Genomic DNA, 55,517 nt, shown 5'->3' with positions numbered 1-55,517 from the left:
AAGGCGACATTGTCGAGAGCGGTCAGCCACGGATAGAGCGCATCGTCCTGGAAAACCACGGCCCGATCTGCACCCGGACCCGCAACTGGTCGGCCATCGACGCAGACCTGACCGCTGCTTGCCGCCACGAAGCCAGCCGCCAGATTGAGAAGACTGGTCTTACCCGAGCCGGAGCGACCGATGACGACGATGAATTCGTCACGGGCGATCTTTAGATTGATAGAGGCGAGAACCGGTGTGGTCCTGTTGTTGGAAGCTGCGTAGCGCAGCGTGATATTTTCGAGCGAAAGAACGGACATCCTGCTGTTCCAGGCTGGGTGGCGCCTCAACATGCTCGCCCAGCCATCTGGAAGGGCGAGCTACCGAACGGGCGGTCTCAGAACGAGAGCTTCGCTGCCTCCTGCGCCCATCGAGCGGAGACGTAGGACGTGTAATCCGGAAGCACCGCGGGAATCTTGCCCTGCTCAAGCAGGAAGGCCGAGGTCTCGGCGATGGCCTTGGCGGTCGCTCCGCCCAAGAGATCGGCACCTGCCTGCTCTTCAAGCGAAGGGAAATAGTAGCCCCTGAGCAGGTTCGGCACCTCCTCAGGCTTTGCACCGGTGAGGCGGGCGATCTTTTCCACCTGCGGCGAACCGGCGTTCCAGCTTTCCGGCTTTGCGCGGTAATCCGCATAGGCGTCGCCGGTCACCTTGACGAAGCCGGTCACGACATCCGGATGCTCCTCGGCAAACTTCTTGCTGACGATCCAGGCATCAAAGGTAGGACCTCCCCATTTCGCCACATCGCTCGAGGTCGCAAGCACGGTTGCGGTCTTCTTTATCTCGGAAAGCACCGGATCCCAGACATAGGCCCCGTCGATATCGCCGCGCTGCCAGGCAGCCGCGATTTCCGGGGGGCGAAGGTTGAGGATTTCGACCGATTTCGGATCGATGTTCCAGTGTTTCAGGGCCGTGAGCAGGCTGTAATGCGCCGTCGAAACGAAGGGGGTCGCGATCTTCTTGCCGGCAAGCTGCTCCGGCTTGTCGATGCCCTTGACGGCGAGGGCCTCGGCTTCGCTGATCAGTCCGACGACGAAGATGGTTTCGAGGGGGAGCTGCCGGCTGGCGGCCGCGGCGAGCGGCGACGAGCCGACATAGCCGATGTCGATCGACCCGGAGGCGAGCGCGGCGATCACGTCGGCGCCGCCATCAAACTTTTGCCAGGTGATCTTGGCTCCGGTGACGTTTTCGTAGGTGCCATCCGCTTGCGGCACCCGAGACGGCTCGACGATCGGTTGGTAACCGATCGTCAGCGTCGTTTCATCGGCGAGAGCGGGGAAGGTGGCCTGGCTGGCCAGAAGCAGGGCCGCGCTTGCGGCAAGAAGGGTGCGTCTGCGGATCGTCATTGTGTGTTCCTCAACGGTTGGGTCCTGGCCCCGCTCCGGAGCCTCATCACAATGCTGATTAAAAAGGTGGATTTTATATAGATAATTCTTTCCGTATTTCTCTGAACCGCACTGCTCCCATTCCAAAATTGAGCGTTTCGGCGCAGCTTCGTGCGCCTGCCGGGGTCCCGCGGCGAAGCTAGAGATCAAGGCCGCCGTAGCGGCCGTTGTGGTAGACGATCGGCTCGCCGGAGCCCGCGCTGATCGCCACGACCCGGCCGAGGATGATGGCGTGGCTGTGGCGCTCGATGATTTCCTCGACCTCGCAGTCGATCGCGGCCAACGCGCCGCTCAATGCCGACGCGCCGCTTGCCAGCCGAACCCAGTCGGCTCCCTCATAGCGGGCAGGGCCCTTGGCTCCGTCAAGGCCGGAGAAGCGCTCCGCCACCCTCTGGTGCTCTCGCGAGAGGACGTTGACGCAGAAATGCCGGTAGCGCTGGATGATCGGCCAGGTCGAAGACATCCGGTTGATATTGACGATCATGGTCGGCGGGTCCACCGACAGCGCCGTCGCCGAGGTGACGGTGGCACCCGTCCGGTCGTCCCCGATGCCGGCAGTGATCACGGAGACGCCCCCTGAGAAATTGCGCATCGCCGCCTTGAGGGCGGGCGCCGTGATCGGTTCGTAGCCGTTGCTGGTTGGAATACTTGCGTCGAATGCTGGAGATGCGGCGAGCGCGATCGTCATGGCCAGTCCCTCGAAAATTTCGCCTAATTCCCGATCGCAAACCGGCGATACGAGAAAAATTTTTCCTCGCGACAAAAATGATAGCCTGATTTTTGATTGTCAATAAATTTTATAGAGTTTATGTTTTTTATAATCGGCAAGGCGATCATGGCTGCCGAAAACGAGCTTGCGAGGAGGCATTTGCCGATGAACACTGCGCCCGTAAAAATCCCCGAAAAGATCAATGTTCTCTGGTTTCTGCCGACCCACGGCGACAGCCGCTATCTCGGCACCACACGTGGCGGCCGCAATATCGATATCAACTATCTGAAGCAGGTGGCACAGGCGGCCGACTCGCTCGGCTATTACGGCGTTCTCATTCCGACGGGCCGCAGCTGCGAAGACAGCTGGGTCGTTGCCTCGGCGCTGGCGCCGCTCACGGAAAAACTGCGGTTTCTGATTGCGGTGCGGCCAGGGCTTCTATCACCGACGCTGGCGGCGCGCATGACGGCGACGCTCGACCGGCTCTCGAATGGGCGGCTTCTGATCAACGTAGTCACCGGCGGCGACCCGATCGAAAACAAGGGCGACGGTATCCACCTCTCGCACACGGAGCGCTACGAGGTGACTGAGGAATTCCTCAACATTTACAAAGCCGTGCTTTGCGGCGAAGAAGTCGATTTCAAGGGAAACCACTTCGATATCGAGGGCGGGAAGCTCCTGTTCCAGCCGGTGCAGAAGCCGCATCCGCCGCTCTATTTCGGCGGCTCCTCAGGCAAGGGCCAGGAAGTGGCGGCGCGCACGATCGACAAGTACCTGACCTGGGGAGAGCCTGTCGAAGACGTTGCCAGGAAGATTGCCGAAGTTCGTGCGCTCGCCGACGCCGAGGGCAGGGACGTGACCTTCGGCATCCGCCTTCATGTGATCGTGCGCGAAACCGCCAAGGAGGCATGGCAGGCGGCCGACGAACTGATACAATATGTCGATGACGACACGATCGCCGCCGCACAGAAGGTGTTCGAGCGTATGGATTCGGTTGGTCAGAGCCGCATGAGCCGCCTGCATGGCGGCCGACGGGACAAACTTGAAGTCGCTCCGAACCTCTGGGCCGGGGTCGGATTGGTGCGCGGCGGCGCGGGCACGGCCCTTGTCGGCGACCCCGACCAGGTGAAGGCTCGCATGGAGGAATACCGCCAGGCGGGTATCGATAGTTTCATCCTGTCCGGCTATCCGCATCTGGAGGAGGCCTATCGTTTCGGTGAACTGGTGCTGCCGAACCTGCCGCTTGCCCATGCGGTTCCGGCCCGCGAAGCGTCGATCAACACCGGGCCGTTTGGCGAGACGATTGCCGGCGATCATCGTCCGAAACTGAAGGTTTCCCAATCGTGACAGGACCGGCGCGCCGAACCGTGATCGCAATCGTCGGCGGCGGCTTCACCGGGGCGGCGGTTGCTGCAAATCTCGCGCGGAACGTAGCAAGCGACGGCGCGACCATCATCGTCTTCGAGCCGCGGGCGCGCCTCGGCGCGGGCCTCGCCTATGACACGGACAATCCTGCGCACCGTATCAATGTGCCGGCCGCGCGCATGAGTCTGATCCCCGATGATCCCGACGATTTCCTCAACTGGATGGCGGCAAAAGGTGAACCGCGCGGCGATCCCGAGGCTCTGGCGGTCGATGGCAATCTCTATCCGCGCCGAGCGGTCTTTGGTCGCTACGTCTGCGAGTTCGTCGCGCCGTTCCTGAAAAGTGGAAAGGTCGAGCATCGGCGCGAACGTGTCGCGCATATCGATCGTCACGGGGATCGTTGGCGGCTGAGCAGTTCAGCCGGCACCGAACTGCTGGCCGATATCGTCGTTATCGCCACCACCCATCCGGCGCCCTGTGCCCCGCGGCGCCTGGATCAGGCGCTTGACGGCCACCCGCGCTATGTGGCGGATTCCACGGTCGCAGGTGCCCTGGCCTGCATCCGCGCCGATGATCACGTCCTTGTCGTCGGAAACGGGCTGACGGCAGCCGACGTGATTGCCTCGCTGGGGCTCGCAGATCATCGCGGGCCGGTCGTCGCCCTTTCACGCCGGGGCTTGCGGTCACGCGGCCATGCCGGAGTGCCCCAAGAGCCGTTCGGCGATTTCACCAGCGACCCGGTGCGAACCGCGCTCGAATTACTGAAGCGCGTCCGACGTGCCGTGCAGGACGCGGCCGATATCGGCACGAGCTGGCATGGGGTTTTCGACGCGCTTCGCAGCCAGGGTGGCCAGATCTGGCGGGCGCTGCCGGTGGCGGAGCGCCGCCGCCTCGTGCGCCATCTGCGTCCCTTCTGGGACGTTCACCGTTTTCGCGTGGCGCCGCAGATCGATGGAACGATCCTGCATGGGCTGGAGCAAGGGCGGCTCCGAATCCTCGGCGCTTCGATCGAGGAGGTGGAGAGACGCGGTCATGTCATCGCCGTCGATATCCGTCACCGACACACCGGTCACCGGGAGCGCCTGCTGTTCGATGCCTGTGTGGTGACGACCGGCCCGGCTCATACCGGCATTCTCTCGAGTCAGGCCTGGCTTGCAGACCTTGCTTCACAGGGATGGCTACGTCTGGATGACGTGGGCTTGGGGCTCGCCTGCGACGAGGCAAGCCGCGCGATCGGGGTGAACGGCACGGCTGAGCCATCGCTCATCGTTGCCGGACCGCTGGCGCGCGGTACCTTCGGGGAGCTCATGGGCCTGCCACAGGTCAACGATCAAGCGATTTTCGTCGCCGAAGAGATTGCAGGCATGCTGCTGAAGCCTGAGCGAAGCGGCCGACGTGTCGCTTCCGTGGCAAAAATCCAGCGAAGGCCGGTAACGACCGTTCGCGGCGCCGCTAGCCGTTGACCGGCGTGGTTTCACCATCGAGGCGCAGCGACCAGTCCTCGACCGTGCGCGTCTGCAGGCGCTTGGTCGCATAGTCCCGCCAGCTGGATGGAAGAATGGCAAGATTGGCGATCTCTTCAAGCGCATGGCGATTGAGCGTATCGACGTAGAGAAAGTGCCAGAGCCGGGCGATCGTCCACTCGGGATGACGGCGCTCGACGAGGTGCATTCGGTCGCCGGCCGAAACCAGTCCGGCTTCGATGACGCGATAGTACCAGCCGGTGCGGCCGGATTGCTGAAGGCGCCGCGCCATGTCGGGCAAGTCGAAGCGGCTGTTCAATTTCCAGCAGGGCTGCCGGCCCTGGCTCACTTCCAGAAGGGCGCCGCCGAGGCGAAACCGATCTCCGACCGCGACATCGCCCTCCGTCAGCCCCAGGGTCGAGAGATTTTCGCCGAAGGCGCCCGGCTGTTTTAACAGCGGTATGGAGCCGATCTCGTCCGTCCAGGCCCGATAATGATCCCGCGGGTAGTGATGCACCGCCTTGTCGACACCGCCGTGCCTTTTGAGATCGCCCTGATGATCGCCGGAAAAGCCGGTGACACAGAGCTCAACGGCGCCGTCGAGCGGATGTTTGTCGATGCCGCTCAGCGTCCCCCGATCGTCGATCGGCGCGAGGCTGCCGACGAGCAAGGCGTCGAGGGAGATCGGCTGCCGATCAATCATCGATCTGCTCCAGCCAATCGCCAATCATCGCTGCGGCGGCGCGCTCCAGACTGGGGCCGAAGCGCTGGGCATCGGCACGAAGATCCGGCACGCTCAATCCTGCCGCCGCAAGTTCGCAGGCATGGCCGACCAGCCAGCGTTCGAAGGCAGCCCCCGTCTCAGCCTCAGGATGAAACTGCAGGCCGAGGATCTTGCGCCCGCGCATGAAGGCCTGCTGTGCGATCTGCGGCGTCGACGCCAGCAAGTCAGCGCCGGGCGGCAGGTCATAGGTATCGCCATGCCAGTGCAACACGGAAACGTCGGCGAGATGACGGAGAGGTGAGGCGAGGCCTGAAGCAGAGAGGCTCAGCGGTGAGAAACCGATCTCCTTGATACCGGACGAATAGACGCTAGCGCCGAGCGCCCGAGCGATCAGTTGCGCACCCAGGCAAATGCCAAGCGTTGGCCGATCTGCGGAAAGACGCGCTTGCAGCATCGCGATCTCTTTTGCGACGAAGGGGTAGGCCGCCTCCTCATAGACGCCGATCGGGCCGCCGAGCACGACGAGAAGATCCGGCTCGATCGGATCGAACGAAAGATAGTCTGCATCGCCGACATCTCGATACTCGATGGCAAACCCCGCCGCATGCAGCGGATCCGCAAAGGTGCCAAGGTCTTCGAAATGCACATGCCGCACGGCGACGGCCTTCCTTGCAGTCATCATCCGTCTCCTCTAGCGGCGTCCATCATGCGTGTTGGGGACCGTGCAGCCGTCGCTCGTGCACCCGAGCGCTTCCGGACCAGCGGCAGAGAAGTCCGGGATCGGGGTAGCGAGCAGCGTGGCGAGGCGCGCGCCGATGACCATGTCGTCTTCGATCCCGAAGTGATGGTGTTCAACGTGACCGTCACGGCCGATGATGATCGCAGTTGGCGTGCCGCGCATACCGTAGCGCTCCATCGTCTTCGGGATCGGCCCGTCATCCGATGGCTGATCGACGGCGATCGGGAAGGTCAGCCGGTATTCGTGAATGAAGGCCTTGAGCGCGTCCGGCGTCATGACCGCGTGATGCTCGAATACCGAATGCAGGCCGATGACCTGCAGGTCGGTCTCGCGAAAGATGGTCTGGACCCGCTGCGTCTGCGGCAGCCCGTGCGAAACACAGGCGGGGCAGAGCATCTGAAAGGCATGGAGGAAAACGACCCGTCCGCGCAGCCCTTCGAGGCTGAAAGGCGCAGGCGTATTGAACCAGGTCGAAACGGCGAGTTCCGGGGCGGCGATCCGATAGTTGCTGTTCATTGTCATCTCCGGAGATGGCCGGACGGGCGCTGCCGTCCGGCCGCCTTGTCAGGCCGCTTCGCGAACGAGCTTCACACCGGGGAAATCGACCGGTACGGCAAGCGCGACGTTGATGTAGTTCGTGAAGAGATTGAGCGCGACATGGGCGATGATCTCGACGACATCCTGATCGTCGTAACCGGCATCACGCATCGCCCGCACGTCGGCATCAGTGATCTGGCCGCGTGCTTCGACGAGTTTTTGGGCGAAGGTCAACGCCGCCGCCGTCTTCGGGTCGGACGACTTGCCCCGTTGCGCACTCGCCATTTCTTCCGCGGTCGCCCCGGCCTTTCGGCCAAGCGTGGTATGGGCGGCCAGGCAATAGTGGCAATCGTTGCGATCGGCGACGGCAACGGCGATCTGCTCGCCGAGCTTGGCGCCGAGACGGCCGTTTCCGAGCGCGCCGAAAGAACCCCACATGCTGGCAAGGGCAGGCGGCGAGTTGGCGACCGCCCGGAACATGTTGGGGGCGATGCCGAAGGCGGAGCGGATCTCGCCAAGCAACTCGCCACTGGCGCCGGTTGCCGAATTGGGGTCAACTAGATTAATTCTGCTCATGGTTTTCTCTTTCTATTTGCGTGGAGGGAGAAAATTGCCGGTCCGCCGATGGCAGTCGTCGGACCGGCGCCGACATCATCGGCACCCGCTCGCGGTACTGAGAACGGTGCTCGCGGGCTCCGATGTTGAAGCTGGTGGCGAGAGCATGGCCGCTCGCTCGGTCTTGCGCCGGGCTCGGCTGCCGGCGCGTGTGTTTCCTTTCATTCTCATTTCAGGCCGCGCCGCGGTTGAAAACCCGCCAGGCAGCGTCCCGGTCCGCATCGTCGGCGCTTTCAAATTCACCGCAGTCAACGCGTAACTCCGCCGGCCCGAATGCGGCATCGACGAAGGCGCAATGGTGCGGTGCCTTCGGATCGTCGTAGACATGGGGGCGGAAGTAGCGGCAGTTGACGCACATGCGCTGTTCCGGAATGGCGCCAGCCGACTGCAGGCGGCGGATGATCCTGACGAGGTGCATCAGCAGGTCCTGCTGCTCAAGCTTGGAGAGGCTCGCGATGGCGTCTTCCGTGGCCGATGCCAGTTGACCGGCCTGGCGAACCGCGGCCTCGCCCTGCAGCGTCGCCGCGACTGAAAGGGCCCGCGCGTCGTTGGGGTCGGCCCGTTTCTCGACGAGCCCCTTGCGCAGGAGCGCGTTGACCGAATCCGTCGTGGTCGGCTGGCTGACGCCGAGATAGGCGGCGATCTGCTTGACGCGCATACCGCTTCGGTCGCGGGCGACGAGAAAGGTGAGTATTTGCAATTGCGTCGGATTGAGGCCGATCGCCTCGGCGGTCGTCCAAGCCTCGCTGCGCATGGCCGTTGCCACGCGCGATAGCCCGTCACCAATCCGGTCGACCAAGGTGGGTGTATTACCAGGTTCGTTGCTCATGCCGTCATTTGTATAGGAATCCTATTTATTGTCAATGAGCGCTGGAAAAGCGCCGCGAATTTGACGCGCATCAAAGTAGAGGGGGGATCGCGGGCCTATTTCTCTGTTCGAACAACCCGAGCACGGGCTGGTCGCTCAAATGGAGAAGACGATGTTGAATGCAATCAAGAGCGGATTGGGTATCGCCATCGCGGCAATGCTTGTCGCAGCACCTGCAGCCGCTGCAGACTTCGAAGTGCACATGCTGAACAAGGGCAAGGACGGTGCGATGGTGTTCGAGCCGGCATCGCTGAAAGTTGCGCCCGGTGACACGGTCACCTTCATCCCGACCGACAAGGGGCACAATGTCGAATCCATCAAGGGCATGATCCCGGATGGCGCCGAGGTTTTCAAAAGCAAGATCAATGAAAACTACAAGGTGACTTTCACCGCTCCCGGGGTCTACGCCGTCAAATGCACCCCGCACTACGGCATGGGCATGGTCGGCGTTGTCCAGGTCGGCGACGCTCCTGCCAACCTTGACGCCGTGAAGGCTGCCAAGAACCCGAAGAAGGCGCAGGAGCGCCTGGATGCCGCCCTGGCGGCGCTCGGAAACTAAAATCCGGCTACGCTTCGGAGCGGGGTGGGGACAGGCCGCTCCTGGCGACCGCGCACTGGGTGAGGCGCGACGCCATCATGCGGAACCAATGCGAAGGCTTCGCGTTGGTTCCGCATGGATCAGATCACCGCCGAATTGTTCCCGCCTTCACAGATTCCCTATCCCGTCATATTTGCGCGCATCCTCGGTGCGCTGTTTTTAGGTGCCGTCATCGGCTTCGAGCGCGAGGCAAAGGCGCGGCCGGCGGGGCTCAAGACCCATATGCTCGTCTGCCTTGCCGCCTGCACCTTCGGCATCATCTCGCTCGAAAGCGTCCGTCTCGGAGGTTTCTTCGACGATCGCGTCCGCCTCGATCCGTTGCGGGTTGTGGAAGCGGTGACGGCGGGCGTCGCCTTTCTCGCCGCCGGCACCATCGTGCTTTCCAGGGGTGAAGTTCAGGGGATAACGACCGGCGCCAGCCTCTGGCTCGCGGGGGCCATCGGTCTTGCGGTGGGCTTCGGTCAATGGGTCGTCGGTGGCCTTGCGGTTGCCTCCGCTTTCTCTGTCCTCTTCGTCATCGGCTCCATCGAGGCGCGGGCCATGCCCCACCAAAAGCCGGACGTCGAACCACAGGACGAGGCAAGCAATACCCACGCCAGGCGTTAGGGTTGACCCTCACGTGATATGATCGAGCGCCCGGCCATCTAAAAAGTTATCAATTTGCATGAGTTAACGACGCTACTATTTTGATTTTTATATTTATTATTGCTTGCTATACGGGATCTCTTTCCCAGCTCAATCTCGTGAAATCTCAGACCGGCAGAGCGTTGTGCAGGGAAAGATTCTGGCGGGCTGGAAGCGTACTGCTTCTCGTCCGCATGGCAGCGATCGGTCTCTCCGCTAAATAGAATATACCTATGAAAACAAGATATTGCGCGATTTATCTCATCTAATTGGTGGGACGATAGCCGAACAAACAGCGCCGCTCGTCGACGGTTTGAGCACACCGCGCTCCTGGTCGATGGCGGATCGCACCAAATCTGTTCGGCAATTCCTGTCGGAACCGCTAAAGTCGACAGACGCTGCAACTAGGAAGGTTCGATGGACTCTACCGGTTCCTTTGCTGCTAAATTGCTATCGGCGACGCTGTTGTTCGACCAGACGTCTTTGTCCGCTTTGGAGGCTCTGGCCGCCAACTCCGATCGCAGAATCTTGCGCCGCGGCGAAGTTCTCGTTCGTGAGGGAGACCGCTCGGACCGCTTCTTCGTCGTTCTGTCGGGCCGCTTCACGGTGCACCGCGAGGGAGCTGCCCAGCCCGTCGCCGAGATCGGCCAGGGCGAGCTTGTCGGTGAGGTCGGCTTCTTTGCCGCGCTGCCCCGCATTGCCACCGTGATTGCAGCGCGTGATTCCATAGTACTCGAGATTCGCGACGACCAGTTCGAGAGGGCTGCCAAGACGTTGCCCAGCCTGCGCCAGTCGGTGACGACGTTTCTCGCGCGCCGGTTCGCCATGCAGTCTCCAGCGGCGGCGCAGACCAAGCAGCCCTGCAGGCTCCGGACGCTGGCGATCGTTCCTGCGGGCCGCAGTCGTATTTCCCCTGATTTCATCGCACAGCTCCGCACCGCATTTGCTGCGGACAAGCGGGCCGTGTTCCTGACCCGAAGAGTTCTCGAAGACCGCTTCGCCAAGCTTCCGATCGACGATCAGCCGGTGCTCGACTGGCTGAACCATCTCGAGATCAAGGCGGATATCATCGTTTATGTCGCCGATGACGAGCCAAGCGAGTGGACGCGTGTGTGCATCCGCCAGGCCGACAACGTCCTGCTGTTTGCCGATGCATCAGACCCGCCGGGCCTCAGCCCCTGCGAGGCGTTGGCGCTCTCGGTCCATACGCCGTCCAACCTTCGGCTCGTGCTCGTTCACCGGACGCGCGCGGCAACGGTTTCCGGAACCGCCGCCTGGCTCGACGCACGGCCCGGCGTTCGCCAGCATCACCACGTTTCGCTGGAAGATCGGTTGGATGTCGAACGTCTGGCCCGTTTCCTCTCAGGTGAGGCCAGGGGCTTTGTCGCCGCCGGCGGGGGCTCGCTTGGCTGCGCGCATATCGGTGTCTACAAGGCATTCGTCGAGGCGGGTGCGTCCTTCGACTATCTTGGCGGCACCAGTTCCGGAGCCGCTATCATGGCTGGCTTCGCCAGTGGATTGCACGCCGACGCCATCGATCGGGGAACACACCTCATCTTCGTCAAGAGCCGCGCGTTTCGTCGCCTCACCTTGCCGCAATATGCGCTGCTCGATCATAAGGTGCTCGACCGCACGCTGCACGCGGAATATGGCGACGTTCTGATCGAGGACCTCTGGCTTCCGTTCTTCGCTCTATCGACCAATCTCAGCAGCCGGCAGGCGCATGTCCATCGCCGGGGAAAACTTTGGCAGGCTGTCAGGGCGTCAGGCTCGATCCCCGGCGTCCTGCCGCCGTTCTTTACGGCCGAAGGCGATATGCTTGTCGATGGCGCCATCATGAACAATCTGCCGCTGGAGCAGATGAAAGAACTCAAAACCGGCCCCAATGTGGTCGCGAGCCTGGGGTCCGACGGACCACGGAAACATCATATCGACTATGACAGCATCCCGGGAGCGTCCGAACTGGCGGTGCGGATGCTCACACCCTTCGGTCGTGCCAATCTGCCGAAGGTCCCGAGCGTGATTCAGGTGATTACGGCGAGCGTGCTGGCACACAGGCCGGAAGAAGTCATGCTCGGTGAACGCGACCTGCTCGTCTCCCCGCCAATTTCGAGCGCAATCGGGTTCATGGACTGGAGCCGGCATTCCGAGCTCTACGTCGAAGCTTACGACTGGACGAAACGATGGATCGAGGACCGCCTCAGCGAGAGCGACCCGAAGCTCCTACAGATACTTGGCATTCCGTCTGGGCACGAGCTGTCGCAGACAATTGGTAGCAGGGGCGTATTTGGTGGTTGAAAATGCGGCGGTGAAACGTGATTGTCCCCGGAGTTCCGGGTGAATATCATCGCTCATTCCGAATTGTCACCGTCCTCTTGCGGTTGTAGTATTTTAGGATAGCCTTGTGGGGGATTAGCCCGCATCTGCTATTCCGTTTGGTGGTGAGAAAGATCAATAAATAGAGAGCCCTCGTACAGGCAGCGGCTCGAATTCGAAAATGCTTCGTCCCCGGATTGGTATGCCGATCGGGTTCCCTTGGATGTACCTGCGGGACGTCTTTGGCATACGGCGCACGGCAAGCGTGTGCCCCGCCACAGTGTTCCCATTTGCTTGAAGTGGATCGACACGATGCCTGAGAAAAAAGATCTAGACCCGACCGCAAAACCCTTAAGCGCCCAGGATCTGAGAAAGCAGATGCTCCAGCGCGAAATGGAGGAGATGGACAAGGAGCGGCGGCTGAAAGCCCTCGAAGAACAGAAGCATGCCGACTTTGCCGCTGATTTTCTCAAAGAACATGTGACGGAAGAGGAAATTGGTATAGTCCGCCGCCTTGTCACAAACGCCGTCAAGGCCGGTAAATTCGAGGCGTTGGTCTATAGCTTCCCCTCCGAGCTTTGCACGGATAGCGGACGCGCCATCAACAGCGCTGACCGTGACTGGCCGCAGACCCTGCAGGGCAAGGCGAAGGAATTTTTCGATCGCTATCAGACATACGGCAAGCCGCAGGGCTATAAGCTGAAGGCGATGATCATCAACTTTCCGGGCGGTGTGCCCGGCGATGTCGGGTTCTTCCTGAACTGGGCTCCGGACAAGGCCTAGGCGCGACCTTACCCGGTGTCGAATGACGCGCCGGCATCGGTGGTTCCGCATTCCTACTATCAGGGAACGCTCAACCGTTTCTGTAAGCCCGCGCCAGAAGGCGCGGGCTTATCAGCCTTAGAGGACGTCAGGTACGGTTCTGCGAACGTGATCGTCGTCTGCGAAGCCGGCCGGTCGCTTCTGGCGCTTGCCGAGGTCCGGTTCGGAAAACTTCACGCGCTCATAGGGGATCGAGGCGAGAATATGCGAGATGCAATTGATCCGCGCCCGCTTCTTGTCGTCTGACGGTACGATCCACCAAGGCGCATACTCCGTGTCCGTCATGCGGATCATCTCGTTATAGGCCCGGGTGTAGTCCCACCAGCGCTGATAGGATTCGACATCCATGGGGCTGAGCTTCCACTGGCGCAGCGGGTCGGCGATGCGCTGGCGGAACCGGCGCTCCTGTTCCTTTTCGCTGACATCGAGGAAGTATTTCAGCAGGACGATGCCGCTTTCGACCATTGCCGCTTCGAAGCGCGGTGCGAGTTCGAGGAAACGCCGCGCGCTGTCATCCGAGCAGAAGCCCATGACGCGTTCCACGCCCGGGCGGTTGTACCAGGACCGGTCGAAAATCACGACTTCGCCGGCCGCCGGCAGGTGTTGAATGTAGCGTTGCATGTAGATCTGGGATTTTTCCCGCTCCGTGGGGGCGGGCAGGGCCGTGACCCGGAAGACACGGGGGCTGACGCGCTCGGTAAGCCGCTTGATCACGCCGCCCTTGCCAGCGGCATCGCGTCCTTCGAAGACGATGACGATCCGGGCGCCGGTCTTTTTCACCCAGGCCTGCAGGTGTGCGATCTCCTCCTGCAGTCGGGCGATCTCCTTGGCGTAGCCGCCGGATGGTCGCTCCTCTGATACCGCAGCTACGGCAGCCTTGTCAGGGCCGTTCTTGTCCTTATTCTTTTTCTTGCCTTCGTGCTTTCCCATCGTTCCCTCCCGTTTCGATACTGTGCGCTGGTTTCACGGCGTTGGGGTTCACAGCGATTTCTCCGTCCGCGGCCGCGCCTTCTCCGTACCGCGCCCCGTAAGCGTCGAGCGCGTCCTCCATGCCCTCGAAGATCATGCTCGGCCCAATTCTTTCGATGATGCCGGCCCGGTCGAGGAGGGCGCGGGCATCCGTGTGCAATTCCGCCAGGCCGAGCCCAATGTCGCGCGCCTTCAGTTCGTCGGCCAGTTCTCCAAGCATCTCGGCGGCGGTGCTGTCGATCTGGGGAATCGCACTGGCATCGATGACCAGCCAATGGGCCGGCGGCGGCAATTCGTCGGCAATGGCCGTCAGGCGCTCCCGCACATAGTCCGCATTGTAGAAAAGCAGGCTGTCCTGGATCATGCAGGCGCCGAAGCCCGGCACAGGACGTGCGTCCGGTGCGCGATGCAGCTTATAGAAGCCGTCCCGACCAGGAATCCTGCCGAGCAGGGCGTCGTGCGGATACATGGCCTGCAGCAGCAGATAGATCAGCGTTGCGGCAATGGCGATGACCACGCCGTTCAAGACGCCGAGGCCGATCGGTCCCCACAAGGCGATCAGGGCGAAAACGAACTCGATCCGGTTGACGCGCCATATGCGCCTGAGGCCTTCGAGGTCGATCAAACTGAGTGCGGTTGCCGCGAGAATCGCACCCAACGCCGCGATCGGCAGGATGCGCAGAACGCTGCCCAGAAACACGAGCACCGCCATGAGGGTCGCGGCCGCGACCAGGCTTGCGATTTGTGAACGACCGCCGACGGCAAAGTTGACGGCGGTGCGGGAATCCGAAGCCGTGACCGGAAACGTGCCGAACAGCCCGGCGGCGAAGTTTGCCGCACCGAAGCCCGTAAGTTCACGGTTCGGATCGACGCGGTAGCCGCCGAGCGTTGCGAAACTACGCGCGGCAATGACACCGGAGCCGAAGCTGACGAGGAAGATGGCGGCTCCGCCGGTCAGCAAAGCATCAATCGGCAGGTTCCCGATGCGCGGCAGGATGAGCGACGGCAGCCCTTGCGGTATGTCGCCGACGACCGCCATTCCGCGTCCCTCGAAGTCAAAGAGAAAGGAAAGCAGCACAGCCAAAAAAACGACTATTACCGGTCCAGGTATGGGCGAGCGATAGATGCGGGCCACTTGCAAGAGTGCAAAACAGGCCAAGGCGAACGCCAGCGTGGGCAAATGGATTGAACCGGCTTGCCGCAGGAGTTCGAGCACAGGTGATACCAAGCCATCGGACTCGATGTTGACGCCGGTAAAGCGCTTGATCTGCCCAACCAGGATCGACAGCGAGATGCCGGCGAAGAAGCCGGTCAGGATCGGGCGTGACAGAAAGGTCGCCAGCACCCCGAGCCGTACAAGGCGCGCAATCAGGCATAGGATGCCGACGATCAGCGCCAGCAGCGCGGCTGCTGTCACGCGGTCGACCGTCGCGCCGGATGTAGCGAATACCGTTGTCAGAACCGCTGCCAACACGGTCATCGTGGCAGCGTCCGGACCAACGATGAGTTGGCGCGACGGGCCGAAGAGCGCATAGGCGATGAGCGGCGTGATGCTGGCATAGAGGCCGGTTTCGGCGGGCAGTCCGGCTATGGCCGGGTAGGCGATGGCGCTGGGAAGGCCAACGGCGGCAATTGCAAGTCCGGCGGAGATGTCATTGCGTAGCCATCCGACGCGGTAACCTTCCAGGTTCGCGAGCAAAGGCAGGCGAGGCAGAGTAAATGCCATGCTCGGGCCCCCGGACTATGCCTCCTCCAGCCGGCAACGGTTCCGCGCCGAACAAGAGGGCCAAACGAATGGACCATAGCATTGCGAATATTAGAGATGCAAAACTTTTCGTTTTGCCTGGCCACGCACGATGCGCAAAAGTTGCAGCGTCCGCTCAGTGAAAGCCTCCACAACGTGTGCCTGATCCTGATCTCACCGCGGAGCGGCTTGAGACCGCACGTCCGCAGATGCGCCTACGCCGGACACCCGAAGCCCAGGTCGCCTTAATTGGACGCGCGCGCCCGCGCCGCAGGACTCCTGAAGGGCGGTGAGGGCGGGCTCTATCCCTTCACGTATCCCGTCCTTCCATCCCGAATGCTCATGTTAACTCCGCGAACCCGGTCCGTCTCGTTTTCGCTTCAACGCAGCTGCCGACGGATGATCCCGCGGTCGTTGCAGGCCTGCTCGAAGTCGCATATCTGGACGATCCGACGCGAATTCCTGCCTTGGTCGAAGCGCTGGAAAGGCTGCTCGTCCGGCGCAAAACTCAACATAGCGCTTGAGCGTGCCGGCGAGATTTCCTGCCAGCGAAGGGCGTTCCGCAACGCGGGTGTCGCCGGATTGCAAGGCTTCCGTGACAGAGCGCTGCGCGCAACTGAGGCGCAAGATGGCGCACCGCACCGAACGGCGCAGTCCATGGAAATGCCGTCCGGGCGTCGCTGTTAAACCTTGGGCATGACGCCTTTGTTGACCAGCCATGTCTCGAAGGTGCCCGGGCATCCTTCGTTGAGCCATCTTCCCCGGTAGGAGAAACCGGGGGTGGCGCGTCCGCCGCTGACGAAGCCTTCGTCGTAACGACCGATCGCACCAACTGTTTTGTGCATCTTTCCGGGATGTTTCTTCTTGGCCTTTGAGAATTTCACTGGATACCCCCTACGCATTACAACCGTGAAGTCATAGCGTCTCACAGTGCACGCAGCCGTCAAGGATTAGACAAATGCGTAAATGGGGTTAGGGAACTGGCCAAGTTACGCTCCGCGGATAGCCACATGTGGAAGTCTGCCACGCCGACAGCATTCACATCGTTCTCGGCTCCGAAGAGTTCGGGCCACCTTGACGACGCCTGCGTGGTGCACGCCCTTGCCGCTGGGCAGGTCAGAAGGGAGCTGATCGTGTCGATCTCGTCCACCGGCATGGTCATGGAGGGTTGTCGAGCAAGGCAAGGTCGGCGACCTTGGACCGAAGTCAGACCACAACGTCTCATAAAGAGGACAAGAATTTCTGCGGGCGCAGAACAATTCCGTCGCCAGGGCCTGAGGCAGTTGAGACGAAGAGCAAGACCCAATTGCTTCCGGTGCCGCACATAAAATCCACGTCGAAATGGACGATAGTCCACCAAAAGAGCACGGTAGAACCTCACCGGCACCGAGGCAGCACGCTACGGATCTGAGGGCAGGAAGAGGAACCCGCCAGAAGAACCAAGGGAGCGAGAAATGATCCACGCCGATGACGGCTCACTGTCCCAGGAGCAGCGATTGATGCGCGACAGTTGCCGCGCGTTCGTCGACGACGCAGTGACGCCTTTCATTCGATCGAACTGGCAGCGCGAATGGGACATGAGCCCGGGCGAGCGACTGCCGCGCTCGATCCTCGAGGGAGCCGAAACGATCGGCATCCGCACGCTCGGCGTTCCGGAAGCCTATGGTGGCGTGGACCTCGAGCGCGAGACGGAGGTCAGGACCTTCGCGCTGATTTCGGAGCAAATCGCGCGTGGTGATTCCGGCCTTGCCGACAAGCTCGTGCAGAACTGGAAGGTCTCGATCCTCCTGCGCGAGTTCGCACCGAAACATTTGCAGGACAAGTGGTTCCCGCGCCTCTTGGCAGATCCGCAGTTTCTGCTTGCGCACTGCCTCACCGAGCCGCGCGGGGCTTCGGATCGCTGGCTCCCTTACAACGTGCCAGAGGCGGCGATGCACACGAAAGCCGTGCTCAAGGACGGGCACTGGGTGATCAACGGCCGTAAGCAGTTCATTTCGAACGGCTTCGACGCGAGCCTCTACGTGGTCTACGCGAATACGGACTCCTCCGTCGGCATGCTGCAGGGAACATCGAGTTTCCTCGTGCCGCGCGACACGCCCGGCCTCACGGTGACGAAGTGCAACGAAACCATGGGCTGCCGCTTCATGAACAACGGCGAACTGGTGTTCGAGGACTGCCGCGTGCCGGCGGATCATCTTCTCGTCCAGAACACGGCGCTCGGAAGCGCCGGGCAGTATTTCCGTGCGGGCAAGATCATCCAGGCGGCAAAGAACCTCGGCGTCGGAGTCGCCTGTTTCGAACGCACCGCCGACTATGTCCAGAACTATGTGCAGGGCGGTCGCATCCTCATAAAGCACCAGGCCGTGGCCCTGCGGCTTGCCGACATGGCGACCCGGATCGAGGCGGTGCGCGCACTGATCGAAAGGGCTTCCAAGGCGGTCGATGAGGGTCATCCGGACATGGATGTTCTCTGCAACATGGCCAAGGTCTACGCCTCGGAGGAAATCATGAAGGTCGCGACCCATGCGCTGGAGCTGCATGGCGGCAACGGCGCGATGCTGGAGTTCGGCATCGAGAAGCTGTTCCGCGACGCTGCCATCTTCTTGCACATGGACGCAACCGTCGATGTCAGCCGGATGAAGATCATCAAGGCCATGTTTCCGGCGACCGCCGGCAAATACGCAGGCCCCGAAAACTAGGGCCCGACGGAGGAGAGGCGGGCTCGGGAGCGATGGTCTTGTTGCCGATCTCTTCGAGGCGGTTCCCGAATTGAAAGGAACGCTCGAGAGCGCGACGTGATGCGGGTGGCATCGGCGCAGTGGCAAGGGGGAAGAAAAATGACGAGAATAGGCAGACAGCCGGACGGTGATCCCGATCAGGATGTGGATGATAACCTGCCGGCGCCCTTCCGCTCCTATGCGCTGGAACGGGCCGATGCGCCCCGTTTCCACATCCGTCTGGTCGAGAACACCCAAAGGCTCTACCCGGCGCACAAGCACGATTACTTCCAGATCATCTACTACCTGAGCGAGGCGCCGACGGCGCGCATCGGTCTCAAATCCTACAAGCCGCAGCCGGGCTCGATCTATTTCATCGCGCCGATGACCCCGCATCAGACGCGCTTCCGCAGGGCGTCACGATGCGTAGTGATCTATTTCGACCTTGATTTCCTTCGGCCCGGGATCACGCGTTCCTATCCGATTTCCGAACTCGTGCGGATAGCGCCCGAACTCACGCCTTTCGCCTGGCAGGGGCATGTCGACTTCAACCTGGATGAGGCGCAATCGGCGCGCGTGGAAGAGGCCTGCCGCGCGATGATCCTCGAACATTCTGCGGACCGGATCTGTGCCGGAGAGATCATTCGCGCAGAGCTGACGCTCATACTCGGCAGGGTTTGCCGGGCCTACGAGGAGCGCTTCGACGAATTGTCGCCGGTTCTGCCGAAGATCGGCCGCGACAGCGGGCATATGCGCAGGATTTCCGACTTTATCGCGGAGAACTACCTTCGCTCGCCGACACTCGATCAGGCGGCCGCCTATGCCAGGCTTTCCCGTAGCCGCCTCTGCGCGCTCCTGCGGCAGCATACGGGCACCAGCTTCAATGCGCTCATTCGCGAAATACGCATCGATGATGCGCGCGAGCGCCTGGCGCTGACCGACGAACCGATCGGCCAGATCGCCTATGCCGTTGGGTACAACGACGAGAAGTACTTCCTGCGGGCTTTTCGAAAATCGGTCGGAATGACGCCAACGGCCTATCGGGCGAAAAGGTTGGGTGACCTGACTGTGCCCGCGACATCCCGGCGCGGCCCCACCGCGCAGGCCACGTGCCTCCGGCAAAGGGGCAGGAGCTAGACGGGGTCAGCGGAAACGATGCCGAACAACGGATTGTCCATCGGAGACAGGAGCGCCTGATCGAAGTCCGGTCCGGCATTTGCGGTTGATTGCAACATGGGAGGAGTAGCAATGCTTAAAAATGTCGAGGAGCAGGCGCATGCGCCGCTCAGAGTGTCCGGCCTGTTCGTGGGCGGGCAATTTCTGGATGATGGCAGCGCCACCACATTCAGCGTCGAAGAGCCGGCAACCGGCGCGACCATCGCGCATGTGACCAATGCTTCTGAGGCCGACGTCGACCGTGCGGTCAGAGGCGCGCGCGACGCCTTCCAGGCGTGGCGTGATCGTTCCCCACGTGAGCGCGGCCAGATCCTGCGCGAGGTCGCCGCTCACATCCGCAAGCACGTGGACGAACTTGCCGAGATCGAGGCGCGCGAAGTGGGCAAGCCGCGTCGCGATGCCCTGCGATTCGACCTCTCGTTCTGCCACGCTTGCTTCGACTACTTCAGCGGCCTTGCCGATACGATACACGGAGAGATCCTGGACCAGGGGCCGATCGAGGCGCGCATCAGCTACGAGCCCTATGGCGTGGTTGCAGCGATCCTGCCCTTCAACTGGCCGCCGATCCATTTCTCCAAGAAGTGCGCGCCGGCGCTCGCCGCGGGCAATACCGTTGTCATCAAGCCCGGTGAACAGGCGCCGTTGACCGTCCTTCGCCTCGTCGAACTTGCCAACGAGATCTTGCCGCCCGGCGTCCTGAACGCGGTCGCTGGATTGCCGTCCGGTGCGGCGCTTGCCTCCCATCCGCTGGTCGAGCGCATCACCTTCACCGGTTCGACGATGACGGGACGGCGCGTGCTTCAGTCGGCCGCCCAGAACCTCACCTATGCGACGATGGAACTTGGCGGAAAAAACGCGCTGATCGTGCTTCCCGATGCCGATCTCGATGTTGCGATCGATGTCGCGCTCGAGGGCATGTTCTACAACCAGGGCGAGGCATGCACGTCGACGTCACGCATACTCGTGCACGATGCGCTCCATGACGAGTTCCTCGAGCGTTTTGCACGTGCGACCGAGAAGCTGGTCGTCGGTGACGGCCTTGATCCCGCGACAGATATCGGGGCCATGGTCGATGCGAAGCACCGTGACAAGGTGCTGGCCTATCTCGATATCGCGCTGAAGGAGGGGGCCCGCTTGGTGACCCAAGGCAAATTGCCGACCGAGGATCGCCTGAAAGGCGGCTACTGGGTCGCCCCCACGGTCCTTGCCGACGTGACACCCGACATGACCGCGGCGCGCGAAGAGATGTTCGGCCCGATCGCCAGCATCATGCGTTTTTCAACCGAAGAAGAAGCAATCCGCATCGCCAATGACAGCGAGTACGGCCTGACGGCGGCAATCTGCACGACCGACGAAGCCCATGCCGGCAGGATTGCGGCCCGGCTCGAAGCCGGCATGATCTTCATCAACAACTACATGCGCCGCGCTTTCCTCGGCTCACCCTTCGGCGGCCAGAAGGGAAGCGGCTTTGGACGGGAAAACGCTGCGGAAACTCTGCGGGAGTTTACGCGCTCCAAGAATGTGCGGTTCCCGTCGGGCAGAGGCACCATTCCGATCTGGCCGCCGAGGGACTGAGCTCTCCGACGGAGCCGCGTCTTCGGCTTTCGTCTCCGTGTGAACACCTACCGATCCTGGAGGTGAGAGCGTCGCGTCTTGCGCGGCGAAATCCCCGGCAGTCGCGCTCGCGCGCGATACCATCTTTACCAATTGCGCGCTCATGTCTGGAGATATCTGGTGGGGCGTGACGGATGTGCCGCCGCCGGTGCTGATCGATTGGCACGGTCTCGACTGGACGCCTCACGCCGGTCGTGCAGGGCCGCCGCACGACCGGTGCGTCGCGCGGATGTTGCTGCTGCGTCAGAGCGCGCGACCGCCATCTACCTGGATGATATGGCCGGTGGAAAAACCGAGCAACGACGCACAGGCCAGGATGGCTGCGGCAATATCGTCGACCTCGCCGATACGGGCGAGCGGGGTCGAGGCCGCGACCTTCTCATTGAAGCCCGAATCCCGCCCGGAAACGAATTGCGTGTCGACGACGCCGGGAGAAACGGCAAGCACCCTGACCTCCGGCGCCAGTACGCGGGCGAGGGCCTTGGTCATGACGTCGATACCAGCCTTAGCTGCGCAATAGGCGATATTCGACCCTATGCCGGTGAAGGCTGCGATCGACGAGATGGAGACGACGAGCCCATCGCCGGACTTTTTCAACAGAGGGGCGAAGGCCCGGATGGCTGCGAACTGGCTTCGCCAATTTACCTTGAAGATCTCGTCGATCAGTTCGTCGGTCAGTGCATCGAGATCCCGATGGGCGATTGGCTTGGTGAAACCGGCCGCATTGACGAGGATGTCGAGCCGGCCGAATTTCTGTTCGATGGTGCTGGCGAGGCCGCTAAGGGCGCTGGAATCCGTGATGTCGACGGCGTAGCGCGCGTGGCGTGCCGCGTTTGCAAAGGAAGAAAGCGCCGCATCCGCGCTCAAGACGCTCTGTTCGCTCGGCGTATGGGTAATGAGAACCGTTGCGCCTGCCTCCGCAAACAGGCGGCCTGTCGCGGCTCCGATCGCACCGTTCCCGCCGATAAGGAGAACTGTCTTTCCAACCAAGGACCGCGGATACGCCATAAGTTCCTCCCTCTTAACGCGCTGTCTTCGCAGTCGACGGGAACCCGCCCGCATTAGACGATGATCGATGCGAACTTAGGGCAATCGATTGCACGAAACAACAGGCAATCGATTGCATTTCGAAGACACGGTTTCTACGATTCGGGCTTGAAATCCGACACTGTTGGCGACCGGCGCACGATCATTCGGCGGGGAACGATTGTCAGCGCCTTCGCGCAGCTACCGGCCCTGTGCTGTCGCGCTCCATGAGTTCCACCGGCAACACGGTCTCCAAGGGGATATCGTCGTCGGCGCCGGAATTCATCAGGCGCAGCAGGATCGACGCGGCGGTGATGCCGGCATCGTATTGCTGGATCCTGACAGTTGTCAGCCGTGGGCGCGCCAGATGGAGGAATGGCATGTCGTTGAAACCGCTGACGGAAATGTCCGATGGGCAATCGAGGCCATTCTCCCGCAGAACGTCGATGCACCCGAGCGCCAGGCGGTCGTTTGCGCAGAGCACGGCCGTGAAATCGTGCCCGGAGGCAAGCAGGTCACGCGTGCAGCGGGCGCCTTCGTCTTCGTCGAAGCGTATCGCGGTAACGATGAGTTCCGGATCGAAGTCGATCGACATTCTCTCGGCGGCGCTGCGAAACGCCGCGAGGCGCAGCTGGCCGGTCGAGAGATCCTGCGGTCCGGCAAGATGCGCGATTCGCCGGTGGCCGAGCTTCGTCAGGTGGCGCAGCATCTCGCAGATGCCCATGTCTTCGTCATTGATGACGTAGGGGATGTTCGAACGTTCCACACGTCTGTTCAGCGTCACCACCGAGAGACCATCCTGGGCGGCTTTGGCAATTGAGGGATCGCTTCTGAGCACCGCCGCGTGAATGAGGCCGTCGACACCACGATCCCTGAGCACTTCGAGAAGACGAATTTCGCGCTCGCGTTCGCTATCGGTGTTGACGATGATCGACGCATATCCGAGCGGTTCCAGAACGCTTTCGATTCCGCGCAGGATCGGCGGGAAGATGGGGTTGGTGATGTCGGGGATGACCACGCCGACCGTCATCGTCCTGTTGGTGCGGAGGCCGAAGGCAATGCGATTGGGGCGATAGTCCAACCGTTCCGCCGCCGCCTGGATCTTTGCCACGACTTCCGGCGTGATGCTCTTTCGCTCAGCGGGGTCAAGCGCGCGCGACACGGTCGACACGTGAACGCCGGTCGCGCGCGCGATGTCCTTCAGGGTGGTTCGTTTCTTTTGCATGTATCACCTCGCTCCTCCATTTAAAATCTTGCCAGGAGTTTTGCAATCGTTCGCATGGGCGCTTGACAAAGCGCAAACGCTACGCATAATCGCGAACGTGCAATCGTTTGCACATCCAATTTGCGGCAAGGAGTTGAGGAGCTGCCCTGCCGTCGATCGAACACAAGGCGTGGGTGGCGTCCGGCGGAGCTGGGCGATTTGTCTTTTACTCGTATGCAAACGATTGCGCGCAAAACCTCTGGGAGGAGAAGAAATGGGAATCAATCGGCTGATCGCGGCAGCAACCATCAGTGTGCTTTCAGCAAGCACCGTTGCTAGCGCTGCGGAAACAATACGGATCGGAGCGTCGCTGCCGATTACCGGTGGCCTTTCGGTCAGCGGCGAGAAGCACAAGCGGGGCTACGAGCTCTGCAACAAGCTCATCAACGAAGCGGGCGGTGTTCTCGGCAAGCAGGTGGAATTGATTGTTAGCGACAATCGCTCTGATCCGGCAACGGCCATCAACCAGTACGAACGCTTCATCAATGTCGACAAGGTCGATGCCGTCTACGGCACCTTCTCGAGCCGCCTGACCTTTCCGGTCGGCAACGTTCTGTCCAAGTACAACATGGTTCACCCGGTTCCCTCGGGCGGGGCGCTCCGGATTTATGCGCAGGGCTACAAGAACCTCTTCTACTTCCAGGTCAATGCCGCCGAATACACCGGCAAGGACGTGATCGGCCTCCTGAAGGAGGTCAAGGACCCGGCAGATGCGCCGAAAACTGTCGCAGTTGTCCACGCGGACGACTTCTTCGCCAACGCGATCGCCACCGGTCTCCTCGGCCAAAAGGTGATCGATCCCGCGAATGACAAGGAAATCGCCGACCTTGCTCCCGGATACTTCAAGGAAGCCGGTATCGAAGTAGTGATGGAGGAAAAGTGGCCCGAAGAAGGGTTCAATGACTGGCTGAACCTTGCAAATTCGATCAAGCGCTCCGGCGCGGAGATGATCGTCGGGCTGACAGCTTCGGCGGAAGAAGCGGTCCAGCTCATGCGCGCTCTGAAGACCGTCGGTGCATCAGCGAAGCTCGTCTATCTCAGCCAGGGCGCGCAGACGGAATTCATCGAGGGTGTCGGCAAGGATGCGGCCGATGGTGTCGTCATCCACACAACCTGGCACAAGGATGTTCCCTTCAAGAGCACGCTCGCCGGAAAGCCGTTCGACAATGCGGATTTCGTGAAGGCATTCGAAGTCGAATACGGCGTCGAGCCGGATGAGGACAGCGCCATTCCCTTCGCCGTCTGCCAGGGCATCGAGCAGGCGATCGTCGGGGCCGGCACCACGGATAACGCCAAGATGGGCGAATGGCTGCACGCCCGCACAAAGGAGCAGCCGGTTCAGACGGTTCTCGGTAATTTCAGCTGGGACGATCTCGGCCTACCCGTCGACAAGGCGCACATCATGACGCAGTGGCAGGACGGCAAGCTGACCTTCGTTTACCCGACCGGTCAGTTCGAGGGCATCGTGCCCTTCCGCTATCCCAAGTCCGGTTTCTGACCGTTTGCGAGATAGGGGAGGGCGTTCCGCATGCGGTGCGCTCTCCCGATCGGCAGGCGTCTACTACTGAGATATCTACTGAAAGGAGATCGCGCGGATGCTCGAGGTTAAGAACCTGTGCAAGCACTACGGCGGAATTCGCGCCGTGGATGGCGCAAGCTTCACGGTCGAGAAAGGCTCGATCACGGCACTCATCGGCCCGAACGGCGCCGGCAAGACCACGGCCTTCAATTGCATCAGCCGCACCGTCGTTCCGACTTCCGGCGAGGTCTGGCTGGACGGAGAACGCATCGACAAGCTGCGTCCGCACAAGATCACCGCAAAGGGTCTTAGCCGGACGTTCCAGATCTCACGCAATCTCGCCGACATGACGGTGCTGGAAAACGTGATCGTCCAGGCACGCTGCCGCGGGTTTATGGAGCTGTTTCGGCCCGCAATCTCGGCGGACGAGCGGGACAAGGCGATGTCGATCCTCGATTTCCTCGGGATCACCCGCATTGCCTACGAGGACGGGCACAACCTGTCCTACGGCCAGAAGAAACTGATGGATCTGGCCGCGCTGCTGATGGCCGATCCCAAGATCATTCTGCTGGACGAGCCGGCCGGCGGCGTCAATCCGACGCTGCTCGAGGAGATCGTCGGCCACATCAGGGCGCTCAATGCCAAGGGGCTGACGGTCCTCATCGTCGAACACAACATGGACCTGATCATGCGGCTTTCGCACCGCGTCGTCGTCATGGCGCACGGGCGGGTGATCTGCGACGGCACGCCCGATGTGGTGCGTCGCGATCCGCATGTGCTCGAAGCCTATCTGGGCGGCGTACTGGAAGAGGAAGCGGCCTGATGAGCGATCTTTTGCAAGTCACCAACATCACTGCCGGCTACGGCGACGGCCCTGCCATCCTTGATGGCGCCCGTCTGACGGTCGAGCCTGGGAAGGTCCACTGCATCATCGGCCCAAATGGCGCCGGCAAGTCCACGCTGTTGAAGGCGATCTGCGGCATGCTGACGATCCGCAAGGGCGATGTCGTCTTCAAGGGCGAGCGTCTGAACGGGCTGCGCCCGGACCAGATCCTTCGCAAGGGCATCTGTTTCGTGCCGCAGGAACGCGCGCTGTTTCCGAAGATGACGGTGCGCGAAAACCTGCGCATGGGCGGATACGTGCTCGACGACGCGAAACTGCGCGACCGCCGCATCGACGAAATCCTCGAGCGCTTCCCGGTTCTGCGCGAACGGGCCGATCAGCATGCCGGAACCATGTCGGGCGGCCAGCAGCAGACGCTGGCCATGGCGCGGACGCTGATCGTCAAGCCGGACATCGTCATGCTGGATGAACCCTCCCTCGGACTCGCGCCGAAGGTGGTCCACGAGATGTTCGACATCATGAAGATGATGTCCCAGGAGGGCGTCACGGTGCTGCTCGTTGAGCAGAACGCGATGATGGGCCTCAAGAATTCCGACTGGGGCGTTGTCCTCGACCTCGGCCGCACCCTCTTCGAAGGGGCGGCTGAAGCGGTACTGGCGGACCCTCGCATCCAGGAACTTTACCTCGGCGGCCGCAAGGTCGCGTAGCGGAGGACGTGATGACAGACATTCTTCAGATACTGATACTCGGCCTCGCGCTTGGCGGCGTGATCGCGCTGATGGGATCCGGCCTTTCGCTGGTCTTTGGCGTCATGCGCATCGTCAACCTGGCACACCCCTCACTGATCATCAGCGGCGCCTATGTCAGCTACTGGGCATTCAAGCTTTGGGGTCTCGACCCGATCGCGACGTTGCCGATCGCGGCACTGATCATGGCTGCAATCGGCGTGCTTCTCTACCGTCTCATGTTCGAAAGCCAGGCAAAAAGCGCGCGCTACTCGGAAATGACAGTGCTTTTGACCTTCGCACTGGCCATGATCGTCGAAGGTTTCCTCGGTGCCGCCTTCACCAACACCCAGCGCGTGACCTCGCCCGATTACGCGACGGATGCCTTCTTCATCGGCAGCCTGTTCATTCCGAAGGGGCAGTTCTATGCCGGTGCCGTTTCGCTGGCGATCATCGGTGCGCTGACGCTGTTCCTCAACTACTCGCGGCTTGGCTACGCCATCCGCGCAACGACCCAGAACCGCGAGGCTGCTGAGCTTCTCGGCGTCAATGTCAACCTGATCAGCATGGTGGCCTTCGCGATCGGGATCGGGCTTGCCGGCGCTGCAGGCTCTTTGGTGAGCTTCGTCTTCAGCTTCTTCCCCGCCAAGCAGTGGGAATGGATCGCGATGCTGATGTCGGTCGTCGTCCTCGGCGGCATGGGCAGCGTGCTCGGCACCGTCGTCGCCTCGCTCCTTCTCTCGGTCATCGCCGCCTTCGTCGGCACCTGGGTGGGCGCCACCTGGTCGACCATGACCTTCTTTCTCGCACTCTTCGTCATCCTGCTGATCCGTCCCCAGGGCCTGTTCGGCGAAAAACCGGAGTTGGCATAATGGCCGCAAACCTGCAACAAGCCGACGCGAGCTCGGTGCTCGAGGCCCGTCGCATTCACAATCAGAAGCTTGCGCGCCAGCATGACCAGACCCGCGCCACATGGTTTCCCCTGGCCGTGCTCGGCGTCCTGCTCGCCCTGCCGCTCCTGCAACTGACCGGCAACTACAACTACCTGCTGCATCTCGTCCTGTTTACGGCCTCGTATGCGGTCATGGCCAGCGGCTGGAACATCATCGGCGGCTTCGCCGGCTACATCTCGCTCGGACACGCGGTCTTCTTCGCGATCGGCGGCTATTTCTCAGGCGTGCTCCTGGCGCGATACGGGGTCTCATCGCTGCTGACGGCACCGCTCGCCGGGCTGGTGGCTGCCGTCTGCGGTTATCTCATCGGCCTCATCACGCTGAAGGTTCGCGGCCCGAGCTTCATCATCTCCTCCATCGCGCTCCTGATGATCGCCCGTATCCTGTTCGATCACTGGGAGTTCATCGGCGGCGCCAATGGCTTGTCGCTGCCGGTGACCGACCTGCCGGTGGAGACTGCCAAACTGCCCTATTACTATGCCTTCGTGCTGATGGCTGCCTTCACCGTATGGGCGACCTATCGCATCAAGCATTCCAAGTTCGGGCTGGGCCTGCGCGCGCTTTCCAAGGACGAGGTCAAGGCGGAGAGCGCCGGCATCAACACCCGCTTCTACAAGGTCCTTGCCTTCGCGTTGTCGGCATTCTTCGTCGGGATGGCGGGTGCGGTCTGGGGCGAATACCTCACCTATCTCCGGCCGAACATTTTCTTGATCATCCTCGTTTCGGCAAACCTGGTGTTGATGTGTATCCTCGGCGGCAAGGGCACGATTGCCGGGCCTGTCGTGGGTGCGATCCTGATCGTGGCCTTCAACGAAATCTTCGTGGCGACGCTCGGCGCGTCCGAGATCAACATCATGGCGACCGGTTTCGTCATGGTCCTGGGACTGATGTTCTTCCCCAACGGCGTGATCGGGACGCTGGCCCGTAAGGGCAAGCTGCCCCGCGTCCTCAACTGGGATTGATGGAGGCGACCATGCAGGACTTCATTCTCTACAACGCTCCTCAATCGACGTGCAGCCAACGGGTGCGATACGTTCTGCACGCGAAGGGCCTCGCCTTCGAGGAGCACAAGCTCGATCTCTTCACCGGCGATCAGCTGAAACCCGAATACCTCGCCATCAATCCGAATGGGGTCGTGCCTTCGCTCGTTCACCAGGGCCGTGCGGTCACCGACTCCGCCGTCATCATGGAGTATCTCGAGGACATTCTCCCAGGTGCGTTTCGACCACGGGACGCCTTCGGAGCGGCGAAGATGCGGGCGATGATGCGCTTCATCGACGAAGTACCGACACCTGCGATCCGGGTGCCTTCCTACAACCTCGCCTTCCTGCCGCACTACCAGGCGATGACGGCAGAGGAGTTCCAGGCGGTCTGTGACGCAAAGCCGCTTCGTCGCGAGTTCCTGATGAAGATGGGGCGCACCGGCTTCCCGGAGCAGGAAATGAACGAAGCGCTCGGCCGCCTGCAACGCGGTGTTCAGCGCATGGCGAGCTGGCTCTCCGACAATGGCGGACCGTGGATCATGGGCGATGAGATGACTTCACCGAGACCTACTACTACGGGTCGCTGCTGACCGAAAAATACCCGCACCTGAGGTCGGCGAAGCCCGAACTTCGGGTCTCCCAGTCAGGCCAGTGACGCGGAAAGGAGAACAGGGATGAACAGCCATATCAGCCCCGAAGTAAAACTGATCTCGAAGGAAACCGATGTCACGCCGACGGTGCTTGCCGCCATGTCGCACGGAGACGATCCGCGGCTCAAACAGCTCATGGATGCGATGGTCAGCCATCTGCATGCGTTTCTGCTGGAGACGCGTCCGACCGAGGCGGAGTTCGAATACGCCCTGCGCTGGATCACGGCGCTCGGACAGGCGACCAATGAGGCCCACAACGAAACGGTGCTTGCCGCCGACGTGCTCGGCGCATCGACGCTGATCGATCTGATCAACAACGACGGCATGCAGGGCGAGACGCTGTCGGCGCTTCTCGGGCCATTCTATCGCGGTGGCGCGCCGAAATGTGTGAACGGCGACTGCATCGCGCGCTCCGATACGCCTGGGCCGAAGCTCTATTTCACAGGTCGTGTGACGGGTCCCGTCGGTCGGCCCGTCGAGGGGGCGACCCTCGATGTATGGCAGGCGTCCCCGGTCGGGCTCTACGAGAACCAGGACGAGACGCAGGACGACTTCAACCTGCGCGGCCGGTTCACGACGGATAGCGATGGAAACTTTCATTTCGTGTCCGTGAAACCGGCAGGCTATCCGGTTCCAACCGATGGGCCGGTCGGCGACCTCCTGCGGGCACAGAAGCGGGCGCCAATGCGTCCGGCCCACATCCACTTCATCGTCTCGGCACCCGGCTACAAGACGCTCGTCACCCAGATCTTTTCCGACAGTCACGAAGCCCTGGTAACCGACGTTGTTTTCGGCGCGAAACAGCAGATTGTCGGGAAATTCTTCCGGCACGACAGCCCGGACGCCGAATTTCCAGGCGCCCAGGCGCCATTCTACAGCTGCAACTATCACTTCAAACTGGTGGAGGGCCAATCGATCCTGCCGGAGCCTCCGATCTCCGGAAAGAAGGTGGCGCATCATGGCTGACGGATCAAACAGGTCGCGCCATGGGAAGGGGAGCCAGTGATGCAGCAGAACGTCATCATTACCTGTGCGGTCACGGGCAACCTCACGACCCGGGAGAACACCCCCGCACTTCCCGTCACGCCCGAGGAGATCGCCAATTCCTGCCTGGAAGCGGCCGATGCCGGTGCGGCGATCGCGCATATTCACGTGCGGGACCCGGTTACGGCGAAGCCCTCCATGGAGCTTGGATACTACCGCGAGGTCGTCGAGCGCATACGGGCGAAGAACACGGCGCTGATCCTCAACGTGACGACCGGCCCTGGCGGGCGCTACCACCCGAGCGATGAAAACCCAGCGATCGCCGGACCACGGACCACGCTGATGCGGCCGGAAAAGCGGGTCGAGCACATTGTCGCGCTGAAACCGGACATCGCCACGCTCGATCTCAACACCATGACCTTCGGGTCGGAAGTCGTGATCAACACGCCGGCCAACGTCAAGATCATGGCCGACATCATCAACGAGGCGGGTTCCAAGCCGGAGCTCGAGGTCTTCGATACCGGGCATATCCAGCTCGCACAGGACCTTTTGAAAGCGGGCGTGCTGAAGTCGCCGGCGATGTTCACGATCGTGACCGGCGTCAAGTACGGCTTCCCGTCGACCACCGACGTCATGGCGACCGCCGCTCGCATGCTGCCCGGCGACGCCGTCTGGACCGGGTTCGGGGTTGGTCGAATGTCGTTCCCGATGGCCGTCCAGGCCTATCTGCTCGGCGGTCACGTCCGCGTTGGCCTGGAGGACAACTCCTACATCGCCAAGGGCGTGCTCGCCAAAGGCAATGGCGAACTGGTCGAACGGGCAAGAGACCTGATCGAGAAGCTCGGCGGAAGGATCGCCGAGCCTTCCCAGACCCGTGAGATCCTCGGACTGCGCGCATAAGCATTGATATCTGCAAGGAGGCATAGAATGAACATTCAGGTGGACGCCAAGATCGCCCGGGCATTGAGGGTGACGGAAAAATCCCCCGATCTCGACAATCTCAAGATCGACGTCGTCGACGTTGCGGTGCCGCGACCGGGACCGGGCCAGGTGCTGGTGGAGATCATGGCGGCAGGGGTAAACCCCAGCGACGTGAAAGCATCCCTCGGACACATGCCGCACGCCGTCTGGCCTCGCACGCCCGGTCGCGATTTCGGCGGCATCGTGCGCGAAGGTCCGTCGTCGATGATCGGCATGGAGATCTGGGGTGGCGGCGGCGAGCTCGGCATCAGCCAGGACGGCAGCCACGCCAAATGGATGGTGCTCGATCAGAAGGCCGTGCGTGCCAAGCCCGCGAATTTCACGATGCAGGAAGCCGGCTCGATCGGCGTGCCCTTCATCACCGCCTATGAGGGCCTGCGCGAAGCCGGCGGCGTGCAGCCGACGGATGTCGTGCTCGTCTGCGGCGGCAATGGCAAGGTGGGGCAGGCGGCCATCCAACTGGCGACCATGGCGGGGGCCAAGGTCTTTGCGGTCGAATACAACGAGCAGCCGCTGCTGGCGCATACCAACGCGCCCGTTGAGATGCTGAACAGCGCCAAGGATGATGTCGCCGCGATCGTGCGCGAGAAGACCGGCGGCCACGGCGCCGACATCGTCTTCAACACGGTCGGCAGCCCCTATTTCGAAATCGCCAACAACGCGATGGCGAAGCAGGCTCGACAGGTGTTCATCTCCACCTTCGATCGCGCAGTGCCTTTCGATATCTTCAACTTCTTCCGAGGCCGCCACAAATATATCGGCATCGACACGCTGGCACTGTCTTCCGTCGAGGGCGCGCGTATCTTCGACAACCTCAAGCTGAAGTTCGAAGAGGGCAAGCTGAAGCCGTTCCCGATCAATCCGGCGACCGTCTACGGCCTCTCCGACGCCGCAAAGGCCTATGCTTCGGTGTTGCGCGGCACGCCCGAGCGCGTGCTGCTGGTGCCTTAAGGAGTGGGCGATGCAGGTGACACGCTATGGCGGCGCCAAGCCATACGAGGCGGCAGAGCATTACGGCATGCATTGTCTGCGGCTTCAGGGAAAGGAGGCGACGACGACCGATACGATCTGGATCGGCCTGTCGCACCTCCTGCCTGGCGGCCATACGTCGCTGAAAGACGCCACGGTCGAAAAGATCTACATCGTCGTTGCGGGCGAGGTAACGGTCGAAACCGGCACCGAGAGCGCCACACTGGGCTTTCTCGACAGTTGCCGGCTGGCACCCGGCGAGGCGCGCGCGCTCGTCAACCGCACCAATGCGCCGGCGTCCATCCTTCTCGCCATGCCGACCTGAGCGCGTCGCCGAAGACTGGTGGAGAGCATTGATGCGGTCATCGGGTCGGTACAGGCTGGGGGTGCGTGAGCCACGCATTCCCAGCGACGGTCGATTTTGTATCGCGCCGGGAGCAATGGTGATCGGTGGCGTTCGGCTCGATGAAGATGTCAGCATACGGGAGGACGAGCATGGTGCAGAGTGAAAACCGGTTGGCCAGCGTCGTCGAGCACTGGCTCCCGCGCATGGAGGTTGCCGGGATACCGTCGGTGACGGCGCGCGCGGTGATCGAGCGCGCCGGAGTATGGCAAAAATGGCTTTCGACTTGGAGCGAAGAGGGCGAGCGTCAGGCCGAACTCGGCGATATGGCTCTTGCTGTCGGTCGCCACATAACAGCGGGCGAGGCCTATGCCCGCGCGAGCCTTTTCTATCATTTCGGACAGTTCATGGCGTTCGAAGACCTTGAAGCCAAGGCGAGGGCAGCCGCTCGGAAGGTGGAACTCTACCACCTCGCCGCTCCCTCACTCGATCCGCCGGCTGAGATGATCGCCGTACCGTTCGAAGGCGGGGTCCTGCAGGCGTCCCTGCGGATCCCGAAGGGAGAAAGCCGCTATCCGCTGGCGCTGATCATTCCCGGCTCGGATTCGACCAAGGAGGAGTTCCCGGCATTCGAGCGGCATTTCCATGCCCGCGGTGTTGCCACCATGTCTTTCGACGGACCCGGGCAGGGCGAGGGGCGTTCGATGGGAGCGTTGCGCCCGGATATTGGTCCGGCCGTTCAGGCGGCAATCACGTCGGTAGAAGCGCATCCGAGACTTTCGGGAAAGGTCGCCCTCGTCGGCATGGCCTTCGGCGGCTTTCTCGCCCTGCGCGCGGCTGCGTCGGTGCCGACAGCGGCTGGCATCGTCTCCATCAACGGCTTCTTCGATCTCGGCGGGTTCTGGGGCGAACTGCCGCAAGTCTATCGAGACAATATGCGCTTCTCACTTGGCGGCGAGGACGTCCGCGAGCGCGCGGATTGTTTTACGCTTAGGGGCTGCGCTCCGCCAACTGTGCCGGCTCTCATTCTTCACGGCGGCCGTGACAGGATCTTCCCACCCTCCGAAGCGGCGAAGTGTGCCGACATCTGCTCTCGTGGAGCCGAGCTACACATATTCGAGGAGGGCAACCACGTCTGCAACAACATCCCTTGGCTCTATCGCCCGCTCGTCGCCGATTGGGTGGCGGAGCGTTTGAGCCGGTAACGGCCGCTAGGCCCACTAGCGCGGCCGTCTCGCTTGGCCCGACCGAGGTCACGGGCAAGAGTCAACGCCGTTTGCATAGCAGCCTCTCGCGGACGGCCATTCCTCACAAAGCGCAATCAGTGCCGTCGGCGAAAGCTAAAGGTCGTTGTCGCTCACGAGATTGCGGCCCATCGCCGCCGAGAACAGTGGCCGACGATGCGGCCGAGAAGGCTGGTCAGCTTGCTGACGGCCGGTCAGAAGCGTCACGCCCCAGACGTTGATGGGCAAGCTCACGCCCTCCGTGCCATCCGTCGCGGCAGATAGAGCGCACCGAAGGAGCTGTGCGAACTGACAACGACCGGCCTTGGCGAGGAAAGCCGCCATGTCGCAAGCGATCGCACCCGCGCCGAGAACACCGAGACGCATAAACCCCTCCCTGCAATCCGCTTCAGAAGCTCTCGAAGGCCGGCCCTCACGGTCTTTGAGACGGACCAAGAGCCGATGTGTCCCGTTAGGAGCCGGCTGATCGGATCTTCTACGAACGGCTCCAACAAAGAAACTTGTCTTTTGTCACTAGCGCATAGAATGCGTTTTATGCAGTATGAGTAAGTCACAATGCATGGAGCGCATGATAATCCATGGAAGTTCGCGATCTCGAGGCCTTTCTCGCAGTCATGTCGACAGGCAGCATCACCGGCGCCGCCCGCATGCTTGACCGATCGCAGTCGCAGGTGACGCGGCTTATTCAGGATCTGGAAACGTCGCTTGGATTTGCGCTGTTCGAGCGAAATGGACCTAAGATCTCCCCGACCGACAAGGGGATTGCCTTCCACGAAGATGCCGAGCGCTTTCTCAGCGGCATCGGCCACCTGCGCAATCGAGCCAAGGCGATTGCCGGCAAGGAACCCGAGCCGATCGAGATCGCCGCAACGCCGGCTTTTGCGAGTGGCATCATCCCGATCGCGCTTGCGGAGCTACCCGAGCATTTTCTGCCGCACACAATCCAGCTTCGCAGCATGCCGGCGGAAGCGGCCGTGCAGTCGGTGCTCGCGCGCACTGCGGATTTCTGCGTGACCTCTCTGCCGGCCGATCAGCCGGGGCTGGAAGTGCAGGGGTTTTTCGAGGGGCGCTGCGTGGCCGCGGTAGCGCCGCACGATCCTCTGGCTGCGAAGGACGTGATTTCGATCGCGGACCTCGCCGGACGCACCCTCATAACCATGGCCAATCCGTTTCGTTTGCGCCGCCGTGTCGATGAAGCACTGGAGGCGGCCAACGTGCGGCCCAATCGCGTCATCGCGACCAATGCGGCCAACAATGCCGTGCAGATCGCATCGCTCGGGCTCGGCGTCGCGATCATCGAGCCAGCGACGGCCTATGGCCTGCAATCGGCGCCCGTCGCAGTTCGCCCGCTTGATGTCGAGATTCCCTTCCTTTGGGCGATCCTGTCGGCGGCCTCGCGCCCGCTCTCGGCCGGCGTCCAGGAACTGGTTCAACGCATCGCGCGGATCGCATCGGAGCGCATGCCGGATTTCACCGTCCACGATCCGCGACAGATGGCGCGCATCGCCGAAAAGACCTTCGCCGGCCGAAATGCCGGCGATGGCACGCTGTCGGACAACCGGCAGCGAGATAAAGGGGAGCAAAAGCTCGACACGCCCGAGAACGAAAACTGAGCTCGTAAAATGAGGAGAACGACATGAAAAATTTGGACGTAACCCGCCGCTCGACTTTGAAACTGCTGGCGACGGGCGCAGGCGTATTGGCCGCGCCATCGATCATCCGTCCCGCCTTTGCTGAGAGTAAGGTCGTCAACATCACGACCTATGACAAATTCGTACCGCAGTCCTTCATCGACCAGTTCCAGAAGGATACGGGCATCGAGGTCCGCATCCGGCTGACCGACGACCAGGGAAAGCAGTACAACCTGCTGACCGCCGAAGGTGCCACGCCTTCCACGGACATCGTGACCGTTACCGGCCACCGCCTGTCTCAGTTCATGAAGTCCAACTTGCTGGCGTCCCTCGACACCGCGCGGCTCAAGAACTGGGACAAGCTTGCCGCCGCCTACAAGGGTGCGCCGCAGCTCACCGTGGACGGCAAGACCTTCGGCGTGCCGCTGCTTGCGGGCTTTGAGGGTCTCGTACGCAACACGGAATACGCCAAGGCCTCCGATAGCTGGGGCATCATGTTCGATGACGAGAACAAGAACCTGACGTCGTACATCGTCAGCGACTTCCTCTCCATCGTCATGCGCTACCAGGGCAATGACGGCGACTATGTGACCTATGGCGGCAAGCCTGATGTAGCGCAGACCGCAACGAACCAGGCGCGTGACTTCCTGATCCAGCACAAGGACAAGGTGCGCAAATACTACGATGCGGGCTCCGAGCTGCAGCAGATGTTCGTCAACGAGGACATCTATCTGGCGCAGGCCTGGTCCGGGCCGGCCGCCAAGCTCGTCATGGACGGCCATCCGATCGAGATCTCGGTGCCCAAGGAAGGGACCTTCGGCTTCCTCTATTCGTTCAACGTCGTCAACAACGCGCCGAACGCGGCCGCCGCCTACACCTTCCTTGATGCGATCCTGTCCTCGCCGGAAATCGGCGCGGCGATGACCCGTCAGTCCGGCTTCTCTTCGGCCTTCGACGGGGTCGACAAGGTGCTGAACGACAAGGAGCGCGCGGCCCTGTCGCTGCCGCCCGAGCAGGTCGAACGCATCCAGTTCTTCAGCTCGATCAACCGCGACATGAAGAACGACATGATCGACAAGGCCGCTGCGGAGATCAAGGCAGCCTGACTGCGGCCTTCTGGGTGACCGGCGTTCCGGCCGGTCACCCATAAAAAATGGACTCTTCCAGAGCCGGGAACAAAAGAATGCTGGATACGACAACGCAACCGCGATCCGTCGGTTTGCCGACGGCACCGCGCTACGCCGGATGGATCGGCAGGGCGGCGAGTTCGGGACTCTATCGCAACACGATCGGGCTTCTCGTCGACAGCCGACGTGTGCGTCTCGCCGTGCTTGCGGGCGTGCCGCTGCTGTGGATCGCCATGCTGCACATCGGGCCGATCCTGCAGATGGCCAATATCAGCCTTCTCGCCAACTATCCGCCGCAACCCGACAAGAGCAGCGAGTACACGCTGGCAAATTACGGGCTTTTCTTTTCCGACCGGCTCTATTTCGTGCCCTTCGTCCGCAGCCTGGTCTTTGCCGCGGTGGTCACGATCTCGACGCTGGTGATCGTCTATCCCGTCGCCTACTACGTCGCGAAGGTGGTGCAGCCGAAGAACCGGATGCGGGCATTGCTGCTGTTGCTCATTCCCTTCTGGGCCGGCGAGCTGATCCGTACCTTTTCGGTCATCATGTTGCTTGCCAATCGTGGAGCGCTGAACGTGCTCCTCAGGGAATTCGGCTTCATCGACCGGCCGATCCCGATGCTCTACACCTTCTTTTCGCTGAGCTTCGGCGTCATCTACCTGCTGGCGCTCTACATGCTCCTGCCGCTCTATTCGGCGATCGAGAAGATACCGACGCCGTTGATCCAGGCGGCGGCCGATCTCGGCGCCGGGCCTTTCCAACGGTTCCGCCGGGTCATCCTGCCGCTCTCGAAAGACGGCATCGTCTCCGGTTGCAGCCTCGTCTATCTGACCGCCGTCGGCGTCTTCGCCGCGCCGCTGCTGCTGGGCGGCCCGAATTCAGTCATTTTCCCCGAGGTTATCGCGACGCTGTTCCACGGGTCGAACGACAAATGGCCGGAAGGCGCTGCGTTCTCGATGATCATGCTCGTGGTGTCGCTGACGACCGTCGGGCTTTTCATGCGAGTGGTCGGCGGCCGTTCCGTCCGGTTGATGTGAGGGCGGGCCGATGCGAACCTATTTCAACGATCTCCCCAAAACCGCGTTCGGCGCGTCCTATTGGATCTTCGCCGTCTATCTGGTCTTGCCGCTGACGCTGATGACGGCGATGAGCTTCAAGGACGCGAACTTCATCGCTTTCCCGATCGGCAATTGGACCCTTTCGTGGTACGCCAAGGTGGTCCAGGACAAGCAGTTCCTCGAAGCCTCGCTCTATTCGATCGGCATCGCACTCGCCACCACCGTTTCGGCAACGATCATCGGCGTCTGGATCGCGCTACTCGTTTCGGCGGAAAAAATCTGGGGCAAGGCGGTCATCTTCGCGCTCGCCTGTCTGCCTGCGGTCGTGCCGGGACTGATCAACGCCATTTCCATGCGCATCTTCATCCGCACCGTCGACATTCCGACCGGAACCTTCGCGATCATCCTCGCGCATGCGGTTCACGCGGTGCCCTTCGTCATCATCATGGTGCTGACTCGGCTGCGTTCGATGCCGGCCAATCTCGTCGACGCGGCGCGCGATCTCGGAGCCGATCCCTTCATCGCCTTCCTGCGCGTCACCATCCCCTATCTGATGCCGGCGCTCTTCGGCGGCATGATCTTCTGCGTCCTGACCAGTATCGACGACTTCGTCCGCACCTTCTTCCTCGGCGGCTACCAGCCGACATTGCCCATGCTGATCTTCGCCAAGGTGCAAGGGGGCATGTCGCCGGAGATTAACGCCATGGCAACGATCGTTCTCGTCGTCACCACCGCCATCGGCATCTATGCCGAGCATTTCACCCGCCGTTCCAGGAGCTGACGCGAATGCAGCCTGTCGTCCATTTCAAGAACGTCAACAAATCCTATGGGGCCCTTACCGCCGTCGACGATCTCGACCTGGCGATAGAGCCGGGCCAGTTCGTCACGTTGCTCGGCCCGTCCGGCTGCGGCAAGTCGACGACGCTGCGCATGCTCGGCGGCTTCGATAGCCCGACCTCAGGGGAGATCTATCTCGAAGGCAAGCCGATCACGCACCTGCCTCCCAACAAGCGCAACGTCAATATCGTCTTCCAGGACTACGCGCTATTCCCGCATCTGACCGTCGGCCGCAACATCGCCTTCGGCCTGGAATTGAAGGGCATGGTGCATGCGGCGATCCACAAACGGGTCACCGAGCTTCTCTCCCTTGTCTCGCTCCAGGACCATGCCGAGCGCATGCCCGCGCAGCTCTCCGGGGGACAGCGCCAGCGCGTGGCCCTGATGCGGGCGCTGGCGCCCGATCCGAACGTGCTTTTGCTCGACGAGCCGCTTTCGGCGCTCGATGCGAAGCTGCGTCAGCAGATGCAGATCGAGCTGAAGTCGATCCAGCAGAAGACCGGCAAGACCTTCATCTTCGTCACCCACGACCAGGAGGAGGCGCTGACCATGTCCGATGTCATCGTCGTGATGAATAAGGGCAGGATCGAGCAGATGGGCGGCCCCGATGAGCTCTATGCCCGGCCCCGCAGCCGTTTCGTCGCGGATTTCATCGGCCAGAGCAATTTCCTCGAGGGTGCGGTCATCTCTGTTTCCGACGGAATCGCTGCTGTCGAATGGCGCGGCGATGTCGTGCATGCGGACGTGAACGGGACGTCGCCGGTGCCCGGTGAACGCGCCACGTTGGCGCTTCGGCCGGAGGCGCTTTACTGCCTGTCGAGCAAGCCCGAAGGACGGCCGGCGCTCAAGGGGCGCGTCGATCAGCGTGTCTTCAAGGGCGCGCACACCACGCTGACCGTCGCTCTCGAAAACGGCAGCAGCCTACTGGTCCAGATCGATCCCGTGGCGCTTTCGCATATCGAGGGTGACGACGTGTGGGTGGGCTGGCGCGACCGGGACGCCGTCCTGCTGGCGAATTGAACTGGAGACCGGGATGATCAACAATCTACAACAACAGCAACGGCTTGCGGAGCTGAACGCGCGGGTCAGGCAGGACCTGAGTTATCTCAACTATCCACCGGCCAACTGGTCGAAGCCCGTCACCACATCGGATGGCGGACCGGTGAGCGATGTGGTCATCATCGGCGGCGGCATGTGCGGTCTCGTTGCCTGGCATGCCCTGACGCGCGCCGGCATCGCCAATCTTCGCATTGTCGATCGCGCGCCGAAAGGCTATGAGGGGCCATGGGTTACCTATGCACGCATGGAAACGCTGCGCTCGCCGAAGATCCTTCTTGGCCCGGCGCTCGGGGTTGCCTCGCTCAGCTTCCGTGCTTGGTTCACGGCACTCCATGGCGAAGCGGAATGGGAGGAATTGTTCCGGATTCCGCGCCCGATGTGGATGGATTACCTCCGCTGGTATCGTGATGTCATGGACATTCCGGTCGAGAATGACACGCACGTCACCCGCGTCGTGCCGCGCGCCGACGGGCTGCTGGAACTTGAAATCGCCGGTGGGGCAAAGCCTGCGATCGTCACCCGCAAATTGGTGATGGCCACCGGCCGCGACGGCCTGGGTGAACCGACCATTCCCGACTTCGTCATGGGCATTGAGCGGCATACCTCCTGGGCGCATTCGGCCGACGACATCGACTTCGATCGACTGAAGGGCAAACGCGTCGTCGTCATCGGCGTCGGCGCTTCGGCGGTCGACAATGCGGCAGAGGCGTTGGAGCAGGGGGCAGGGGAGGTGCGCCTTCTCGCCCGCCGCAAGGAGATGCCGACGGTCAACAAGCTGATGGGCATCGGTTCCTACGGGGTCACCGCAGGTTTTGCCGAGATTTCACCGGAATGGCGCTGGCGCCTGATGGACTATGCGGCCAAGCAGCAGACGCCGGCGCCGCACAACTCGACGCTGCGCGTCAGCCGGCATGCGAACGCCTATTTCCACTTCGACTGCGGTATCCGGTCGATGAAGGAGGAGGGCGGTGAAGTCGTCATCACCACCACCAGCGGCCGCATCTTCCGCACCGATTTCGTCATTCTCGGCACGGGTTTCACGATCGATCCGTTGAGCCGCGGCGAGCTAGCGCCCTATCAGGACCAGATCGCCTGCTGGGAGCACCGCTATACGCCGCCGGCAGGGGAGGAGAATCCCGGACTTGGGCGCTTTCCCTGGCTGAACGGAGACTTCTCCTTCACCGAGAAGGAGCCGGGTGCAGCACCCTGGCTGATGGATATCCATTGCTTCAACTACGGCGCATCCGTCAGCGTCGGCAAGGTCAGCGGCGATATCCCTGCCATTAGCGAGGGCGCCCTGTGGTTGGCGCGCGGTGTTGCCGCTTCGCTCTTCATTCGTGACGTTGATTACCATTGGGAAGCGCTCATCGCCTACGAGAAGCCGGAACTCGACGGGACCGAATGGGTCGATGCCGATGCGCCAACGCCGGCACAGAAGACGGCATGAACCCCTCCGAATTTCAGACGACTGGAAAAGCCAATGACCGCTCCATCGACAAATGACGTGATCGATACCGTACTCGGCCTTGATCGCTTCCCCGACCTTCAGGCGCTGCGCGAAGAGCGGGCAAAGCTGAAGCACCTGAGCCAGACGAGCTACCAGGCGGCCCTTCGTCCCGCCGAACCGCGCAATTTCTCCTATGCGCTGAGGGCTGCGCTTGCTGCACGCATGGCGGCACTCTGGAAGTCGCAGGAGCTTTCCGCGCATTTCCGGGAATTGCTCGAGAGCGAGGAGGGGGGCTCCGCCCTGGTGTGGATCGCCAATCCAGGCAACGGGGCCGAAGGTGCGGATACGCGCCTTGTTGCGATCCTCGCCCATGTCGATCTTGTCACGCTTTCCCCGAAGGAGGCGACGCGCGCCAACATCGAAAAGCTCACCGCCGCAGGGCTCGACGACCGGGACATCGTTGCGCTCGCCGGCCTCATCGCTTTCGTGAACTATCAGGTGCTGGTGGTGGCCGGCCTCAAGATGCTGAGGGACAACTGAGATGTCGCAACCCGTACACGAATTCACTGTCGAGGCGCTTGACTGGAAGCCCTACGTCAAGCCGGTCGATGTCGAAACGGCGACGGTCGAACAGATCGATGCGCTGAAGATCACGCCATCCAACAAGAAGATCTCGGACTATGTCCTGGTGCTCGCAAACGAGCCGGAAACCTTGAAGGAGCGCACGCCGCTCTTCAACGACATCATGTATAGCGAGGGCGGGCTCTCCCGCGGCGGGCGGGAGATCGGAGCGCTCGCCGCCTCCTTCGTCAATCGCTGCATCTATTGCGCGTCCGTCCACGCGGCGCGCTACATCCAGCTCGAAAAGCGGCCGGAGGTGGTGGACGAAATCTATGACCGCGGCCTCGACGCGAACTTGCCGGATTTCGAGCAGGCGCTGTTCAATTTCGGCGTCGACCTGACGGCCCATCCCGACAATGTCGGCGCCTACCAGTTCTACCATTTGCGCGAGATCGGCCTCGACGAGCTCCAGATCCTCGATCTCATTCATGCGGTCGCGATCTTCGGCTGGGCCAACCGGCTGATGCATACGCTCGGCGAACCGCACCGGCTGGATTGAGTGGGACACGCGCCTTGCGACAACGCGGGCCTTACAGTCCGCCGCTTCGACATCTCCCATCGCGACGTGCTCCGCATCGCGTTGCCGATGATGATCGCCTATTTGTCGAGCCCACTCGTCGGGCTCGTCGCGACCGGCGTCATTGGTCAGTTGCGAGACGAGGCGCTGATCGGGGGCGTGGCGCTTTCCACCGTCATTTTCGACGTCATCTTTGTCACCTTCAACTTCCTGCGCGGTGCGACCACAGGTTTCACCGCGCAGGCGCTAGGGGCGGGTGACCGCCGCGAAGAGCAGCGTATGCTCGCCAGCGGTCTCATTTTAGCGCTCGTTGCGGGGTTGGCGCTGCTCGCGCTGCAGAAGCCGATCGGCGCGCTTGGCCTTGCCGCAATGGGAGCGGAAGGGAAGGTCGCCGAGGCGGCGGCCACCTATTTCGCCTGGCGTGTCTGGTCGGCGCCGTTCGTGCTGTTCAATTTCGTGGTCTTCGGCTGGATCATCGGACGTGGCGACGCGCTCTGGGGCATGATCCTGCAAACTCTGCTGAACGGGCTGAATGCAGCGTTGAGCATCTACTGGGCCCTGGGCCTTGGCTGGGGCGTGGCGGGTGTTGCGGCCGCCTCGCTGGTGGCCGAGGCGGTTACGGCGCTGGCTGGACTTTATCTCGTCTGGGCGAAGACCGATCGAACCGCATGGAACCTGCCGAACCTTGCCGCTTTCCGTCGCGCCTTTTCCGTCAATGGCGACATGATGATCCGCTCCTTCGCGCTTCTGATCGGCCTGTCCTTCTTCACGCGCCAGAGCGGCATGCTCGGTATCGAAATTCTTGCGGCGAATACGATCCTTCTACGCTTCTATTTCTTCGGTGTCGCTTTTCTCGACGGCGTGGCAACAGCGGCGGAACAGCTTGCGGGCCGCGCCGTCGGCGCACGCTACCGGCCGGCCTTCGATCGTGCGGTCGGACTGACGACATTGTGGGGCTTCGTCTTCGCCGGTCTTGTGGCACTCGCGCTACTTGCCGCCGGAGACTGGGTGATCGGCATCACTGCCCCAACGGAGAGCGTGTCCGCGCTCGCGCATGGCTATTTGCCCTATGCCGCAGCACTTCCGATCTTCGGCATCGTCGCCTTTCAGATGGACGGCGTCTACATTGGCGCCACCTGGTCGCGACAGATGCGAAACCTGATGGTGGCGTCGCTGGTCATCTACTTTGCAGCCTGGGCGGTCCTGCAGCCTGTCTTCGGCAATGACGGACTATGGATCGCGCTGATCCTGTTCCAAAGTGCCCGCAGCGTGGCGTTTCGACTTATGCTGCCGCGGCTGGCCGATCGTACGTTTCAGACAGGAACGGTAGCGCCTGGCTGATTGCGTCGCTCGGGTGCGTCGTTCCAGGGCAGGGCGGAAGTCCAGCGGTGCGGGTTGCATCTCACGCCCCGCCGGAAGCGACGCTCTATAGACAACTTCTCGCGGACCTTGTCCGCACATTCCTACTGCAGAACGACGACGGCTTCGACCTCGAACAGCATAGGGTCGATTGCAAGCTTGGGAACGGGAACCAGGGTCTGTGCCGGCAGCGCCGTGCCGAACATTTCCTTGACGTTCTCGGTCAACACCCCAAGCTTTGACATGTCGTGGTCAACCACGAAGATCGTGAGCTTGGCGACCTGATCCGGGCGCGCGCCGAGCGCATCGAGGGCCGCGCGCAAATTCGCATAGGCCTGCTTAACCTGGACGGCGAAGTCGGGTGACAAAGCACCCGTGCCGTCTTGGCCGCCCTGTCCGGAAATGTAGGCCACCCGGGCACCGGGGGGCGTGACCACTGCGGTGCTATAGCCATTCGGCGAGGGGTCGTAGAGGGTCTTGGGATTGACGATGGTCAGCTTGCTCTCATTCGCCGTTGCCGCACTGGGAATTCCGATGTTCATGATGATTAGCCCTCCGATAAGCACATGCTTGACTGTGCGCGACATGATTTTCTCGCTCCGAACGCCATGAGCACGGCTCTCGCGCCGGCATGATTTGACCATGAGTCCGATCATTGATGAATGACTCGTACGCTGTACGATTTATTTGCATCGTACAGCGTACGAGTCAACGGGTGAGGGTCGACATTTATCGTGTTTCCGGCCAAATTCGATGGACTGATTGACGAGGAAGACGGAATGGCGGCCAAAAGTAGCGGCGCGCGGACGAAACGATCACAACGGACGAATGTGAAACGCCAACCCGGGCAGGAACCTCGCAGTGACCGCTCGCTTTCTCTTGAGCGTATCGTAACGACCGCGGTGGAGCTGCTGGACGCTGAAGGCGTCGACGGGTTGACGATGCGCCGGCTGGCCGATCGCTGCGGCTCGGGGGTGATGAGCCTCTATTGGCACGTCGACACAAAGGAGGATGTCTTCGATCTCGCACTCGACTCGGTGCTCGAATATCGCGGCCCTTGGCAAACAGGTGAGTCCCAGGACTGGCGTTCAGAAGTCGTCCATATGCTCGAAGACTGGCGCGCCAGCATGCTGCGTCATCCTTGGTCGGCATCGCTTTTGCCGAGCCGGGCACTTGGCGCAAACGTCCTCGGCCGTCTGGAGCTGCTCGGCACGGCCTTGTCCAGAGCCGGTGTCGCAGACGCGGATCTGAACGTGACAATCTGGTCGCTTTGGAACCATGTCCTGGGCGCCACCGTCACGCTCGCGAGCTTCGACCGATCGGACGAAGACAAGGCGGCCGCGCAGCAGCGCCTGACGCAGCTCAGTGAACGCTATCCGACGATCGAGCGCTCGCGGCTGTTGCTGGACAACGATTGGGACGGCACCTTCAGGAAGGGCCTTGATTTCCTGCTCGATGGCCTGACCCCGAAACAGTGAGGACGTTCGCGTCGAGGCAGTCTTGTCGACGTGCTGTTAGCGGCGTCGTCTCAAGCACATGCAAGCGAGGACAGGAGGGCTACATGACTGTGGCGGCAGGGTTGAGCTGTCCGTTTCTGTGCAAAGTGTCACTCTGGGCACGTCTTCAGCCAGTTAGAAATGCCGACATGTCCGCTTGCGCTGAGGCGAGCCCCGACCGGACCGGCTGGGCCGGGTTGCAAGGGAGGGGGCGGGTGAGACCCACACTTCGGCGTAAGGTTTAGGATGTCAGATCAGTCGATCGTTCCCCAGGCGCGCGCGAGAAAAAGAAAGAGAGAGAGGAGAGAGCAAATTGTGAAGTTCAGATCACTGACCTTCCTTAAGAATTCCGGCAAAGCGTACACGATTATTCCCCACGCTTGCGGGATGAGCCATAGAGTGGTACATTCACTCGAAATTGGAGACGTGAATGATCGTCGGTTTTCGGGACGAATGGTTGCGGGCCTTCTTTGTGGAGGATGTCCACTCCCGGAACATTCCAGCCGACCTCGAAAACCGGTTGTTCCGCAAACTGCAGATGATCGACGACGCGACGACAGATCAAGACTTGCGTGTGCCGCCCAGCAACCATTTCGAGAAACTGCGCGGTAATCTCGATGGTTTGCATTCAATCCGCGTCAACAAGCAATGGCGGGTGGTCTTTCGATGGGATGGCAGTCGTGGTGAGGCATCCGAGGTCTATCTTGACGACCATAGCTATCGATGAGGTGACAGATGCTGATGACCAAGCGTAAGCCGGCGACGGTCGGCGAAATCCTGACGGAAGAATTCATGCAGCCGCTTGACCTGACGCAGGCGGCCTTGGCCGAGGCAATGGGCGTCCAGCGCAAGCATGTGAACGAATTGTGCAACGACCGCCGCAACGTGACGGCGGCAACCGCGCTGATTCTGGCGCGCGTGTTTGGTAACAGCCCGGACTTCTGGCTCAACGTGCAGCGGCGCAGCGACTTATGGGATGCCATGCACAGCCCCAAGGAACTGGCGCGGATCGAGCGCGCGAAGCCGCTGGCGACAGCGGCATAGCCCGAAGCGCCTCTAGGCCGGTTGCTTGAGCGAAACCGCCATGGCACGCAAATCTCCGCGGCATCGAGGCGAGAGGGCGCCTTTTTCGTCGGGCAATGTCTGTATAGCGGCTACTTCCCAAGGGTTGCTGACGATATCCGCAAGGAGCGGCGGCCGCGTTTGAGGAAGCTTGTGCGGCACCCGCAATTGTGCGACCTGGGCCCCGCTACATGCAATGTGGCAGCCAAGTTGAACTGTCCGCTTTGGCGCAAAAATGTCAATTTGAGCTGCCCTACGGCACGACGACCAGCCCGATCTGACCGGCTGATCCGATTGCAAGATCAGATCGGGACGGGTGGTGGCCGTCTCTTCGGCTTTAGCTTTCTCAGTAGCAATTGTTTTGTCGCCGGTTGATACTCGCTTGCACCTGCATAAGGCGAGGTAGGGATCACAGCCGCACGATGCTTCCGGAAATCAAGCTGCATGGTGACGTCGATGTCGCCGCACTGTCCCCACTTCTTCGCGGTATGCTTCTTTCGGTTGCCTATGCTGCCGGTGAGGGCGGCATAGGATTGACGGCGGCCGGCGCCATGAACCGCAAGTTCGTGCATTGGGCCGCTGTGCACTTCCTCTGGCCAGGATTCACAGCCGAAGACCTCTACAGCATGAACAAGGTGCTCAATGAAAACGACATGCCGCCGCTTTGGGTCGTGCGCGACATGACCCGTCATCTGAAGCTTCTTCGCCGGAAAAAAGATGTGCTGCTGCCAACCAGACGCGGCCGGGAGTTCCTGGTGAACCCGAAAGCCTTCTTCGATCTGATCGCCACGGATTATCTCTATTCGTATGTCCACACCACCGAGCGGGAAGAGGAGGTCAGAGCGCGGCTACGCTGGTGGCGCATGTTCCTCAATCTTCTCAATATCAAGGCCAGAGAAGGGTGCACGCCAATGGACGTTGTGAAGATCCTCTGTCCAGACTTGGCGCCTCTGTCGGACACCGAAATGACCATAGAAGCCTGGAAGTTGAAATCCGATCTCCAATACGGCGTCTTTCGACGCTTGTGCTGGCTCGGTGTGCTCTATGAGGCACGAGAGGGGCTCACGCTCCTCCAGGATGGAGCCTTTCATAAGACGCCACTTTGGCCAGCTTGCCTGCAGCTGGAATCGGATACGCAGAGCGACATCGGCGTGCATTGACGCTCTTTATTCCGCCGCTGGCTGCCTCATCAACGCTTTCTCTCGTCGCGCGATCACCGCCGGATCGTTCATGAAATCCGTCCGCCGGCCAGGCTTAGCTTGCCGGTGGCATCGTCAATGTAGACGAGTAGGGCGCATTTGGGACCACGGCTCTCGAACCACCAATGAAGCGAGCCGTCGATCTGAACGAGTTCGCCGAAACAATCGCGCCGGCCGCGCGGCTGGAAGACCCGCTTCTTGCGCTCGCGTCGCGACACCCAAATGCCGGCTTCCATCATCCATTGACGCAGCGTCTCCTTGCTGACGGCAATCCGGTGGCGTTCGATCAACTTCTCGGCCGCCAAGGTCGGACCGAAATCGACATAATGCTCACGCACCAGGTCGAGCACCAGGTTGCGGAAATCCTCGCTGTGACGTCGGTTGCTCGGACGGCCGCGCTTCTTCGACACCAGACCGTCGGCGCCGGCCCGGTCATAGGCTTGCAACAGCCGGTGGACCTGACTGCGGCAGAGGCCGAGCAACTCTGCCGCCTCGACGACTCCGAACGCTCATGGTCTCAACCTTCCAAACGTTGACGTTTGACCAGCATCCCAAGAGGCGACGACTGTCGCATCTCTAAAATGTACCTGCATACACACAATGTGGCAGCAAGGTTGAACTGTCCACGTTGGCGCAAAGTAGAAATGTCACTTTGGGCGGCGCGTCGTCAGCCATTTAGACATGCGACACTCGACATCTCCACTGGCGCTGAGGCAAGCCCCCGACCGGACCGGCTGGACCGGGTTGCAAGGGAAGGGAGGCGGGTGAACCAGTTCGATGGGACGGTAATCGACCCCATCGAGGAAGAAACCGAAGCCGAGGCCTGCCCTGAAGCAGCTGAGTGATCAGCCGCTAACCGGTCGCGGTCGTCTCCGCCGCGACCGGTTACTGAAAAACTGATCCCTTCGTTGTTGTTCTCATTGACAACAGGACGAGGTGTTGCTATGGATAACAACATGAAAGCCGTGCTGATCGAGAAATCCCGAGAGGTCATCAACGACACCGCCTTTTTCGAAGTCGTGTTGTGGCATCTGCCGGAACCGGTACCGGGCAGCGCACATCCGTTCAAATACAGGCTTGCGCTCGTCGTGAATGGAGAATGCGTGCTCCGGTATGACAACGAGCGCGGCAAAGGCGATCATCGTCACATCGGTGCTCGCGAGGAAGCCATAGGGTTCACCACCCTCGAGGCTCTCTTCGATGCCTTTCAGGCGGATATGGAAAGGATACTGGGATGACGACATTGACTGTACGTTTGGGCACGATCGACGACATCAGAGCCCGGTTTGTTGCGGCAGGCAAGCTCGCACTGTCCGGCAAAGCCGTCGAAGCGAGACCGTCCGTCGAGTTTTCGAGCTATGATGACTTGCACCGTATTCTAGCCCCCTTGCGTCTCGCCATCGTTAAGGCTCTGGCCGGACAGGGCCCGCTTCCCATCCGCGAGGTTGCCCGGCGCGTGGACCGTGATGTGCAGGCCGTTCATCGCGACGTGACAACACTTATCAATGCGGGTGTCATCGATCGGCATGAGAATGGTGTCGAGTTTCCGTATGACAGCATCCATTTCGAATTCGATGTGACGGCCGAAAAGGCGGCCTGATCGCGCCGCCACCGTATGCCCCTTCCGCAGCGATCGGCGCCAGCTTAAAGCGCCCGCCCGAATTGGGTCATGCCCTGGCCGCCCTTGGCATCCTTCCTCGCAACCCGGAACACCGAATGCTTGTCGGAATAGAAGGCGACTGGAGCACCATGCCTTCAGATAGAGTTCCAGCGCCTCGAAATAGCTGAACGCACTTTCCGATCGTACAAACCGCAACTGCATCAGCTTGCCGGTCGCATCGTCGATGAACACCAGCAATGAACATGGATCACCGCGATCTTCGAACCAGCGATGCTCGGAACCGTCGATCTGAACCAGCTCGCCGTAGGCCTCGCGCCGCAGCCGCGGCTGATGGAACGTCCGTCGCTGCTTGCGCGACAGCCACAGGCCGGCCTCCGACATCCATTGGCGCAAGGTCTCGCGCGACACCGTCAGACCATCACGCTCCGCAAGCTTCTCGGCCGCCAGCGTCGGACCAAAGTCCGCGTAGCGCTCGCGCACGATCGCCATGGCGTAATCGCGTACGCCGTCGCAGATCCGGTTGTTCGATGGCCGGCCGATCGCCTGGTGCCGGAGCGACGCCGCACCGCCAGCGCCGATCCGCTCCAACAGACGACGCACCTGGCGGGTACTCAAGCCAAGCACATGTGCCGCCGACACCAGCGTCATCCGCCCGGCAATCACTTTCGACAAGACCTCAATCCGCTGCAGGTCACGCTCGCTCATCGCAATCAATCCCATCCGCAATCTCCCAGGTCATCAAAACCCGGGGAGAGTGACATTCCAACTTTGCAGGATCAGGTGAGCGTCGTCCCATAATCCTGGATTCGAGCGCATTGCTTTTGTTCGGAAATTCCGCCGTGTAACCAGGTAGATATTGGACTCAAAGTCCCACCGTCTTGGATCGGCCGGAGACCTGCCACCATAATATTGGATTGGATTTTCCAGGTGGAATCAACGCTTTCATGGCGCTTCCTACGATTGGACTACGGGGAGGGAGCGGGGTAAAGCAGCCCGCGACCTGATCGCTCTCAGCGACGCAGAATGCGCCCGCATTCCGATCGGATGATTTCGGAAATCGCGATGAGGAGCGGGTTTGCGGGATCGTCTAGTACGGGATCCAACCCTTCGTCTTCGGTGACGAGATAGTCTGCAGCCCATCCGAGGAGGTGCCGGGTAGTCAGGGCGATAGGGCTTACCGGGTTGGCTTTCAGCCACCGTGAAACATGTCCGGCTGCGGATTCGCATCCGTCTTTCAACACCGCGTAGCCAGTTTGCAGATCCCGCGCCGAGAAGGTAGGGACCGAGTACTGCCGCGGGCTGTTCAGAAACCGCCCCAGAAACTCGGCGCAGTCGATGAAGTCTGCCAAAAAGCGGTCCGATGGCAAGGCGCCGGGATCGAGGAGACAGCGGATGACGAAGGAACAATCAGGTCCTTATCGTCGCCGATGCAAACGTCAGGGGCGCGCTCGTGTGTGGACGTCTCAAAATTCGGCCACCATCGACCGGAGGCATAGGCTTGTCGCACCGGGATCAAGGGGCGCCCGTGGATCGGGCAGGTCCGAAAGCACTCGAGGTGCCACCAGACGCGGTGATACGGCACAGCATTCCGGCATTGAGGGCAGTGCAGCCTCCGTGCCCAACGGAAGTGGCGCTTGGACAAATTCTGGCCCGCCAACATCACACCACCACCGGCATCCAATGGCGTCCAGTATTGAAGTCGGGCTGTCGATCAGAGGTTGGTGCATGGTCACATACCTCAGGCGTTTGACGATACGCGCGCCGGCGGAATGCTCGAACGCCCATCTGAATGGGGTGAAAACCTAGATGCCGAACTGGCTGCAATAGCTTGCAGAAGCGGTGGTTTCGAACGAGGCGCAGCAATGGGGCCAAAAGCAAGCCTTGCGGTTTCGATTATGATTGTTACCGTCGGGCTGGTGTTTTTTGCTACCTAGCACCGGAATTTTGCGTGGCAGCTCCTTAGCCTTGTCACTGGTTGTCCTCGTGCATTAGAAATAGTTGAAGTTGCTCAGGACATAGATATGCTGCTTAAGCGTGAGATACTCGTCGGGGATCGAGCATGCGTATCTATTTCGCCCTACTGGCTCTTGTTGCGAGCTTCATGCTGTTTATCTCGCACGCAACCGCGGCCGTTTCTATCGAGCAGTTTCCTCTCGAATCAGGGCAGATCTTTCTGATCCTCAAAGGGCAGTTTGAGGCAACGGACAAGCCAGAGGCGCTCGCTCTGGCGGTCACAACATCGGGTGCGCGTGTTGTTACGTTCAATAGCAACGGCGGAAATGTTCGAGCGGCCATGGCATTCGGGCGAGCAATCCGGGCTCTCGGCCTCGAAACTATCCAACTGCGAGCAGCGGAATGTGCCTCGGCGTGCGCGCTTGCGTTCGTTGGTGGCGTTAGGCGGGTTGCAGAGCCCGGTTCTATTGGAGTCCATCAGTCCTCATTCTCAAATGATGCTTCGATAGGGGGGCAAGAAGCCGTTGCCGCGGTGCAGGCGATGACTGCGGAGATCATGACCTATCTTGCCGAGATGGGAGTCAATCCCACGCTGCTTCAGTTGAGCCTGTCGATCCCCAGTACCGATATCCGCTATCTAACCGCTGCTGAGATGGCGCAGTTCCACATTCGGGCCTGGGGCGGGCGATGGCCGCGTCACTACCGCCGAAGCCACGGCACCTTCTGGACAGGAAACGTCGCCTGCAGCCAAGCCTTCACGCGAGAGCTTGGCGCTTACGTTCGTTGCCCAATATCATGTCGCATGGTCGCGGACGAACACCGAGGCGCTCGCCTACATGCGGATAGCGTATGCTGACCAGGTGAGCTTTTACGGAAAGGATGTTTCGCGAGACGATGTCCTGGAGGAGAAAGCAACCTTCGCCGCGCGGTGGCCGAGAAGGGCATACAGCGTGAAGCACGGTTCCGAGCGGGTCGCTTGTGGATCGACCTGCACAGTAAGCGGAGTCGTCGAGTGGTTCGCGCATAGCCCCCAGCGCGCAAGAACGTCTTCTGGAGCGGCCGACTTCTCTGTGGTCTTGGATCCCGAAAACAAGCGGATACTAGCGGAGAGAGGCAAGGTGGTTGCCTCGGACAAGAAGGCGAACGCGCCGATCCGGATCATAGCTCAATGGCAAGACCAGAACGGTGAGTGCCGGGGAGGGGGTGGTGGCTCCGACGACACCCTTCGGGCCTGCGACCGTCGAGAGGCCATCGGGGCGAAGCTTGAGGCCATTGGCTGGTGTTATGGGCGAGATGGCGAGTATGGCTACCAATTGTATTGGCACCTCTGTGGCAGGTAGATCCAATCGGATGCGGCAGTGGTGAAAACCTGACGGCTGGTACCGGAGCAGAAATGCCGATTTCGACCCAAAGCTGCCCGCATCCCGCCGATTTGGAAGAGCAGAAATGGGTAAGAGCGGACACTGTAGATGTCCGTGAAGCGGCCCGTAATTGCATTATCCCTAATAACAATCTTTGCTTGTGTATGCAAACTTCAAATGGTATATATACTGCCATCATATGGATTAACAGGTGTGGTGCGGCTGTGAGCCACCAGTATCGTATACGCAATTCATATTTTTATACTTCGACATTGTAGTAAGCCCGCGACAGGCGATCATGGTCTCCGTCTCGTCGGCGCGGACAAGAAGCTCAAATGAGCTCAACCGTCCCCTAGCGATATCCGACTGCTCTCCCGTGCGAACGCAAATGGGAGGCCACTATCGCTATGACCATTTTAAAAAAGGCACCCGTATGATTGATCGGTTCTTTGGAGTACTCTTTGGGAAGAAAAGCAGCGACATGTCGCCGATCGAGCCTGCCGAGATGGCTATGCGGCTCGTGGAGAATTTAGCCGCGACGTCGAAGATGCGGGCTGAAGCGCAGAAGAGTTACGAACCATACATTATGCTTACCCCCGCAGTGCCGATACCCGCACAGAAAAACGCTGGATGGTTTGGTGGAGCGCCATGTCTGCCCGACGATGTTGCTTGGCCCGAGATAGATGGCGAGCCCCTGCGCTTTGCATGTCAAATAGACCTCTCCGCTCTCCCGCAGGACCTCTGGTCTGGCCTCGGCCCGAGACAGGGCTGGCTCTCAGTCTTCTTTCACCCAGAAAACATGACGCCTAGGGTGCTCCACGTCGACGGTACGCTGAAATGGCGTGACGGACCTGGACAAGCGGATGCAGTCTGGTTTTGGCCGCGCTCATACAGGGGTCGAGCGCGGGTACAGGATCACTCAGCGGAATGGCCAATCTCGATCACGGAACATTTGGGTGCGCTTCCTCCCCCAAAAGGATGGCGCAAAGGGAAGGCGCCCGGCTTTCCCGACCCGCGTGATTCTGAATCCCCCGATTTGGCCAACCCCGCCTTCCAGCCGATCAACGAAGTAACGCTCACAGTCCTCCTGGAGTCGATTGCCGATCACTTCGACGCAAAGAAACGCCAGATCGACCACCTGCTCGACAAGAAGATACACGATGACGACAAGACCGAGCTCTCCCGACTGAAGGAAGAAAGCGGCGGCTCGATGGAGCGGTTTGCACACATTCGAGAGAAACTGTCACCTTTCACCAAGGCATTCGAGATAAAACCCGTCAACGACCTGGTGCCCCAGTACGCGTCAATCCCGACACATGACATATGCTATTTGAAAGATGACGAAGAAGGATACGCAGTAATAAGTTTCTCGGCTCTGAGACTGTGTGACAAGCCGAACGCTTGGTGGTCCGGTTCTTATGCGCACTCGCTCTATCAGCACGCCGTTTACACCTATACCCGTAACCCCCAGGCACTACCTGCCGAAGTGCGCGAACGGATGGAAACGATCTGGCGTTTTGAAGCTCTGCATGAACGTGGCGCCATGGGCCATGCGCCGATCGGCCATGTGTACACGCCACATGGACCGGCGACGCCGAATGCGGTTCTGCTGGAACTTCCGACAAGCGACATGGTGGGATGGGCTTGGGGCGACATGTATTCGATCGTCTTGTTCATAAATCGGGATGAACTGGCGCACGGCAATTTCGACAACGTAATGTTCGAAATCACGAACTAGAAATGCTGTGATCCAAGCGACCAGTCATTGTTGTCACTCAAGGGCGCGATGAGGCCCAGCCAGGGTTATAGCTGAAGGCATTTTCCCCATTCCTCAGCGTTGCAACAGGGTAATGTTCCAGATGAACCATCAAGGGAACGCAGTTATGAGCAAAGTCACGGAAGAGGAAGTGATCGAGAGGGATGATAGGTGGCTATCCGCAGCTCTCATCGTCGAAGATCCTTATGATCTGAGTCCATACTTTCAGTGCTACTGCAATGTCCTTCCGGAGCGGCCAATAATCACGGGAATTCAGGAAGCTGAACCTTTGCTCAACATGCGAGGCAACAAAGTGTTGAGCTATTGCCTTGAGACCAATATTGGTAAGTTGCGGGTAATCAAGATGGCCGAAGGTATGGTTCTTGCGCCGTTCGAAGACGGCGACATATCTACGGCACAAGGCAGATCAGCTTTCCTGAAAACTGCGCTCATATGCATTCCGCTTGATTGGGAGCGTAGTGTGGAGCACGCCGGGCACATAGAGACCGCCGGTGCCGTCGGAACCGCGATGCTCCGCGAAATGTCGAAGCCGAAGCCAATTTGCCTTCAAGCAAGGTTCAGCCATCCAAGCATGGGGCTGAACGAGCCCGAAGGCTTCTGCTTTCTGTTTCGAGTAGAAGACCGGTCCGAGCTCTTTCTAACAATATCCCACAGCGGGGCTATCCTCACGACGCCCGAACCGCCATTTGAAATCATTGCCAGCAAGTCAAAAAAGGACACCGAAAGAGCACTGGCAGATTTTCGCACGAGAATTCGGAAATAAAATTTTGAAAAACGACATTGCGGTCGTTCGAGCCATTCCTTGCGTCTGCTTTCGACGACCGCATCGGATCGAGGAACGAACCCGCTGCGCGGGAGGGCGTCTGCGGCTGAGGTAGAGGGCGCAGAGCTGCCGTTCCCCGGTGTCAGATCGAACGGCAGCAATCGGGTGGAGAGCGGAAGTTCCCGTTCGTCCCCTCAACGGGGATAGCGCGCCGCACAAGCGGACGTTTGACGTTTGTGCACTAATGTTGGTTATCGACCAAGGCCAGCCTCAAGCCAAATAGACATGGGAGCAAGACGCCAGTAAAATTTGAGCAATGGGTGCTGGGAAGGCGCCATTGGATATGGCCTACGAATCCATCAAACGCCGGCTTGCTGCCATTTTGGCCACTGACGTGGTCGGTTACAGCCGGCTCATGGGGCGGGACGAGAAAGGCACCCACACGCTGCTCATGGCGCGGTGGAAAGAGGTGCTGGAGCCGCTCGTCGCAATCCATCAGGGCCGCGTCTTCCGATCTGAACCAGTTCGCCGAAACAATCGCGCCGGCCGCGCGGCTGGAAAACCCGCTTCTTGCGCTCGCGTCGCGACAGCCAGAGGCCGGCCTCCATCATCCACTGACGCAACGTCTCCTTGCTGACGGCAATCCGATGGCGCTCGATCAGCTTCTCGGCCGCCAACGTTGGTCCAAAATCCACGTAATGCTCACGCACCAGGTCGAGCACCAGATTGCGGAAATCCTCGCTGTGACGCCGATTGCTCGGACGGCCGCGCTTCTTCGATACCAGGCCGTCGGCGCCGGCCAGATCATAGGCCTGCAACAGCCGATGGACCTGACTGCGGCTGAGACGAAGCAACTCGGCCGCCTCGACGACGCTCAGGCTGCCGCGAATCCGCTGGATGAGTTCAAGGCGATGCAATTCTTTCTGCGACATGACAATCAAACAAGACATGACGACTCCGAACACAGATGGCCTTGGCCACGATGCAAGTCGCTGATCTTGCTTCCCAACGCTGACGTTCGACCAGCATCCCAAGAGGCGACGACTGTCGCATCTCTAACTGGCCTATATGTCGCATTTCTAAAATGCCGCTACACACAATGTGGCAGCCAAGTTGAACTG

54 protein-coding genes and 4 pseudogenes (1 of these 58 running past the window's edge) are annotated in these 55,517 nt (G+C 61.0%); 39 read left to right on the top strand and 19 right to left on the bottom strand.

Translation table 11 applies throughout. The features are described from left to right. The 3 genes from BLU35_RS30185 to BLU35_RS30175 form a co-directional block, all read right to left on the bottom strand. On the bottom strand, positions 1-299 hold the beginning of the coding sequence (locus BLU35_RS30185; RefSeq protein WP_093235828.1) for a taurine ABC transporter ATP-binding protein. It extends 493 nt beyond the left edge of the window; only the first 299 of its 792 coding nucleotides appear in the window; its start codon is at positions 297-299; its stop codon lies beyond the left edge, outside the window. A gap of 77 nt (positions 300-376) precedes the next feature. Further along, positions 377-1,384 carry a taurine ABC transporter substrate-binding protein gene (tauA, locus tag BLU35_RS30180; RefSeq protein ID WP_093235827.1) on the bottom strand — a complete coding sequence of 336 codons (1,008 nt, stop codon included), beginning with the start codon at positions 1,382-1,384 and terminating at the stop codon, positions 377-379. Positions 1,385-1,562: 178 nt separating this feature from the next. Further along, positions 1,563-2,111, bottom strand: coding sequence for a flavin reductase family protein (locus BLU35_RS30175; RefSeq protein ID WP_093235825.1), 549 nt, complete (start codon positions 2,109-2,111; stop codon positions 1,563-1,565). 186 nt (positions 2,112-2,297) lie between these two features. Here BLU35_RS30175 and ssuD point away from each other — a divergent pair, with 186 nt between their 5' ends. Together ssuD and BLU35_RS30165 are read left to right on the top strand one after the other, a co-directional pair. Beyond that, entirely contained in the window at positions 2,298-3,479 is a 1,182-nt protein-coding gene (gene ssuD, locus BLU35_RS30170) for an FMNH2-dependent alkanesulfonate monooxygenase (RefSeq protein WP_093235837.1), read from the top strand. A 20-nt stretch (positions 3,480-3,499) separates the two neighbouring features. Further along, positions 3,500-4,960, top strand: a complete 1,461-nt coding sequence (locus tag BLU35_RS30165; RefSeq protein WP_286161670.1) for an FAD/NAD(P)-binding protein — start codon at positions 3,500-3,502, stop codon at positions 4,958-4,960. On the opposite strand, the gene BLU35_RS30160 is transcribed toward BLU35_RS30165, so the two are convergent. From BLU35_RS30160 to BLU35_RS30140, 5 genes are all read right to left on the bottom strand, one after another. Beyond that, on the bottom strand, positions 4,950-5,663 hold the full coding sequence (locus tag BLU35_RS30160) for an MOSC domain-containing protein (protein ID WP_093235823.1): 714 nt from the start codon (positions 5,661-5,663) through the stop codon (positions 4,950-4,952). The two genes, BLU35_RS30165 and BLU35_RS30160, sit on opposite strands and share 11 nt — an antisense overlap. Next, entirely contained in the window at positions 5,656-6,363 is a 708-nt protein-coding gene (locus tag BLU35_RS30155) for a glutamine amidotransferase (protein WP_093235836.1), read from the bottom strand. The genes BLU35_RS30160 and BLU35_RS30155 overlap by 8 nt, the downstream gene beginning before the upstream one ends. 12 nt (positions 6,364-6,375) lie before the next feature. Continuing rightward, positions 6,376-6,939 carry a redoxin domain-containing protein gene (locus tag BLU35_RS30150; RefSeq protein ID WP_093235822.1) on the bottom strand — a complete coding sequence of 188 codons (564 nt, stop codon included), beginning with the start codon at positions 6,937-6,939 and terminating at the stop codon, positions 6,376-6,378. Between the two features lie 48 nt (positions 6,940-6,987). Continuing rightward, positions 6,988-7,536: a carboxymuconolactone decarboxylase family protein gene (locus BLU35_RS30145; protein WP_093235821.1), complete on the bottom strand. Its 549-nt coding sequence runs from the start codon at positions 7,534-7,536 to the stop codon at positions 6,988-6,990. Between the two features lie 211 nt (positions 7,537-7,747). Beyond that, a complete protein-coding gene (locus BLU35_RS30140) occupies positions 7,748-8,404 on the bottom strand; it encodes a MarR family winged helix-turn-helix transcriptional regulator (protein ID WP_093235820.1) in 657 nt (218 codons plus the stop codon). A 151-nt stretch (positions 8,405-8,555) separates the two neighbouring features. Between BLU35_RS30140 and BLU35_RS30135 the strand changes: the two genes are divergently transcribed. From BLU35_RS30135 to BLU35_RS30120, 4 genes are all read left to right on the top strand, one after another. Further along, positions 8,556-9,002, top strand: a complete 447-nt coding sequence (locus BLU35_RS30135) for a pseudoazurin (protein WP_162765072.1) — start codon at positions 8,556-8,558, stop codon at positions 9,000-9,002. 114 nt (positions 9,003-9,116) lie between these two features. Beyond that, positions 9,117-9,647, top strand: a complete 531-nt coding sequence (locus BLU35_RS30130; protein ID WP_058325177.1) for an MgtC/SapB family protein — start codon at positions 9,117-9,119, stop codon at positions 9,645-9,647. A gap of 435 nt (positions 9,648-10,082) precedes the next feature. Continuing rightward, a complete protein-coding gene (locus BLU35_RS30125) occupies positions 10,083-11,963 on the top strand; it encodes a patatin-like phospholipase family protein (protein ID WP_093235818.1) in 1,881 nt (626 codons plus the stop codon). 330 nt (positions 11,964-12,293) lie between these two features. Beyond that, entirely contained in the window at positions 12,294-12,764 is a 471-nt protein-coding gene (locus BLU35_RS30120) for a hypothetical protein (protein WP_057252140.1), read from the top strand. 117 nt (positions 12,765-12,881) lie between these two features. On the opposite strand, the gene ppk2 is transcribed toward BLU35_RS30120, so the two are convergent. The 3 genes from ppk2 to BLU35_RS35360 form a co-directional block, all read right to left on the bottom strand. Then, entirely contained in the window at positions 12,882-13,733 is an 852-nt protein-coding gene (gene ppk2, locus BLU35_RS30115; protein ID WP_093235817.1) for a polyphosphate kinase 2, read from the bottom strand. Beyond that, positions 13,702-15,498: a SulP family inorganic anion transporter gene (locus BLU35_RS30110; protein ID WP_093235816.1), complete on the bottom strand. Its 1,797-nt coding sequence runs from the start codon at positions 15,496-15,498 to the stop codon at positions 13,702-13,704. Before BLU35_RS30110 ends, ppk2 begins: the two co-directional genes overlap by 32 nt. A 701-nt stretch (positions 15,499-16,199) precedes the next feature. Further along, positions 16,200-16,400, bottom strand: a complete 201-nt coding sequence (locus BLU35_RS35360) for a hypothetical protein (RefSeq protein WP_143033022.1) — start codon at positions 16,398-16,400, stop codon at positions 16,200-16,202. A gap of 570 nt (positions 16,401-16,970) precedes the next feature. On the opposite strand from BLU35_RS35360, the gene BLU35_RS30100 reads away from it, so the two are divergent. The 4 genes and pseudogenes from BLU35_RS30100 to BLU35_RS36780 all read left to right on the top strand — a co-directional run. Beyond that, positions 16,971-18,215 (top strand): acyl-CoA dehydrogenase family protein, encoded by a 1,245-nt coding sequence (locus BLU35_RS30100; RefSeq protein WP_093235813.1) that lies wholly within the window; start codon positions 16,971-16,973, stop codon positions 18,213-18,215. 138 nt (positions 18,216-18,353) lie between these two features. Further along, on the top strand, positions 18,354-19,370 hold the full coding sequence (locus BLU35_RS30095) for a helix-turn-helix transcriptional regulator (RefSeq protein WP_176907498.1): 1,017 nt from the start codon (positions 18,354-18,356) through the stop codon (positions 19,368-19,370). 111 nt (positions 19,371-19,481) lie between these two features. Continuing rightward, positions 19,482-20,984 carry an aldehyde dehydrogenase family protein gene (locus BLU35_RS30090; RefSeq protein WP_093235811.1) on the top strand — a complete coding sequence of 501 codons (1,503 nt, stop codon included), beginning with the start codon at positions 19,482-19,484 and terminating at the stop codon, positions 20,982-20,984. 115 nt (positions 20,985-21,099) lie between these two features. After that, a pseudogene (locus BLU35_RS36780) lies at positions 21,100-21,213 on the top strand (phosphoenolpyruvate carboxykinase domain-containing protein); the annotation flags it as partial. A 53-nt stretch (positions 21,214-21,266) separates the two neighbouring features. Here the strand turns inward: BLU35_RS36780 and BLU35_RS30085 are convergent. Together BLU35_RS30085 and BLU35_RS30080 are read right to left on the bottom strand one after the other, a co-directional pair. Continuing rightward, positions 21,267-22,031 (bottom strand): SDR family NAD(P)-dependent oxidoreductase, encoded by a 765-nt coding sequence (locus BLU35_RS30085; RefSeq protein ID WP_093235809.1) that lies wholly within the window; start codon positions 22,029-22,031, stop codon positions 21,267-21,269. 202 nt (positions 22,032-22,233) lie between these two features. Continuing rightward, entirely contained in the window at positions 22,234-23,274 is a 1,041-nt protein-coding gene (locus tag BLU35_RS30080; protein WP_058324441.1) for a LacI family DNA-binding transcriptional regulator, read from the bottom strand. A 253-nt stretch (positions 23,275-23,527) separates the two neighbouring features. On the opposite strand from BLU35_RS30080, the gene BLU35_RS30075 reads away from it, so the two are divergent. The 11 genes from BLU35_RS30075 to BLU35_RS30025 all read left to right on the top strand — a co-directional run bounded on the left by BLU35_RS30075 (position 23,528) and on the right by BLU35_RS30025 (position 33,469). Beyond that, positions 23,528-24,811: an amino acid ABC transporter substrate-binding protein gene (locus BLU35_RS30075; RefSeq protein WP_093235808.1), complete on the top strand. Its 1,284-nt coding sequence runs from the start codon at positions 23,528-23,530 to the stop codon at positions 24,809-24,811. 97 nt (positions 24,812-24,908) lie between these two features. Next, the gene (locus tag BLU35_RS30070; RefSeq protein WP_093235807.1) at positions 24,909-25,655 is read left to right on the top strand and encodes an ABC transporter ATP-binding protein; all 747 of its coding nucleotides are present in this window, start codon (positions 24,909-24,911) and stop codon (positions 25,653-25,655) included. Further along, entirely contained in the window at positions 25,655-26,383 is a 729-nt protein-coding gene (locus BLU35_RS30065) for an ABC transporter ATP-binding protein (RefSeq protein ID WP_093235805.1), read from the top strand. Before BLU35_RS30070 ends, BLU35_RS30065 begins: the two co-directional genes overlap by 1 nt. 11 nt (positions 26,384-26,394) lie before the next feature. Further along, on the top strand, positions 26,395-27,273 hold the full coding sequence (locus tag BLU35_RS30060) for a branched-chain amino acid ABC transporter permease (protein WP_093235804.1): 879 nt from the start codon (positions 26,395-26,397) through the stop codon (positions 27,271-27,273). Next, positions 27,273-28,316: a branched-chain amino acid ABC transporter permease gene (locus tag BLU35_RS30055; RefSeq protein WP_093235803.1), complete on the top strand. Its 1,044-nt coding sequence runs from the start codon at positions 27,273-27,275 to the stop codon at positions 28,314-28,316. The genes BLU35_RS30060 and BLU35_RS30055 overlap by 1 nt, the downstream gene beginning before the upstream one ends. An 11-nt stretch (positions 28,317-28,327) precedes the next feature. Beyond that, positions 28,328-28,927 carry a glutathione S-transferase family protein gene (locus BLU35_RS30050; RefSeq protein WP_210185174.1) on the top strand — a complete coding sequence of 200 codons (600 nt, stop codon included), beginning with the start codon at positions 28,328-28,330 and terminating at the stop codon, positions 28,925-28,927. A gap of 84 nt (positions 28,928-29,011) precedes the next feature. Next, a complete protein-coding gene (locus BLU35_RS30045; protein ID WP_093235801.1) occupies positions 29,012-29,953 on the top strand; it encodes a dioxygenase family protein in 942 nt (313 codons plus the stop codon). A gap of 39 nt (positions 29,954-29,992) precedes the next feature. Next, the gene (locus tag BLU35_RS30040) at positions 29,993-30,871 is read left to right on the top strand and encodes a beta-keto acid cleavage family enzyme (RefSeq protein ID WP_093235800.1); all 879 of its coding nucleotides are present in this window, start codon (positions 29,993-29,995) and stop codon (positions 30,869-30,871) included. A gap of 27 nt (positions 30,872-30,898) precedes the next feature. Then, entirely contained in the window at positions 30,899-31,903 is a 1,005-nt protein-coding gene (locus BLU35_RS30035) for a quinone oxidoreductase family protein (RefSeq protein WP_093235798.1), read from the top strand. Positions 31,904-31,913: 10 nt separating this feature from the next. Continuing rightward, positions 31,914-32,246, top strand: a complete 333-nt coding sequence (locus BLU35_RS30030; RefSeq protein WP_057251147.1) for a cupin domain-containing protein — start codon at positions 31,914-31,916, stop codon at positions 32,244-32,246. A gap of 170 nt (positions 32,247-32,416) precedes the next feature. Further along, positions 32,417-33,469 carry an alpha/beta hydrolase family protein gene (locus tag BLU35_RS30025; protein ID WP_093235797.1) on the top strand — a complete coding sequence of 351 codons (1,053 nt, stop codon included), beginning with the start codon at positions 32,417-32,419 and terminating at the stop codon, positions 33,467-33,469. A 135-nt stretch (positions 33,470-33,604) separates the two neighbouring features. Here the strand turns inward: BLU35_RS30025 and BLU35_RS36445 are convergent, their stop codons facing one another. Next, positions 33,605-33,874 (bottom strand): hypothetical protein, encoded by a 270-nt coding sequence (locus BLU35_RS36445; protein ID WP_093235795.1) that lies wholly within the window; start codon positions 33,872-33,874, stop codon positions 33,605-33,607. A gap of 212 nt (positions 33,875-34,086) precedes the next feature. Between BLU35_RS36445 and BLU35_RS30015 the strand changes: the two genes are divergently transcribed. The 9 genes from BLU35_RS30015 to BLU35_RS29975 all read left to right on the top strand — a co-directional run bounded on the left by BLU35_RS30015 (position 34,087) and on the right by BLU35_RS29975 (position 43,146). Then, positions 34,087-35,121: a LysR family transcriptional regulator gene (locus BLU35_RS30015; RefSeq protein ID WP_093235794.1), complete on the top strand. Its 1,035-nt coding sequence runs from the start codon at positions 34,087-34,089 to the stop codon at positions 35,119-35,121. Between the two features lie 23 nt (positions 35,122-35,144). After that, on the top strand, positions 35,145-36,245 hold the full coding sequence (locus BLU35_RS30010) for an extracellular solute-binding protein (RefSeq protein WP_093235792.1): 1,101 nt from the start codon (positions 35,145-35,147) through the stop codon (positions 36,243-36,245). Positions 36,246-36,322: 77 nt separating this feature from the next. Continuing rightward, positions 36,323-37,303 (top strand): ABC transporter permease, encoded by a 981-nt coding sequence (locus BLU35_RS30005; RefSeq protein WP_082641175.1) that lies wholly within the window; start codon positions 36,323-36,325, stop codon positions 37,301-37,303. 10 nt (positions 37,304-37,313) lie between these two features. Then, positions 37,314-38,105, top strand: a complete 792-nt coding sequence (locus BLU35_RS30000; RefSeq protein ID WP_093235791.1) for an ABC transporter permease — start codon at positions 37,314-37,316, stop codon at positions 38,103-38,105. 5 nt (positions 38,106-38,110) lie between these two features. Then, positions 38,111-39,181: an ABC transporter ATP-binding protein gene (locus BLU35_RS29995; RefSeq protein WP_093235790.1), complete on the top strand. Its 1,071-nt coding sequence runs from the start codon at positions 38,111-38,113 to the stop codon at positions 39,179-39,181. Between the two features lie 13 nt (positions 39,182-39,194). Continuing rightward, entirely contained in the window at positions 39,195-40,667 is a 1,473-nt protein-coding gene (locus BLU35_RS29990; RefSeq protein ID WP_093235789.1) for an NAD(P)-binding domain-containing protein, read from the top strand. A gap of 33 nt (positions 40,668-40,700) precedes the next feature. Further along, positions 40,701-41,207: a CMD domain-containing protein gene (locus BLU35_RS29985; protein WP_093235787.1), complete on the top strand. Its 507-nt coding sequence runs from the start codon at positions 40,701-40,703 to the stop codon at positions 41,205-41,207. Between the two features lies 1 nt (position 41,208). After that, a complete protein-coding gene (locus BLU35_RS29980) occupies positions 41,209-41,787 on the top strand; it encodes a peroxidase-related enzyme (RefSeq protein ID WP_093235786.1) in 579 nt (192 codons plus the stop codon). Then, positions 41,788-43,146 carry an MATE family efflux transporter gene (locus tag BLU35_RS29975; RefSeq protein ID WP_286161669.1) on the top strand — a complete coding sequence of 453 codons (1,359 nt, stop codon included), beginning with the start codon at positions 41,788-41,790 and terminating at the stop codon, positions 43,144-43,146. A gap of 122 nt (positions 43,147-43,268) precedes the next feature. Here BLU35_RS29975 and BLU35_RS29970 read toward each other — a convergent pair whose 3' ends face one another. Beyond that, the gene (locus BLU35_RS29970; protein ID WP_058324453.1) at positions 43,269-43,751 is read right to left on the bottom strand and encodes a RidA family protein; all 483 of its coding nucleotides are present in this window, start codon (positions 43,749-43,751) and stop codon (positions 43,269-43,271) included. A gap of 192 nt (positions 43,752-43,943) precedes the next feature. Here BLU35_RS29970 and BLU35_RS29965 point away from each other — a divergent pair, with 192 nt between their 5' ends. From BLU35_RS29965 to BLU35_RS29945, 4 genes are all read left to right on the top strand, one after another. After that, positions 43,944-44,642 carry a TetR/AcrR family transcriptional regulator gene (locus tag BLU35_RS29965; RefSeq protein ID WP_093235784.1) on the top strand — a complete coding sequence of 233 codons (699 nt, stop codon included), beginning with the start codon at positions 43,944-43,946 and terminating at the stop codon, positions 44,640-44,642. 448 nt (positions 44,643-45,090) lie between these two features. Further along, positions 45,091-45,387 carry a type II toxin-antitoxin system RelE/ParE family toxin gene (locus tag BLU35_RS29960; RefSeq protein ID WP_093235783.1) on the top strand — a complete coding sequence of 99 codons (297 nt, stop codon included), beginning with the start codon at positions 45,091-45,093 and terminating at the stop codon, positions 45,385-45,387. A gap of 8 nt (positions 45,388-45,395) precedes the next feature. Beyond that, positions 45,396-45,704: a HigA family addiction module antitoxin gene (locus tag BLU35_RS29955; protein WP_037134101.1), complete on the top strand. Its 309-nt coding sequence runs from the start codon at positions 45,396-45,398 to the stop codon at positions 45,702-45,704. 440 nt (positions 45,705-46,144) lie between these two features. After that, the gene (locus BLU35_RS29945) at positions 46,145-46,882 is read left to right on the top strand and encodes a hypothetical protein (protein WP_093235781.1); all 738 of its coding nucleotides are present in this window, start codon (positions 46,145-46,147) and stop codon (positions 46,880-46,882) included. Positions 46,883-46,977: 95 nt separating this feature from the next. Here the strand turns inward: BLU35_RS29945 and BLU35_RS29940 are convergent. Next, positions 46,978-47,421, bottom strand: a pseudogene (locus BLU35_RS29940) (helix-turn-helix domain-containing protein); the annotation flags it as partial. A 456-nt stretch (positions 47,422-47,877) separates the two neighbouring features. Between BLU35_RS29940 and BLU35_RS29935 the strand changes: the two are divergent. Together BLU35_RS29935 and BLU35_RS29930 are read left to right on the top strand one after the other, a co-directional pair. Then, on the top strand, positions 47,878-48,159 hold the full coding sequence (locus tag BLU35_RS29935) for a toxin-antitoxin system TumE family protein (RefSeq protein ID WP_093235779.1): 282 nt from the start codon (positions 47,878-47,880) through the stop codon (positions 48,157-48,159). Continuing rightward, positions 48,156-48,521 (top strand): HVO_A0114 family putative DNA-binding protein, encoded by a 366-nt coding sequence (locus BLU35_RS29930; protein ID WP_093235778.1) that lies wholly within the window; start codon positions 48,156-48,158, stop codon positions 48,519-48,521. The genes BLU35_RS29935 and BLU35_RS29930 overlap by 4 nt, the downstream gene beginning before the upstream one ends. A 47-nt stretch (positions 48,522-48,568) precedes the next feature. On the opposite strand, the pseudogene BLU35_RS29925 reads toward BLU35_RS29930, so the two are convergent. Together BLU35_RS29925 and BLU35_RS29920 are read right to left on the bottom strand one after the other, a co-directional pair. Then, a pseudogene (locus BLU35_RS29925) lies at positions 48,569-49,262 on the bottom strand (ISNCY family transposase); the annotation flags it as partial. Positions 49,263-49,552: 290 nt separating this feature from the next. Beyond that, a complete protein-coding gene (locus BLU35_RS29920; protein WP_093235777.1) occupies positions 49,553-49,891 on the bottom strand; it encodes a hypothetical protein in 339 nt (112 codons plus the stop codon). A gap of 710 nt (positions 49,892-50,601) precedes the next feature. Between BLU35_RS29920 and BLU35_RS36440 the strand changes: the two genes are divergently transcribed. The 3 genes from BLU35_RS36440 to BLU35_RS29905 all read left to right on the top strand — a co-directional run bounded on the left by BLU35_RS36440 (position 50,602) and on the right by BLU35_RS29905 (position 54,396). Further along, positions 50,602-51,351, top strand: a complete 750-nt coding sequence (locus BLU35_RS36440) for a COG3904 family protein (protein ID WP_286161668.1) — start codon at positions 50,602-50,604, stop codon at positions 51,349-51,351. Between the two features lie 893 nt (positions 51,352-52,244). Then, on the top strand, positions 52,245-53,594 hold the full coding sequence (locus BLU35_RS29910; protein WP_176907495.1) for a DUF1963 domain-containing protein: 1,350 nt from the start codon (positions 52,245-52,247) through the stop codon (positions 53,592-53,594). A gap of 145 nt (positions 53,595-53,739) precedes the next feature. Continuing rightward, positions 53,740-54,396: a hypothetical protein gene (locus BLU35_RS29905; protein WP_143033021.1), complete on the top strand. Its 657-nt coding sequence runs from the start codon at positions 53,740-53,742 to the stop codon at positions 54,394-54,396. Between the two features lie 512 nt (positions 54,397-54,908). Here the strand turns inward: BLU35_RS29905 and BLU35_RS29900 are convergent. Next, positions 54,909-55,346, bottom strand: a pseudogene (locus BLU35_RS29900) (helix-turn-helix domain-containing protein); the annotation flags it as partial. Positions 55,347-55,517: the final 171 nt, after the last annotated feature.

It is taken from the genome of Sinorhizobium sp. NFACC03 (assembly GCF_900103435.1).
Classification (GTDB): Bacteria; Pseudomonadota; Alphaproteobacteria; order Rhizobiales; family Rhizobiaceae; genus Ensifer.
The sequence above is the reverse complement of the archived record's forward strand: the minus strand, read 5'-3'. Positions and strand labels throughout refer to the sequence as shown.

Excerpts from the sequence above, each read along its gene's own strand:
- BLU35_RS30040 (WP_093235800.1), top strand. The coding sequence starts at position 29,993 with ATGCAGCAGAACGTCATCATTACCTGTGCGGTCACGGGCAACCTCACG.
- BLU35_RS30135 (WP_162765072.1), top strand. The coding sequence starts at position 8,556 with ATGTTGAATGCAATCAAGAGCGGATTGGGTATCGCCATCGCGGCAATG.
- BLU35_RS29955 (WP_037134101.1), top strand. The coding sequence starts at position 45,396 with ATGCTGATGACCAAGCGTAAGCCGGCGACGGTCGGCGAAATCCTGACG.
- BLU35_RS30085 (WP_093235809.1), bottom strand. The coding sequence starts at position 22,031 with ATGGCGTATCCGCGGTCCTTGGTTGGAAAGACAGTTCTCCTTATCGGC.
- BLU35_RS36440 (WP_286161668.1), top strand. The coding sequence starts at position 50,602 with ATGCGTATCTATTTCGCCCTACTGGCTCTTGTTGCGAGCTTCATGCTG.
- BLU35_RS30130 (WP_058325177.1), top strand. The coding sequence starts at position 9,117 with ATGGATCAGATCACCGCCGAATTGTTCCCGCCTTCACAGATTCCCTAT.
- BLU35_RS30005 (WP_082641175.1), top strand. The coding sequence starts at position 36,323 with ATGCTGGATACGACAACGCAACCGCGATCCGTCGGTTTGCCGACGGCA.
- BLU35_RS30030 (WP_057251147.1), top strand. The coding sequence starts at position 31,914 with ATGCAGGTGACACGCTATGGCGGCGCCAAGCCATACGAGGCGGCAGAG.
- BLU35_RS30015 (WP_093235794.1), top strand. The coding sequence starts at position 34,087 with ATGGAAGTTCGCGATCTCGAGGCCTTTCTCGCAGTCATGTCGACAGGC.
- BLU35_RS30075 (WP_093235808.1), top strand. The coding sequence starts at position 23,528 with ATGGGAATCAATCGGCTGATCGCGGCAGCAACCATCAGTGTGCTTTCA.
- BLU35_RS30095 (WP_176907498.1), top strand. The coding sequence starts at position 18,354 with ATGACGAGAATAGGCAGACAGCCGGACGGTGATCCCGATCAGGATGTG.
- BLU35_RS29910 (WP_176907495.1), top strand. The coding sequence starts at position 52,245 with ATGGGAGGCCACTATCGCTATGACCATTTTAAAAAAGGCACCCGTATG.
- BLU35_RS30090 (WP_093235811.1), top strand. The coding sequence starts at position 19,482 with ATGCTTAAAAATGTCGAGGAGCAGGCGCATGCGCCGCTCAGAGTGTCC.
- BLU35_RS30120 (WP_057252140.1), top strand. The coding sequence starts at position 12,294 with ATGCCTGAGAAAAAAGATCTAGACCCGACCGCAAAACCCTTAAGCGCC.
- BLU35_RS30065 (WP_093235805.1), top strand. The coding sequence starts at position 25,655 with ATGAGCGATCTTTTGCAAGTCACCAACATCACTGCCGGCTACGGCGAC.
- BLU35_RS29905 (WP_143033021.1), top strand. The coding sequence starts at position 53,740 with ATGAGCAAAGTCACGGAAGAGGAAGTGATCGAGAGGGATGATAGGTGG.
- BLU35_RS30155 (WP_093235836.1), bottom strand. The coding sequence starts at position 6,363 with ATGACTGCAAGGAAGGCCGTCGCCGTGCGGCATGTGCATTTCGAAGAC.
- tauA (WP_093235827.1), bottom strand. The coding sequence starts at position 1,384 with ATGACGATCCGCAGACGCACCCTTCTTGCCGCAAGCGCGGCCCTGCTT.
- BLU35_RS30125 (WP_093235818.1), top strand. The coding sequence starts at position 10,083 with ATGGACTCTACCGGTTCCTTTGCTGCTAAATTGCTATCGGCGACGCTG.
- BLU35_RS29980 (WP_093235786.1), top strand. The coding sequence starts at position 41,209 with ATGTCGCAACCCGTACACGAATTCACTGTCGAGGCGCTTGACTGGAAG.
- BLU35_RS30000 (WP_093235791.1), top strand. The coding sequence starts at position 37,314 with ATGCGAACCTATTTCAACGATCTCCCCAAAACCGCGTTCGGCGCGTCC.
- BLU35_RS29970 (WP_058324453.1), bottom strand. The coding sequence starts at position 43,751 with ATGTCGCGCACAGTCAAGCATGTGCTTATCGGAGGGCTAATCATCATG.
- BLU35_RS30035 (WP_093235798.1), top strand. The coding sequence starts at position 30,899 with ATGAACATTCAGGTGGACGCCAAGATCGCCCGGGCATTGAGGGTGACG.
- BLU35_RS29945 (WP_093235781.1), top strand. The coding sequence starts at position 46,145 with ATGCTTCCGGAAATCAAGCTGCATGGTGACGTCGATGTCGCCGCACTG.
- BLU35_RS29965 (WP_093235784.1), top strand. The coding sequence starts at position 43,944 with ATGGCGGCCAAAAGTAGCGGCGCGCGGACGAAACGATCACAACGGACG.
- BLU35_RS29935 (WP_093235779.1), top strand. The coding sequence starts at position 47,878 with ATGAAAGCCGTGCTGATCGAGAAATCCCGAGAGGTCATCAACGACACC.
- BLU35_RS30140 (WP_093235820.1), bottom strand. The coding sequence starts at position 8,404 with ATGAGCAACGAACCTGGTAATACACCCACCTTGGTCGACCGGATTGGT.
- BLU35_RS30110 (WP_093235816.1), bottom strand. The coding sequence starts at position 15,498 with ATGGCATTTACTCTGCCTCGCCTGCCTTTGCTCGCGAACCTGGAAGGT.
- BLU35_RS29985 (WP_093235787.1), top strand. The coding sequence starts at position 40,701 with ATGACCGCTCCATCGACAAATGACGTGATCGATACCGTACTCGGCCTT.
- BLU35_RS29995 (WP_093235790.1), top strand. The coding sequence starts at position 38,111 with ATGCAGCCTGTCGTCCATTTCAAGAACGTCAACAAATCCTATGGGGCC.
- BLU35_RS30055 (WP_093235803.1), top strand. The coding sequence starts at position 27,273 with ATGGCCGCAAACCTGCAACAAGCCGACGCGAGCTCGGTGCTCGAGGCC.
- BLU35_RS30080 (WP_058324441.1), bottom strand. The coding sequence starts at position 23,274 with ATGCAAAAGAAACGAACCACCCTGAAGGACATCGCGCGCGCGACCGGC.
- BLU35_RS30150 (WP_093235822.1), bottom strand. The coding sequence starts at position 6,939 with ATGAACAGCAACTATCGGATCGCCGCCCCGGAACTCGCCGTTTCGACC.
- BLU35_RS30050 (WP_210185174.1), top strand. The coding sequence starts at position 28,328 with ATGCAGGACTTCATTCTCTACAACGCTCCTCAATCGACGTGCAGCCAA.
- ssuD (WP_093235837.1), top strand. The coding sequence starts at position 2,298 with ATGAACACTGCGCCCGTAAAAATCCCCGAAAAGATCAATGTTCTCTGG.
- BLU35_RS30060 (WP_093235804.1), top strand. The coding sequence starts at position 26,395 with ATGACAGACATTCTTCAGATACTGATACTCGGCCTCGCGCTTGGCGGC.
- BLU35_RS30175 (WP_093235825.1), bottom strand. The coding sequence starts at position 2,111 with ATGACGATCGCGCTCGCCGCATCTCCAGCATTCGACGCAAGTATTCCA.
- BLU35_RS30160 (WP_093235823.1), bottom strand. The coding sequence starts at position 5,663 with ATGATTGATCGGCAGCCGATCTCCCTCGACGCCTTGCTCGTCGGCAGC.
- BLU35_RS30025 (WP_093235797.1), top strand. The coding sequence starts at position 32,417 with ATGGTGCAGAGTGAAAACCGGTTGGCCAGCGTCGTCGAGCACTGGCTC.
- BLU35_RS30010 (WP_093235792.1), top strand. The coding sequence starts at position 35,145 with ATGAAAAATTTGGACGTAACCCGCCGCTCGACTTTGAAACTGCTGGCG.
- BLU35_RS30145 (WP_093235821.1), bottom strand. The coding sequence starts at position 7,536 with ATGAGCAGAATTAATCTAGTTGACCCCAATTCGGCAACCGGCGCCAGT.
- BLU35_RS30070 (WP_093235807.1), top strand. The coding sequence starts at position 24,909 with ATGCTCGAGGTTAAGAACCTGTGCAAGCACTACGGCGGAATTCGCGCC.
- BLU35_RS29990 (WP_093235789.1), top strand. The coding sequence starts at position 39,195 with ATGATCAACAATCTACAACAACAGCAACGGCTTGCGGAGCTGAACGCG.
- BLU35_RS30100 (WP_093235813.1), top strand. The coding sequence starts at position 16,971 with ATGATCCACGCCGATGACGGCTCACTGTCCCAGGAGCAGCGATTGATG.
- BLU35_RS36445 (WP_093235795.1), bottom strand. The coding sequence starts at position 33,874 with ATGCGTCTCGGTGTTCTCGGCGCGGGTGCGATCGCTTGCGACATGGCG.
- BLU35_RS29930 (WP_093235778.1), top strand. The coding sequence starts at position 48,156 with ATGACGACATTGACTGTACGTTTGGGCACGATCGACGACATCAGAGCC.
- BLU35_RS30045 (WP_093235801.1), top strand. The coding sequence starts at position 29,012 with ATGAACAGCCATATCAGCCCCGAAGTAAAACTGATCTCGAAGGAAACC.
- ppk2 (WP_093235817.1), bottom strand. The coding sequence starts at position 13,733 with ATGGGAAAGCACGAAGGCAAGAAAAAGAATAAGGACAAGAACGGCCCT.
- BLU35_RS29960 (WP_093235783.1), top strand. The coding sequence starts at position 45,091 with ATGATCGTCGGTTTTCGGGACGAATGGTTGCGGGCCTTCTTTGTGGAG.